The 57671-nt window shown below is 71.7% G+C and carries 50 protein-coding genes (1 of these 50 cut by a window edge); 32 read left to right on the top strand and 18 right to left on the bottom strand.

The window, feature by feature from the left end; all coding sequences use genetic code 11:
• The gene (locus ACFQZ6_RS08505; RefSeq protein WP_381606260.1) at positions 1-1101 is read left to right on the top strand and encodes a calcium:proton antiporter; all 1101 of its coding nucleotides are present in this window, start codon (positions 1-3) and stop codon (positions 1099-1101) included.
• A gap of 37 nt (positions 1102-1138) precedes the next feature.
• Here ACFQZ6_RS08505 and ACFQZ6_RS08500 read toward each other — a convergent pair whose 3' ends face one another.
• Complete coding sequence (locus ACFQZ6_RS08500) at positions 1139-2449, bottom strand: MFS transporter (RefSeq protein WP_381606258.1); 1311 nt, start codon at positions 2447-2449, stop codon at positions 1139-1141.
• A gap of 93 nt (positions 2450-2542) precedes the next feature.
• On the bottom strand, positions 2543-3589 hold the full coding sequence (locus tag ACFQZ6_RS08495; RefSeq protein WP_381606256.1) for a S66 family peptidase: 1047 nt from the start codon (positions 3587-3589) through the stop codon (positions 2543-2545).
• Between the two features lie 98 nt (positions 3590-3687).
• Here ACFQZ6_RS08495 and aroQ point away from each other — a divergent pair, with 98 nt between their 5' ends.
• A complete protein-coding gene (gene aroQ / locus ACFQZ6_RS08490; protein WP_381606254.1) occupies positions 3688-4161 on the top strand; it encodes a type II 3-dehydroquinate dehydratase in 474 nt (157 codons plus the stop codon).
• Between the two features lie 214 nt (positions 4162-4375).
• Here the strand turns inward: aroQ and ACFQZ6_RS08485 are convergent, their stop codons facing one another.
• On the bottom strand, positions 4376-5032 hold the full coding sequence (locus ACFQZ6_RS08485) for an MBL fold metallo-hydrolase (protein WP_381606252.1): 657 nt from the start codon (positions 5030-5032) through the stop codon (positions 4376-4378).
• Between the two features lie 37 nt (positions 5033-5069).
• Complete coding sequence (locus tag ACFQZ6_RS08480) at positions 5070-5756, bottom strand: maleylpyruvate isomerase family mycothiol-dependent enzyme (RefSeq protein WP_381606250.1); 687 nt, start codon at positions 5754-5756, stop codon at positions 5070-5072.
• A 224-nt stretch (positions 5757-5980) separates the two neighbouring features.
• Here ACFQZ6_RS08480 and uvrA point away from each other — a divergent pair, with 224 nt between their 5' ends.
• Complete coding sequence (uvrA, locus tag ACFQZ6_RS08475; RefSeq protein WP_381606248.1) at positions 5981-8917, top strand: excinuclease ABC subunit UvrA; 2937 nt, start codon at positions 5981-5983, stop codon at positions 8915-8917.
• A gap of 138 nt (positions 8918-9055) precedes the next feature.
• Here the strand turns inward: uvrA and ACFQZ6_RS08470 are convergent, their stop codons facing one another.
• Positions 9056-9967 (bottom strand): carbohydrate kinase family protein, encoded by a 912-nt coding sequence (locus tag ACFQZ6_RS08470; RefSeq protein ID WP_381606246.1) that lies wholly within the window; start codon positions 9965-9967, stop codon positions 9056-9058.
• Positions 9964-11118 (bottom strand): LacI family DNA-binding transcriptional regulator, encoded by a 1155-nt coding sequence (locus ACFQZ6_RS08465; protein WP_381606245.1) that lies wholly within the window; start codon positions 11116-11118, stop codon positions 9964-9966. Before ACFQZ6_RS08465 ends, ACFQZ6_RS08470 begins: the two co-directional genes overlap by 4 nt.
• Before the next feature lie 202 nt (positions 11119-11320).
• Here ACFQZ6_RS08465 and ACFQZ6_RS08460 point away from each other — a divergent pair, with 202 nt between their 5' ends.
• Positions 11321-11746: a Rieske (2Fe-2S) protein gene (locus ACFQZ6_RS08460; protein WP_381606243.1), complete on the top strand. Its 426-nt coding sequence runs from the start codon at positions 11321-11323 to the stop codon at positions 11744-11746.
• A 31-nt stretch (positions 11747-11777) separates the two neighbouring features.
• On the opposite strand, the gene ACFQZ6_RS08455 is transcribed toward ACFQZ6_RS08460, so the two are convergent.
• Positions 11778-12725 (bottom strand): hypothetical protein, encoded by a 948-nt coding sequence (locus tag ACFQZ6_RS08455; protein WP_381606241.1) that lies wholly within the window; start codon positions 12723-12725, stop codon positions 11778-11780.
• A 347-nt stretch (positions 12726-13072) separates the two neighbouring features.
• Here ACFQZ6_RS08455 and uvrC point away from each other — a divergent pair, with 347 nt between their 5' ends.
• The 11 genes from uvrC to pgi all read left to right on the top strand — a co-directional run bounded on the left by uvrC (position 13073) and on the right by pgi (position 27462).
• Positions 13073-15166 (top strand): excinuclease ABC subunit UvrC, encoded by a 2094-nt coding sequence (gene uvrC, locus ACFQZ6_RS08450; protein WP_381606239.1) that lies wholly within the window; start codon positions 13073-13075, stop codon positions 15164-15166.
• Complete coding sequence (gene rapZ, locus ACFQZ6_RS08445) at positions 15163-16206, top strand: RNase adapter RapZ (protein WP_381606237.1); 1044 nt, start codon at positions 15163-15165, stop codon at positions 16204-16206. The genes uvrC and rapZ overlap by 4 nt, the downstream gene beginning before the upstream one ends.
• Positions 16203-17321, top strand: coding sequence for a gluconeogenesis factor YvcK family protein (locus tag ACFQZ6_RS08440; RefSeq protein ID WP_381606235.1), 1119 nt, complete (start codon positions 16203-16205; stop codon positions 17319-17321). Before rapZ ends, ACFQZ6_RS08440 begins: the two co-directional genes overlap by 4 nt.
• Positions 17312-18301: a DNA-binding protein WhiA gene (whiA, locus tag ACFQZ6_RS08435; protein WP_218513052.1), complete on the top strand. Its 990-nt coding sequence runs from the start codon at positions 17312-17314 to the stop codon at positions 18299-18301. Before ACFQZ6_RS08440 ends, whiA begins: the two co-directional genes overlap by 10 nt.
• Positions 18302-18480: 179 nt before the next feature.
• Positions 18481-21435 (top strand): M14 family metallopeptidase, encoded by a 2955-nt coding sequence (locus ACFQZ6_RS08430; RefSeq protein ID WP_381606232.1) that lies wholly within the window; start codon positions 18481-18483, stop codon positions 21433-21435.
• Between the two features lie 203 nt (positions 21436-21638).
• Positions 21639-22646: a type I glyceraldehyde-3-phosphate dehydrogenase gene (gap, locus tag ACFQZ6_RS08425; RefSeq protein WP_381606230.1), complete on the top strand. Its 1008-nt coding sequence runs from the start codon at positions 21639-21641 to the stop codon at positions 22644-22646.
• Between the two features lie 134 nt (positions 22647-22780).
• A complete protein-coding gene (locus ACFQZ6_RS08420) occupies positions 22781-23992 on the top strand; it encodes a phosphoglycerate kinase (RefSeq protein WP_381606228.1) in 1212 nt (403 codons plus the stop codon).
• A gap of 6 nt (positions 23993-23998) precedes the next feature.
• On the top strand, positions 23999-24775 hold the full coding sequence (gene tpiA, locus ACFQZ6_RS08415) for a triose-phosphate isomerase (protein WP_381606226.1): 777 nt from the start codon (positions 23999-24001) through the stop codon (positions 24773-24775).
• 123 nt (positions 24776-24898) lie between these two features.
• On the top strand, positions 24899-25129 hold the full coding sequence (gene secG / locus ACFQZ6_RS08410; protein ID WP_381606224.1) for a preprotein translocase subunit SecG: 231 nt from the start codon (positions 24899-24901) through the stop codon (positions 25127-25129).
• A gap of 200 nt (positions 25130-25329) precedes the next feature.
• A complete protein-coding gene (locus ACFQZ6_RS08405) occupies positions 25330-25665 on the top strand; it encodes an RNA polymerase-binding protein RbpA (protein ID WP_078066843.1) in 336 nt (111 codons plus the stop codon).
• 141 nt (positions 25666-25806) lie between these two features.
• Entirely contained in the window at positions 25807-27462 is a 1656-nt protein-coding gene (pgi, locus tag ACFQZ6_RS08400; protein ID WP_381606221.1) for a glucose-6-phosphate isomerase, read from the top strand.
• Positions 27463-27468: 6 nt separating this feature from the next.
• Here pgi and ACFQZ6_RS08395 read toward each other — a convergent pair whose 3' ends face one another.
• From ACFQZ6_RS08395 to ACFQZ6_RS08385, 3 genes are read right to left on the bottom strand one after another with little or no spacing between them, the layout of a single operon-like run.
• Positions 27469-29751: an FtsX-like permease family protein gene (locus tag ACFQZ6_RS08395; RefSeq protein WP_381606219.1), complete on the bottom strand. Its 2283-nt coding sequence runs from the start codon at positions 29749-29751 to the stop codon at positions 27469-27471.
• Positions 29752-29756: 5 nt separating this feature from the next.
• Positions 29757-30512 carry an ABC transporter ATP-binding protein gene (locus ACFQZ6_RS08390; RefSeq protein WP_381606217.1) on the bottom strand — a complete coding sequence of 252 codons (756 nt, stop codon included), beginning with the start codon at positions 30510-30512 and terminating at the stop codon, positions 29757-29759.
• Positions 30509-31024 (bottom strand): PadR family transcriptional regulator, encoded by a 516-nt coding sequence (locus ACFQZ6_RS08385; protein WP_381606215.1) that lies wholly within the window; start codon positions 31022-31024, stop codon positions 30509-30511. Before ACFQZ6_RS08385 ends, ACFQZ6_RS08390 begins: the two co-directional genes overlap by 4 nt.
• Positions 31025-31179: 155 nt before the next feature.
• Between ACFQZ6_RS08385 and ACFQZ6_RS08380 the strand changes: the two genes are divergently transcribed.
• From ACFQZ6_RS08380 to ACFQZ6_RS08360, 5 genes are all read left to right on the top strand, one after another.
• Positions 31180-32451 (top strand): ABC transporter substrate-binding protein, encoded by a 1272-nt coding sequence (locus ACFQZ6_RS08380; protein WP_381606213.1) that lies wholly within the window; start codon positions 31180-31182, stop codon positions 32449-32451.
• A 135-nt stretch (positions 32452-32586) separates the two neighbouring features.
• A complete protein-coding gene (locus ACFQZ6_RS08375) occupies positions 32587-34197 on the top strand; it encodes a glycoside hydrolase family 13 protein (RefSeq protein ID WP_381606211.1) in 1611 nt (536 codons plus the stop codon).
• 39 nt (positions 34198-34236) lie between these two features.
• Positions 34237-35565, top strand: coding sequence for an ABC transporter substrate-binding protein (locus tag ACFQZ6_RS08370; protein WP_381606209.1), 1329 nt, complete (start codon positions 34237-34239; stop codon positions 35563-35565).
• A gap of 7 nt (positions 35566-35572) precedes the next feature.
• Positions 35573-36943: an ABC transporter permease gene (locus ACFQZ6_RS08365; RefSeq protein ID WP_381606207.1), complete on the top strand. Its 1371-nt coding sequence runs from the start codon at positions 35573-35575 to the stop codon at positions 36941-36943.
• Entirely contained in the window at positions 36940-37779 is an 840-nt protein-coding gene (locus tag ACFQZ6_RS08360) for a carbohydrate ABC transporter permease (protein WP_381606205.1), read from the top strand. Before ACFQZ6_RS08365 ends, ACFQZ6_RS08360 begins: the two co-directional genes overlap by 4 nt.
• A gap of 53 nt (positions 37780-37832) precedes the next feature.
• On the opposite strand, the gene pgl is transcribed toward ACFQZ6_RS08360, so the two are convergent.
• From pgl to tkt, 5 genes are read right to left on the bottom strand one after another with little or no spacing between them, the layout of a single operon-like run.
• On the bottom strand, positions 37833-38615 hold the full coding sequence (gene pgl, locus ACFQZ6_RS08355; RefSeq protein ID WP_381606204.1) for a 6-phosphogluconolactonase: 783 nt from the start codon (positions 38613-38615) through the stop codon (positions 37833-37835).
• Positions 38612-39673: a glucose-6-phosphate dehydrogenase assembly protein OpcA gene (opcA, locus tag ACFQZ6_RS08350; RefSeq protein ID WP_381606201.1), complete on the bottom strand. Its 1062-nt coding sequence runs from the start codon at positions 39671-39673 to the stop codon at positions 38612-38614. The genes pgl and opcA overlap by 4 nt, the downstream gene beginning before the upstream one ends.
• Positions 39670-41205 carry a glucose-6-phosphate dehydrogenase gene (gene zwf, locus ACFQZ6_RS08345; protein WP_381606199.1) on the bottom strand — a complete coding sequence of 512 codons (1536 nt, stop codon included), beginning with the start codon at positions 41203-41205 and terminating at the stop codon, positions 39670-39672. The genes opcA and zwf overlap by 4 nt, the downstream gene beginning before the upstream one ends.
• A 4-nt stretch (positions 41206-41209) precedes the next feature.
• Entirely contained in the window at positions 41210-42328 is a 1119-nt protein-coding gene (tal, locus tag ACFQZ6_RS08340) for a transaldolase (RefSeq protein ID WP_381606197.1), read from the bottom strand.
• A 34-nt stretch (positions 42329-42362) separates the two neighbouring features.
• On the bottom strand, positions 42363-44450 hold the full coding sequence (tkt, locus tag ACFQZ6_RS08335; protein WP_381606194.1) for a transketolase: 2088 nt from the start codon (positions 44448-44450) through the stop codon (positions 42363-42365).
• Positions 44451-44796: 346 nt separating this feature from the next.
• Between tkt and ACFQZ6_RS08330 the strand changes: the two genes are divergently transcribed.
• The 4 genes from ACFQZ6_RS08330 (at position 44797) to ACFQZ6_RS08315 (ending at position 48245) form a co-directional block, all read left to right on the top strand.
• Positions 44797-45750, top strand: a complete 954-nt coding sequence (locus ACFQZ6_RS08330; protein ID WP_381606192.1) for a heme o synthase — start codon at positions 44797-44799, stop codon at positions 45748-45750.
• Positions 45751-45834: 84 nt separating this feature from the next.
• On the top strand, positions 45835-46182 hold the full coding sequence (locus ACFQZ6_RS08325; protein ID WP_381606190.1) for a hypothetical protein: 348 nt from the start codon (positions 45835-45837) through the stop codon (positions 46180-46182).
• Positions 46183-46270: 88 nt separating this feature from the next.
• Complete coding sequence (locus tag ACFQZ6_RS08320) at positions 46271-47377, top strand: amidohydrolase family protein (protein ID WP_381606188.1); 1107 nt, start codon at positions 46271-46273, stop codon at positions 47375-47377.
• A gap of 118 nt (positions 47378-47495) precedes the next feature.
• Positions 47496-48245 (top strand): nucleotidyltransferase, encoded by a 750-nt coding sequence (locus ACFQZ6_RS08315; RefSeq protein ID WP_381606186.1) that lies wholly within the window; start codon positions 47496-47498, stop codon positions 48243-48245.
• Here the strand turns inward: ACFQZ6_RS08315 and ACFQZ6_RS08310 are convergent.
• The 3 genes from ACFQZ6_RS08310 to ACFQZ6_RS08300 all read right to left on the bottom strand — a co-directional run bounded on the left by ACFQZ6_RS08310 (position 48200) and on the right by ACFQZ6_RS08300 (position 50987).
• Positions 48200-49234, bottom strand: coding sequence for a COX15/CtaA family protein (locus tag ACFQZ6_RS08310; protein ID WP_381606184.1), 1035 nt, complete (start codon positions 49232-49234; stop codon positions 48200-48202). The two genes, ACFQZ6_RS08315 and ACFQZ6_RS08310, sit on opposite strands and share 46 nt — an antisense overlap.
• 47 nt (positions 49235-49281) lie before the next feature.
• The gene (locus tag ACFQZ6_RS08305) at positions 49282-49998 is read right to left on the bottom strand and encodes an ABC transporter permease (protein ID WP_381618146.1); all 717 of its coding nucleotides are present in this window, start codon (positions 49996-49998) and stop codon (positions 49282-49284) included.
• 65 nt (positions 49999-50063) lie between these two features.
• On the bottom strand, positions 50064-50987 hold the full coding sequence (locus ACFQZ6_RS08300) for an ABC transporter ATP-binding protein (RefSeq protein WP_381606182.1): 924 nt from the start codon (positions 50985-50987) through the stop codon (positions 50064-50066).
• A 256-nt stretch (positions 50988-51243) separates the two neighbouring features.
• Between ACFQZ6_RS08300 and ACFQZ6_RS08295 the strand changes: the two genes are divergently transcribed.
• The 8 genes from ACFQZ6_RS08295 to ACFQZ6_RS08260 form a co-directional block, all read left to right on the top strand.
• Positions 51244-51996, top strand: a complete 753-nt coding sequence (locus ACFQZ6_RS08295) for a helix-turn-helix transcriptional regulator (protein ID WP_381606180.1) — start codon at positions 51244-51246, stop codon at positions 51994-51996.
• A complete protein-coding gene (gene sufB / locus ACFQZ6_RS08290; protein ID WP_381606178.1) occupies positions 51993-53414 on the top strand; it encodes a Fe-S cluster assembly protein SufB in 1422 nt (473 codons plus the stop codon). Before ACFQZ6_RS08295 ends, sufB begins: the two co-directional genes overlap by 4 nt.
• A 61-nt stretch (positions 53415-53475) precedes the next feature.
• A complete protein-coding gene (sufD, locus tag ACFQZ6_RS08285; RefSeq protein WP_381606176.1) occupies positions 53476-54666 on the top strand; it encodes a Fe-S cluster assembly protein SufD in 1191 nt (396 codons plus the stop codon).
• Positions 54663-54980: a non-heme iron oxygenase ferredoxin subunit gene (locus ACFQZ6_RS08280; protein ID WP_381606175.1), complete on the top strand. Its 318-nt coding sequence runs from the start codon at positions 54663-54665 to the stop codon at positions 54978-54980. The genes sufD and ACFQZ6_RS08280 overlap by 4 nt, the downstream gene beginning before the upstream one ends.
• Positions 54981-54987: 7 nt before the next feature.
• Complete coding sequence (gene sufC / locus ACFQZ6_RS08275) at positions 54988-55752, top strand: Fe-S cluster assembly ATPase SufC (RefSeq protein ID WP_381606173.1); 765 nt, start codon at positions 54988-54990, stop codon at positions 55750-55752.
• Positions 55749-57005 carry a cysteine desulfurase gene (locus tag ACFQZ6_RS08270; RefSeq protein ID WP_381606172.1) on the top strand — a complete coding sequence of 419 codons (1257 nt, stop codon included), beginning with the start codon at positions 55749-55751 and terminating at the stop codon, positions 57003-57005. The genes sufC and ACFQZ6_RS08270 overlap by 4 nt, the downstream gene beginning before the upstream one ends.
• A gap of 17 nt (positions 57006-57022) precedes the next feature.
• Positions 57023-57490, top strand: a complete 468-nt coding sequence (gene sufU, locus ACFQZ6_RS08265; RefSeq protein ID WP_381606170.1) for a Fe-S cluster assembly sulfur transfer protein SufU — start codon at positions 57023-57025, stop codon at positions 57488-57490.
• On the top strand, positions 57487-57671 hold the 5' portion of the coding sequence (locus ACFQZ6_RS08260) for a metal-sulfur cluster assembly factor (RefSeq protein WP_381606168.1). The gene runs 148 nt beyond the window's last position; only the first 185 of its 333 coding nucleotides appear in the window; it begins with the start codon at positions 57487-57489; the stop codon falls past the right edge of the window. The genes sufU and ACFQZ6_RS08260 overlap by 4 nt, the downstream gene beginning before the upstream one ends.

Here is a 57671-nt window from a genome sequence, read left to right as displayed (position 1 = left end):
ATGATCGATCGGCTGAGGTCGCTCACGCGCCGGTGGACGTCCGCCGTACCGGTGCTGGCCGTCGTCCTGCTGGTCCTCACCTGGGGGCGTGATCTGCCGGGCGGGGTGGTGGCCGTGGCGACCGTGGTGCTCGCCGGGGCCGTCCTGGCCGCGGTGCACCACGCCGAGGTCGTCGCACACCGGGTCGGCGAGCCGTTCGGCTCGCTGGTGCTGGCCGTCGCGGTCACGGTCATCGAGGTCGCCCTGATCGTCACCCTCATGGCCGACGGCGGCGACAAGACCTCGACGCTGGCCAGGGACACGGTCTTCGCCGCGGTGATGATCACCTGCAACGGAGTCGTCGGCCTGAGCCTCCTGGTGGGCTCCCTGCGCCACGGCACGGCCGTCTTCAACGCCGAGGGCACCGGCGCCGCCCTCGCCACCGTGGCCACCCTGGCGACGCTGAGCCTGGTCCTGCCGACCTTCACCACCAGCGCGCCGGGCCCGGAGTTCTCCGGGGTGCAGCTCACCTTCGCCGCGCTCTCCTCACTGATCCTCTACGGCCTGTTCGTGGCGACCCAGACCGTACGGCACCGGGACTACTTCCTGCCGCTCACCCGGGAGGGCCAGGTGATCAGCGCCGACGACCACGCCGACGCGCCCTCCGCGCGCACCGCGCTGATCAGCCTGGGGCTGCTGGGGCTGGCGCTGGTCGGGGTGGTCGGCCTCGCCAAGGGGGTGTCGTCGACCATCGAGTCCGGGGTGGCGGCGGCCGGGCTGCACCACGCCGTCGTCGGCGTGATCATCGCGATGATGGTGCTGCTCCCGGAGACCATCGCGGCGCTGCGGTCGGCCCGCCGCGACCGGGTGCAGACCAGCCTCAACCTGGCGCTCGGTTCCGCGATGGCCAGCATCGGCCTGACCATCCCCGCGGTCGCGCTCGCCTCCATCTGGCTCGACGGCCCGCTCCTGCTCGGCCTCGGCGCGACCCACATGGTGCTGCTCGCGCTGACCGTGGTGGTGGCGTCCCTGACGGTGGTGCCGGGCCGGGCCACACCGCTCCAGGGCGGGGTCCACCTGGTGATCTTCGCGGCCTATCTGGAACTCGCGATCAACCCGTAGCCGCCGGGGCCCGCCCCGCGCGGGCGGACCGCCCCGCTCAGCCCGTCGTCGCCGTCGTGGCCCTGCCGGGCTCGGGGTCCGGCTCCGGATCGCCCGGCGTGGGCACCCGCGCCGGACGGGTGTCGGGCAGCAGCGCGAAACAGGCCAGGCTGACCAGCGCGACCCCGGTCAGATAGGCGGCCACCCCCCACGGCACCCGGCCGCCCTGGTCCGCGAGCGCCGTCGCCACGATCGGGGTGAGCGCGCCGCCGAACACCCCGCCGAGGTTGTAGCCGACCGCGGCGCCCGTGCAGCGCACCCGCGGCTGGTACAGCTCCGGCAGATACGCGGCGATCACCGCGAACATGGTGATGAAGGCGAGCATCGCGCCCAGGAAGCCGGTGAACATCAGCAGCGGCGCCCCCGTCGACAGCAGCGCCACCATCGGGAACATCCACAGGGCCGTCGCCGTGCACCCGATCAGACACAGGGGCCGCCGCCCGTAGCGGTCCCCGAGCACCGCCACCACCGGGGTGAGCGCGCCCTTCACCACCACCGCGGCCATGACGCAGGACAGCATGACGGTACGGCCCACCCCGAGCCGTTCCGTGGCGTAGGCGAGGGACCAGGTGGTCACGGCGTAGAAGACCGCGTAGCCGACCGAGAGGGCACCGGCGGTCAGCAGGACCAGCCGCCAGTGGTCGCGGACGACCTCGACGAGCGGCACGCGCGCGTGGTCGTCCAGCTCCAGGAAGCGGGGGCTCTCCGTAAGCGAGGAACGCAGCCACAGCCCGAGCACGGCCAGCACCCCCGACACCCAGAACGGCACCCGCCATCCCCACTGCGTGAACTGCGCCTCGGTCAGGGTCGCCGACAGCGCCAGCATCACCCCGTTGGCGAGCAGGAAGCCCACGGCGGGCCCGACCTGCGGAAAGCTGGACCACAGTCCGCGCCGCCCGGCGGGCGCGTGCTCCGCCGTCAGCAGCACGGCCCCGCCCCACTCACCCCCGAGCCCCAGCCCCTGCAGGAAACGCAGCACGAGCAGCAGCACCGGAGCGGCCACCCCGATGCTGCCGTACGTCGGCACACAGCCGACCGCGACCGTCGAGGCGCCGGTCAGCAGCAGTGAGATCACCAGGACCGGCCGCCGCCCGTGCCGGTCCCCGATGTGCCCGAACAGCACCGAGCCCAGGGGCCGCGCGAAGAACCCCACCCCGAACGTCCCGAAGGCCGCGAGCGTCCCCGCCAGCGGGGAGAAGGTCGGGAAGAACAGCGGTCCCAGCACCAGCGCCGCCGCGGTCCCGTAGACGAAGAAGTCGTAGAACTCGATGGCCGTTCCGGCCAGCGCGGCGGCGGCGATGCGTGGCATCCCGGGTGACCTCACGGTCTGTACATCGTGCATACCGCGTCAACTACCCAGAGTGACCAGTGGTTACGGGGGCGCGCGGTGGTGCGGCGCGTGTCAGTACGTGACGGTGATGCGCCGGGCCGGACCGTCGACGCGGACCGTGCCGCCGTAGGGGATCACGAGCTGGGGGTCGGTGTGGCCGAGGTCCACGTCGAAGACGGTCAGCAGACCGGGGGCGTACGCGTCGAGCGCGCGCTGTACGGCCGTACGCTGCGCGGCGGCGTAACGCGCGGCCTCCTCGGGGGTGTGGGGCCGGAGGAAGTCCCAGGTCTTGGGGCGGCCCATCAGCAGCGCGGAGAAGCGCTGGAGCAGGCCGCGCTCGCCCATGTTCCGCAGGGTGTGGAAGACCTCCTCACCGCTCGGCATCTCCTCCGAGGTCTCCAGGAACAGCACCTGGCCGTCGTAGTCGGACAGGTCGTGGGAGATCTCCCGGTCGGCCATCAGCAGCCAGGCGATGATCTCCAGGCAGCCGCCCCAGCTACGGCCCTCGACCACCTGGTCGGCGTTGAGCCAGGTCCAGCCGGTGCCGGGCCGGGTCTCCGGCTCCGCCTCGAAGGTGGCGGGGTCCGCCCAGTCCCGGGCGGTGTCGCGCCACCGCTCGGCGGGCCGCAGCTCATAGGCGCCGGAGGTGAACAGCGCAGCCCGCAGCGAGTCGGCGGTCTGCGGGTGCATGGCGCCGGGGCGGCCCAGCTCCGCCATCACGGACGCGCCGTGGTAGCCGACGATCCCGGCGTTGCGCAGGTACAGCAGCAGGTTGGTGTTGTCGCTCATGCCGAAGAACGGCTTCGGGTGGGCGCGCAGCACCTCCCGGTCCAGCAGCGGCAGCACGGTGATCTGGTCGGAGCCGCCGATCGAGGCGATCACCGCCTTCACCTCCGGGTCCGCGAAGGCGGCGTGGATGTCGTCGGCCCGCGCCTGGGGCGTCGCGCCCATCGTCCGCGTCGTCGGGTACTCGACCGGTTCCAGGCCGTAGTCCTCACGCAGCCGCCTGAGCCCCAGCTCGTAGGGGAGCGGGAGGACGCCGGGCAGGCCCCCGGAGGGCGAGATCACGGCTATACGGTCGCCGGGCACGGGCTTCGGGGGATAGCTGGGGGTGATCACTGGCCGAGGATACGAGGGGCGGCCGGGGCGGCGCACCGTGATAAACCGGGGCCAGCAGCGGTCCCGCGGACCGCCCCAGCCGACGGACCGGAGGAACCGTGCCCCGCACCCTCGCCAACGCCCCGATCATGATCCTCAACGGGCCCAACCTGAACCTCCTCGGTCAGCGCCAGCCCGAGATCTACGGCTCCGACACGCTCGCCGACGTCGAGGCGATGTGCGCCAAGGCCGCGGCGGCGCACGGCGGCACGGTGGACCTCCGGCAGTCCAACCACGAGGGCGAGCTGGTCGACTGGATCCACGAGGCGCGGCTGCGCCACTGCGGGATCGTCATCAACCCCGGGGCGTACTCGCACACCTCCGTCGCGATCCTGGACGCCCTCAACACCTGTGACGGGATGCCGGTGGTGGAGGTGCACATCTCCAACATCCACCAGCGGGAGTCGTTCCGGCACCACTCCTACGTGTCGCTGCGCGCGGACGGGGTGATCGCGGGGTGCGGGGTGCAGGGGTACGTGTTCGGGGTGGAGCGGGTCGCGGCGCTGGTGGGGGCGGCGAGCGCGCGGGCGTAGGGCGGCGCGGTGGATGCCGGGCCGCCGGTCGAGGGCGGGGAATCAAGGGACCGGCGGCCCGTGCCACGCGGGAGCCGTCATCCCGCGCGGGGCTGCCTCCAGTGGACCGCGTACGGGCGCGCGCCGGGAGTGCGCGGGAAGCACCGGCGCGTGCACACGTTTCACACGGGGCGCGCGTCTGTCGACCCACGCCTCCCACCGCCACCGCCGGGCGTCACCACCCGCGCGCGTGCCACTCCGGCAGGTGGGGCCGCTCGGCGCCCAGCGTGGTGTCGTTGCCGTGGCCGGGGTAGACCCAGGTCTCGTCCGGGAGCGCGTCGAAGATCTTGGTCTCCACGTCATGGATCAGACGGGCGAACGCCTGAGGATCCTTACGTGTGTTGCCCACACCTCCGGGGAAGAGGCAGTCCCCGGTGAACACATGGGGATGCCCGTGCGGGTCGTCGTAGACGAGGGCGATGGAGCCCGGCGTGTGGCCGACCAGATGGCGCGCGGTCAGCTCCACGTGGCCCACGCGGAGGGTGTCGCCGTCGTCCACGAGGACGTCCGTCGGTACGGGGATGCCCTCGGCGTCGGCGCGGCCCGCGTAGGTGCGGGCGCCGGTGGCGGCGACCACCGCGGCGAGCGCCTGCCAGTGGTCGCCGTGCTGGTGGGTGGTGACGACGGACGCGATGCCGTCGTCACCGATCATGCCCAGCAGGACGTCGGCGTCGTTCGCCGCGTCGATCAGCAACTGCTCGTCCGTGGCCCGGCAGCGCAGCAGATAGGCGTTGTTGTCCATCGGGCCGACCGCGATCTTCGTGATCATCAGGTCCCGCAGCTCGTGCACATCGGCCGGGCCGCCGACCTTCACCGCTCCGCTGTACGTCATACCGAAAGCCTATGCGCTCCGCCGGGGCCAGGAGCCCCTACAGCGGAGGCAGTACAGGGAGGGCGCCGCCCGTCGTCGCGAGGGAGGAGCCGTCGCGGCGGCCCGACAGCCAGCCCAGGAGGTCCGGGAGCGCGCCGGTGACGGTCACCTCGGGGGTCTCGGCCGTACGGCCCGTCGTCCACGCGTGCGTGCCGTCCGTCAGGCGGGTCGCGGGGACGTCGGGGTGGCCGGTGAAGCGCTCGGCGAGGAAGGCGGTCTCCCGCTCCGCGAACTCCGCCGGGACGTCCTCCAGCTCGTAGCCGATGCCGAGGTCCACGTGGTGCAGTTCCACCTCCACCCAGCGGCGGAACGGCAGCCGGGCCGCGGAGTCGGTGACGCCGTTGCGCAGCGCGACCGTGCGGGACCAGTCCGCGGGCTCGGCCGCCACCCGCTGGAAGCGGGCCCAGGTCTCGCGCACGTCGGTGAGCTGGACGTCGAGGGGGCGGGGGGCGTCCCGCGCGATGTCGGCGTCCCGGGCCTCGGCGGAGGCGTACATGGGGCGCCCCTCCAGGACGTTCACCAGGGCGTCGGCGTTGCGGGCGAGGTGGGCGAGGACGTGGCCCCTGGTCCAGCCGGGCAGGCGTGACGGTTGCGTCACAGCGGTGTCGTCCAGCTTGGCGGCTGCGCTGAGCAGCCGTTCGGTCGCGTCATGTACAGATGCCAGGTCACGAGCGTGATCAATCATGGTGCTGACACTAGCCCCGCCACACCTTCGGGTGAAGGTGGTGGACTCCGGCCGTAAATCGAATGCACGTGCTATAAGGTCGTGCGTGGCGTCGGGCATGGTGGAAGGCCGGGGATTGTTGTGCAACCCGGGGAATCCGACCGGCGTTGTCAGTGGCTCCCCCTAGTCTGAGGAAGACGGGGGCCCCGCCCCTGTCACTTCTCTCAAGAAAGGTGCGGACCGGCGTGGCCGACCGTCTCATCGTCCGTGGCGCGCGCGAGCACAATCTCAAGAACGTCTCGCTCGACCTGCCTCGCGACTCGCTCATCGTCTTCACGGGCCTGTCCGGGTCGGGCAAGTCCTCCCTGGCCTTCGACACGATCTTCGCCGAGGGCCAGCGGCGCTACGTGGAGTCGCTCTCCTCGTACGCCCGCCAGTTCCTCGGCCAGATGGACAAGCCGGACGTCGACTTCATCGAGGGCCTGTCCCCGGCGGTCTCCATCGACCAGAAGTCGACCTCGCGCAACCCGCGCTCGACGGTCGGCACCATCACCGAGGTCTACGACTACCTGCGGCTGCTCTTCGCCCGCATCGGCAAGCCGCACTGCCCGGAGTGCGGCCGTCCGATCTCCCGCCAGTCGCCGCAGGCCATCGTCGACAAGGTCCTGGAGCTGCCCGAGGGCAGCCGCTTCCAGGTGCTGTCGCCGCTGGTCCGCGAGCGCAAGGGCGAGTTCGTCGACCTCTTCGCCGACCTCCAGACCAAGGGCTACTCCCGCGCGCGCGTGGACGGCGAGACGGTCCAGCTCTCCGACCCGCCCACGCTGAAGAAGCAGGAGAAGCACACCATCGAGGTGGTCGTCGACCGCCTCACGGTGAAGGACTCCGCCAAGCGCCGCCTCACCGACTCCGTGGAGACCGCCCTCGGCCTCTCCGGCGGCATGGTCGTGCTCGACTTCGTCGACCTCCCCGAGGACGATCCCGAGCGTGAGCGCATGTACTCGGAGCACCTGTACTGCGCCTACGACGACCTGTCCTTCGAGGAGCTGGAGCCGCGCTCCTTCTCCTTCAACTCGCCCTTCGGCGCCTGCCCCGAGTGCACCGGCATCGGCACCCGCATGGAGGTCGACCCCGAGCTGATCGTTCCGGACCCGGACAAGTCCCTCGACGAGGGCGCCATCCACCCCTGGTCCCACGGGCACACCAAGGACTACTTCGGACGGCTGATCGGCGCCCTCGCGGACGCCCTCGGCTTCCGCACGGACATCCCGTTCGCCGGGCTGCCGCAGCGCGCCAAGAAGGCCCTGCTGCACGGCCACAAGACCCAGATCGAGGTCCGCTACCGCAACCGGTACGGCAGGGAGCGCGTCTACACCACGCCCTTCGAGGGCGCCGTCCCGTTCGTGAAGCGGCGGCACAGCGAGGCCGAGTCCGACGCCAGCCGGGAGCGCTTCGAGGGCTATATGCGCGAGGTGCCCTGCCCCACCTGTGAGGGCACCCGGCTGAAGCCGATCGTCCTCGCGGTCACGGTCATGGGGAAGTCGATCGCGGAGGTCTCCGCGATGTCCATCAGCGACTGCGCCGACTTCCTGGGCGAGCTGAAGCTCACCGCCCGGGACAAGAAGATCGCCGAGCGGGTGCTGAAGGAGGTCAACGAACGGCTGCGGTTCCTCGTCGACGTCGGCCTGGACTACCTCTCGCTGAACCGCGCGGCGGGCACCCTCTCCGGCGGTGAGGCCCAGCGCATCCGGCTCGCCACCCAGATCGGCTCCGGCCTCGTCGGCGTCCTGTACGTCCTCGACGAGCCGTCCATCGGGCTGCACCAGCGTGACAACCACCGGCTGATCGAGACCCTCGTCCGGCTGCGCGACATGGGCAACACGCTCATCGTCGTCGAGCACGACGAGGACACCATCAAGGTCGCGGACTGGATCGTCGACATCGGCCCCGGCGCGGGCGAGCACGGCGGCAAGGTCGTGCACAGCGGCTCCCTGAAGGAGCTGCTCGCCAACACCGAGTCGCAGACCGGTCAGTACCTGTCCGGCAGGAAGTCCATCCCGCTGCCGGACGTCCGCCGCCCGCAGGACCCGTCCCGGCACCTCACCGTGCACGGCGCCCGCGAGAACAACCTGCGGGACATCGACGTGTCCTTCCCGCTGGGCGTGTTCACCGCGGTCACCGGAGTCTCCGGATCCGGCAAGTCCACGCTGGTCAACGACATCCTCTACACGCACCTCGCCCGCGAGCTGAACGGCGCCCGCAACGTGCCGGGGCGGCACACGCGCGTGGAGGGCGACGACCAGGTCGACAAGGTGGTGCACGTCGACCAGTCGCCCATCGGCCGCACCCCGCGCTCCAACCCGGCGACGTACACCGGCGTCTTCGACCACATCCGCAAGCTGTTCGCCGAGACCACCGAGGCCAAGGTCCGCGGCTACATGCCCGGCCGGTTCTCGTTCAACGTCAAGGGCGGTCGCTGCGAGAACTGCGCGGGCGACGGCACGATCAAGATCGAGATGAACTTCCTCCCGGACGTCTACGTCCCGTGCGAGGTCTGCCACGGCGCCCGGTACAACCGGGAGACCCTGGAGGTCCACTACAAGGGCAAGTCCATCGCCGAGGTCCTGAACATGCCGATCGAGGAGGCGACGGAGTTCTTCGAGGCGGTCCCCGCGATCGCCCGCCACCTCAACACCCTCAAGGACGTCGGCCTCGGCTACGTCCGGCTCGGGCAGGCCGCGACCACCCTCTCCGGTGGTGAGGCGCAGCGCGTCAAGCTCGCCAGCGAACTGCAGAAGCGCTCCACCGGCCGCACGGTCTACGTCCTGGACGAGCCGACCACCGGTCTGCACTTCGAGGACATCAGCAAGCTGCTGAAGGTCCTCTCCGGGCTGGTCGACAAGGGCAACACGGTCATCGTCATCGAGCACAACCTCGACGTGATCAAGACGGCCGACTGGGTCATCGACATGGGCCCGGAGGGCGGCGCGGGCGGCGGCATGGTCGTCGCCGAGGGCACACCGGAGCAGGTCGCCGGGGTCCCGGCGAGCCACACCGGCAAGTTCCTGCGCGAGATCCTCGGCGACCGCATCAGCGACGCCGAGCCCGTGAAGGCACCCCGCCGCACGGCGGCGAAGAAGGCCGCGCCCGCCAAGAAGACGGCGGCACGCGCCCGCAAGTCCTGACCCCGGACGCGACGACCCGGCCGACCCGGCACAGCGGCGACGAGCGGCGCCCCGTGGGAACCCCCGTGGGGCGCCGTCGGCGTACCACCGCCGCCCACCACCTACACGCGCCGCCCACCACCTACACGCCGCCCCTTCCTACACGCCGCCCACCTCGGCGGCGTACGGCGGTTCCGCGCCCGCGCGGGAGCAGGTGACCGCCGCCGCGCGGGCCGCGAAGCCCAGCAGGCGGGTCCAGTGGCCGGGGGAGAGGTCGGCCAGCGCCTCAGGCGACAGGGCGTCCCAGGTGGCCAGGCCGTGCAGCAGGGCGGCGTTCACGGTGTCGCCCGCGCCGATGGTGTCCACGACCGCGACCTTCTCGCCCGGCACGGAGTGCTCACCGCCGTCCCGGGTGAAGGCGGTGAGCCCGTCGCCGCCCCGCGTGACCACGACGGCCGAGGGACCGGCGGCGAGCCACTCGCGCGGGGTGCCGCCGAGCCAGCGGGCGTCCTCCTCGGAGAGCTTCAGCAGCGATACCGACGGCAGCCAGTTCCTGAAGCGGGCCCGGTAGGCGTCCGCGTCCGGGATCAGACCGGGCCGGATGTTGGGGTCCAGGGCGGTGAAGACGCCCCGCGCGGACGCGGCGCGCATCAGCTCCTCGTAGGCGCTCGCGCCCGGTTCCAGGACGAGCGAGCAGGTGCCGAAGGACACCGCGCGGGTGCCCTCGGGCAGCCGGTCGGGGGCCGCGAAGAGGCGGTCGGCGGTGCCGTCGACGTAGAAGGAGTAGGCGGCCGAGCCGTCGCCGTCCAGGGTCGCGACGGCCAGGGTGGTGGGCTCCGGGCCGCGCTGTACGGCCGACACGTCGACGCCCGCCGTGCGCAGCCCGTCGAGCAGGGCCTCACCGAACGCGTCGCGCGAGGTGCGGGAGCAGAAGGCGGTGGGGGAGCCGAGCCTGCCCAGCGCGACGGCGGTGTTGTACGGGCCACCGCCGAGCGCCGGTCGCAGGCTCGCCAGGGCGCCCGTGCCCTGCGGTACCAGGTCGATCAGGGCCTCACCGGCGACGACGATCATGAGGCGGTTCCTTTCCGGAGCTGCGGAGGAGAGGGCTGCGAGGGAGCGGGCTGCGAGGGAGGGGGCTGCGAGGGATCGGGCTGCGAGGGAGGGGGCTGTGGGGGAGCGGGCTGCGAGGAAGAGGGCTGCGCGCCGTCGCCGGGGCAGCCGCAGGAGGTGCGGTGGACGAAGGCGCAGGGCAGCCGGACCGTCCGGGTGGGCCGGTCCGGCGTGGCGAGGCGGTCCAGGAGGAGCCGTACCGCCTCGGCGCCGAGCGCCCTGCTGGGCTGGGCGACGGCGGTCAGCCGGGGTGTGAAGAGGTCCGCCCAGGCGAAGTCGTCGAAGCAGCACAGGGCGATGTCGCCGGGCACGGACAGGCCGCGGTCGCGCAGGGCGCGCAGCGCGCCGATGGTCATCGCGTTGTTGGCGGTGACGAGGGCGGTGGGCGGGTCGGCGAGGGCCAACAGGGCCGCGGTGGCCCGCTCGGCGCCCGCCGCCTCGGAGTCCCCGTGCGCCACCAGCCGCTCGTCGTGCGGGAGCCCGGCGGCGGCGAGGCCGCTCCGGTAGCCGGAGATCCGTTCACCGGTGGTGCTGAGGCCGGGCAGCCCGGCCACCAGGGCGATACGGCGGTGACCGAGCCCGGCGAGATGGGTGACGAGACCGGCCGTCGGTGCGGCGTTCTCGGCGCAGACCTGGTCGTAGCGGGGCGCGCGGTCGGCGCTGGCGTCCACCAGCCGGTCCAGGAAGACGGCCGGAACGTCGTGGCGGCCGAGGTAGGCGAGGAGGTCGCTGGGGTCGGCGGAGGGCGCGACGATCATGCCGTCCACGCGCCGCTCGTGCAGCAGCTGGACGGCCTTGCGCTCGTGCCGGGGGTCGTCGTGCGGATCGGCGATGAGCAGGCCGTAGCCGCGTTCCAGGGCGCTGGCCTCGACGCCCTGGAGGATCTCCGTGAAGTAGGGGTTGCTGATGGCCGACACCGCGAGGCCGATGGAGCGGGTGCGGGAGGTCACCAGGGAGCGGGCGAGGGTGTTCGGGGTGTAGCCCAGCTCGTCGATGGCGTCCAGGACGGCCTGGCGGGTGTGCGGGAGCACCGGACGGGTCCCGTTGAGCACGTGCGAGACCGTCGCCACGGAGACCCCGGCGCTCCGGGCGACGTCGGCCATGGTCGCCAACGCGGGCCCCCTTCCTCAGCCGCCGGACGCACCAGGCAGCCGTCGTACGCGTCTGGGCGGGACCGTATCCCAAACGCACCCGCACGTAAACGCTTACGTAAGCGTTTACGTCAGCCGGGAAACCTCAGGCGCCGCCCCGCCCACCCCCCGCCCGAGCCGCCCGGCTATCGTCGCCTCGCACCCACCTGAACAGGAGCACCCCATGTCCGCCCGCCCCACCCCCAGCCGTCGTACCGTCCTGCGAGGGGCGGCGCTCACGCCCGTGGCGGGGCTGGGGGCCGCCGCGTGCTCACCTGGGTCGGACCGGGCCAAGCGGGCGCTGCCGACCGCGCCGGTCGAGCTGGGCGCGGAGGCGGAGGTCGCCGAGGGGGGCGCCAAGCTGTACGCCGAGCACAACGTGGTCGTGGGCCGGAGCGAGGACGGCGCGCTCAAGGCGTACAGCACGATCTGCACGCACCAGCAGTGCGCCGCCAACAAGCTGGAGGGGACGCGGCTGATCTGCCCCTGTCACGGCAGCGAGTTCGACGTGCTGACCGGCGAGGCGGTGGTGCCCCCGGCCACCCGGCCGCTCCAGGAACTCCCGGTCAGGGCCGAGGGCGGCAAGATCGTCGCGGGGCCGGTCGCCTGAGCGGACCGGCGGGTCGGCGCCACCCCCGCGGTCACTCCCAGTCCCAGCCGATGCCGATGATCCCCGACCGCACCCGGGGCTCGACCAGGTGCACCGAGTGGTGCCTGCCGCTCAGGGTCAGCTCCCGGCGGCCACTGCGCGGCGCGGCGGCGGAGTGCTGCGTGAACCGGTGGCAGCGCACCGGCAGGGCGTTCTCGTCGAACCGCACCTGGAGCGCGTACTGCCCGCCCGCCGGGCCGAAGCCGCGGACGTACTCGCGCGAGACACCGGCCGTGCCGTCCTCGACGCCGTAGCGGAAGAGGAAGGTCTCCCCGGCCCGCAGCCGGATGTCGAAGAGCAGCTCGGCGACGAGCACCCCGGTCTCGTCGTCCCGGCGCACCCGCCCCGTACGGCAGTTGTCCAGGGCGCGCACCGTCATGTGCTCCGGCGCGCAGCCGGGGTCGCCGTGGTGGACGGCCACGAAGCGGTCGACGCCGTCGCGGTGGGCGCGCACGATGTGGTGCGCCTCGCGGCCCAGCAGTTCGCGGCGGGCGCCGATGCGCACCCGCTCGTGGTGCCCGAGCATGTGCAGCCCGGCGTCGGGCGGGCAGTCGAGGTCGGCCAGCAGCTCCGCGAGGACGCCGGAGGCGGCGACGAGGGAGCGGTAGGTGCGGGCGGCCGGTTGCCGTCCGGCGGGGCGCTCGTCGCCGTCGGCGAGCAGCCGGATCAGCGACTCGTCCGGCAACTGGAGGATCTCCTCCAGCGCGCGCACGGCCCGCAGGGACTCGGGGCGCTGCGGGCGGCGGGCGCCCTGCTGCCAGTAACTCAGGCTGGTGACACCGACCTTGACTCCGTGGCGTGAGAGATGGTGCTGCACGCGTTGGAGGGGCAGTCCGCGGGCGGCTATCGCGGCGCGCAGGGCGACGTGGAACGGGCCGCCGCGCAGGGCCGTGTCCAGTTCCGCGGTGGCGAGGTCCGCGGTCTCCGTGGCGTGCGGCATGGCAGGGGCCTTTCTCTGCTGGTTCACAACGGCTGGTCAGACCGTTCACGCGGGTGCCGGGACCACGCTTCGGCGGCGGTCCGCCGCACGCGCGCGGTCCGCGCGCATGGCAGGGCGCGCGCGTCCGCAGCCGTACGACGTCGCTCCGGTCCCGAGTTCCTCCGCATTGAAGCGTGTTGACCAAGTGCGGACAACACCTGATGCCCAACAGCGCCGTACTCCTGGCCGAGACCCGGCGAACGCGTCCGTCTTCCCCCGGCACCGCGCTTACCGTCGGTAACAGCGGTATGGCGGGGGTTATCCACAGGCAGACCGGACTGTCACCCCTCGCCAGTAGGGTGTGAGACATGGCCGACCCCTCCAGCTACCGCCCCCGGCCGGGACAGATCCCGGACTCCCCCGGGGTGTACAAGTTCCGCGACGAGCACCGCCGGGTGATCTACGTCGGAAAGGCGAAGAGCCTGCGCCAGCGCCTGGCGAACTACTTCCAGGACCTGGCTGGCCTCCACCCGCGCACCCGCTCCATGGTCACCACGGCCGCCTCCGTGGAGTGGACGGTGGTGTCCACGGAGGTCGAGGCGCTCCAGCTGGAGTACTCCTGGATCAAGGAGTTCGACCCCCGGTTCAACGTCAAGTACCGCGACGACAAGAGCTACCCGTACCTCGCGGTGACGATGAACGAGGAGTTCCCGCGCGTGCAGGTGATGCGCGGCCACAAGAAGAAGGGCGTGCGCTACTTCGGGCCGTACGCGCACGCGTGGGCGATCCGCGACACCGTCGACCTGCTGCTGCGCGTCTTCCCGGTACGCACCTGCTCGACCGGCGTCTTCAAGAACGCCGCGCGCACCGGCCGCCCCTGCCTCCTCGGCTACATCGGCAAGTGCTCCGCGCCCTGCGTCGGCCGGATCTCCGCCGAGGACCACCAGGACCTGGCCGAGGAGTTCTGCGACTTCATGGCGGGCCGCACCGGCACCTATCTGCGCCGCCTGGAGAAGCAGATGACCGAGGCGGCGGAGGAGATGGAGTACGAGCGCGCGGCCCGGCTCCGCGACGACATAGGCGCCCTGAAGAAGGCCATGGAGAAGAACGCGGTCGTGCTCGCCGACGCGACCGACGCCGACCTGATCGCCGTCGCCGAGGACGAGCTGGAGGCCGCCGTCCAGATCTTCCACGTCCGCGGCGGACGCGTGCGCGGCCAGCGCGGCTGGGTCACCGACAAGGTCGAGGAGATCACCACCGGCGCCCTCGTCGAACACGCCCTCCAGCAGCTCTACGGCGAGGAGACCGGCGACGCCGTCCCCCGCGAGGTGCTCGTTCCGGCGCTGCCCGACCCGGTGGAGCCGGTCCAGCAGTGGCTCACCGACCGCCGCGGGTCGAACGTCTCCCTGCGCATCCCGCAGCGCGGCGACAAGAAGGCGCTGATGGAGACCGTGCAGCGCAACGCCCAGCAGGCGCTCGCCCTGCACAAGACCAAGCGCGCCTCGGATCTCACGACCCGCTCACGCGCGCTGGAGGAGATCGCCGAGGCGCTCGACCTGGACAGCGCGCCGCTGCGGATCGAGTGCTACGACATCTCGCACCTCCAGGGCGACGACGTGGTGGCGTCCATGGTCGTCTTCGAGGACGGGCTCCAGCGCAAGGGTGAGTACCGGCGCTTCCAGATCAAGGGCTTCGCCGGGCAGGACGACGTGCGGTCCATGCACGAGGTGATCACCCGCCGCTTCCGGCGCTACCTCGCGGAGAAGGAGCGCACGGGGGAGTGGGCCGACGGCGACCCCGGCCTCGCGGACGCCAGCGGCGAGGTCCCGGCCGTCCCCGCCCTCACCGAGGACGACGGCCGACCGAAGCGGTTCGCCTACCCGCCGCAGCTCGTCGTCGTCGACGGCGGCAAACCGCAGGTCGCCGCCGCCAGACGGGCGCTGGACGAACTGGGCATCGACGACATCGCCGTCTGCGGTCTCGCCAAGCGGCTGGAGGAGGTCTGGCTGCCCGACGAGGAGGACCCGGTGGTCCTGCCGCGCAGCAGCGAGGGCCTCTACCTGCTGCAACGCGTCCGTGACGAGGCGCACCGGTTCGCCATCAGCTACCAGCGCACCAAGCGGGCCAAGCGCTTCCGCTCCAGCCCGCTGGATGACGTGGCGGGGCTCGGTGAGACACGCAAACAGGCGTTGATCAAGCACTTCGGTTCGGTGAAGAGGCTGCGATCCGCGACAATTGACCAGATCTGTGAGGTTCCGGGTATCGGTCGTAAGACGGCCGAGACGATCGCCGTGGCCCTCGCCCAGTCGGCCCCGGCGGCACCGGCCGTGAACACGGCCACGGGAGAGATCATGGAAGACGACGAGGACAGGGACGACGGGGCGCCCGAGACGACGGCGGGAGCCCCGGGGGACCCCGTGACCGCGGGGTCCCCGGACGAGCGACGGGGGCAGGAGACATGACCGAGCACGAGTCCGAACAGACGACAGAACGCCCGACGGAACAGACGACGGAACAGACGACAGAACCCGCCACCGAACAGACCCCAGTCCAAGCGACACCGCAGGGCACGGACCAGCAGGCACCGCAGGGCACGGAGCAGACGGCCCCCGCCACCGCCGCCGCTGGCCTGCCCGACGCCGCCATCCCCGAGCTGGTGATCATCTCCGGGATGTCCGGCGCGGGCCGGTCCACCGCCGCGAAGTGCCTGGAGGACCTCGGCTGGTTCGTGGTCGACAACCTCCCGCCCGCCCTGATCCCCACCATGGTGGAGCTGGGCGCCCGCTCCCAGGGCAACGTGGCGCGCATCGCGGTCGTCGTCGACGTACGGGGCCGCCGCTTCTTCGACAACCTCCGGCAGTCCCTCGCCGACCTGGAGGCGAAGAACGTCACCCGGCGCATCGTCTTCCTGGAGTCCTCCGACGACGCCCTGGTGCGCCGCTTCGAGTCGGTGCGCCGCCCGCACCCCCTCCAGGGCGACGGCCGCATCGTCGACGGGATCGCCGCCGAGCGCGAACTGCTGCGCGAGCTGCGCGGCGACGCCGACCTGGTGATCGACACCTCCAGCCTCAACGTGCACGAGCTGCGCGCCAAGATGGACGCCCAGTTCGCGGGCGAGGAGGAGCCCGAGCTGCGGGCCACGGTGATGTCGTTCGGGTACAAGTACGGCCTGCCCGTCGACGCCGACCTCGTCGTCGACTGCCGCTTCCTGCCCAACCCGCACTGGGTGCCGGAGCTGCGCCCGTTCACCGGCCTCAACGAGGAGGTCTCGGGCTACGTCTTCAACCAGCCCGGCGCCAAGGAGTTCCTCGACCGCTACGCCGAGCTGCTCCAGCTCATCGCCACCGGCTACCGCCGCGAGGGCAAGCGCTACGTGACCATCGCGGTCGGCTGCACCGGCGGCAAGCACCGCTCGGTCGCCATGTCGGAGAAGCTCGCCGCGCGCCTGGGAGCCGAGGGCGTGGAGACGGTGGTCGTGCACCGGGACATGGGACGCGAATGACCGGACGTACGTTGCGGCTGAGCAGGCTGCGCCGGGCCACCCCCGAGGGACGCGGCGGCAGGCCGTCGGCCGAGGGGCGGGGGGCCAAGCCCGCCGAAGGCCGCGGGGCCAAGCCCGCCGAGGGGCGCGGTGGCCGACCGCGCCGCCGGGGTGCCCAGCCCAAGGTCGTCGCCCTCGGCGGCGGCATGGGCCTGTCCGCCTCGCTCGCCGCGCTGCGCCGGATCACCGGCGACCTCACCGCCGTCGTCACCGTAGCGGACGACGGCGGCTCCAGCGGGCGGCTCCGCGACGAGCTGGGCGTGCTGCCGCCCGGCGACCTGCGCAAGGCGCTGGCCGCGCTCTGCGGCGACGACGACTGGGGCCAGACCTGGGCCCGGGTCATCCAGCACCGCTTCCAGTCGCACGGCGAGATGCACGGCCACGCCGTCGGCAACCTGCTGATCGTCGCCCTGTGGGAGCAGCTCGGCGACCACGTGCAGGCGCTCGACCTGGTCGGCAAGCTGCTCGGCGCGCACGGGCGGGTGCTGCCCATGTCGGCGGTGCCGCTGGAGCTCCAGGCGCTGGTGAAGGGCCACGACCCGGCGCGCCCGGACGACACCGACACGGTCCGCGGCCAGGCGACCGTCGCCCTGACCACCGGCGAGGTGCAGTCGGTGCACCTGGTGCCGCACGACCCGCCCGCCGTCCCCGAGGCCGTGGCGGCGGTCCTGGACGCGGACTGGGTGGTCCTCGGCCCCGGTTCCTGGTTCTCCTCGGTGATCCCGCACCTGCTCGTGCCCGAACTGGTGGACGCCCTCATGGAGACCAAGGCCCGCCGGGTACTCTCGCTGAACCTCGCCCCGCAGCCCGGAGAAACCGAGGGCTTCTCCCCGCAGCGTCATTTGGAGGTTTTGGGACGACACGCCCCTAAACTCGCCCTGGACGTGGTGCTGGCCGACGAGGCCACCGTGCCCGACCGCGATTCGCTGACGGACGCCGCCAAGCGTTTCGGGGCCGCGGTCGAGCTGGCTCCGGTGGCCCGGACGGACGGAACTCCGCGGCACGACCCGGAGCTGCTGGCCGCCGCGTACGACCGTATTTTTCGGATGCATGGAAGGATCGGCCCATGGCGATGACGGCAGCGGTGAAGGATGAGATCTCCCGGCTCCCCGTCACCCGGACCTGCTGTCGGAAGGCGGAGGTCTCCGCCATCCTGCGGTTCGCGGGCGGCCTCCATCTGGTGAGCGGGCGCATCGTGATCGAGGCGGAGCTGGACACCGCGATGGCGGCCCGCCGCCTCAAGCGGGACATCCTGGAGATCTTCGGCCACAGCTCCGAGCTGATCGTGATGGCGCCCGGCGGACTGCGCCGCGGCTCCCGCTACGTCGTCCGGGTGGTCGCGGGCGGTGACCAGCTCGCCCGGCAGACCGGTCTGGTCGACGGGCGGGGCCGTCCGATCCGCGGGCTGCCCCCGCAGGTCGTCTCCGGCGCCACCTGCGACGCCGAGGCCGCCTGGCGCGGCGCGTTCCTGGCGCACGGCTCGCTCACCGAGCCCGGCCGGTCCTCCTCCCTTGAGGTGACCTGCCCCGGTCCGGAGGCCGCGCTCGCCCTGGTCGGCGCGGCCCGCAGACTCTCCATCGCCGCGAAGGCGCGCGAGGTGCGCGGCGTGGACCGCGTGGTCGTCCGTGACGGCGACGCGATCGGCGCGCTGCTCACCCGGCTCGGCGCCCATGAGTCGGTGCTGGCGTGGGAGGAGCGCCGGATGCGCCGCGAGGTGCGCGCCACCGCCAACCGGCTGGCCAACTTCGACGACGCCAACCTGCGCCGCTCCGCCCGCGCGGCGGTGGCCGCCGGTGCCCGGGTGGCCCGCGCCCTGGAGATCCTCGGTGACGACGTCCCCGAGCACCTCGCCGCCGCCGGGCGACTGCGCATGGAGCACAAGCAGGCGTCCCTTGAGGAGCTGGGCGCCCTCGCCGACCCGCCGCTGACCAAGGACGCCGTCGCGGGCCGCATCCGCCGCCTGCTGGCCATGGCCGACAAGCGCGCCGCCGACCTGGGCATCCCGGGCACGGAGGCCAACCTCACCGAGGAACTGGCCGACAACCTCGCGGGCTGACCCCCGGTCAGTACCCTGAACCCGCCGGTGCCGTCCCCCACTTGAGTGATCGGCACCGGCGCTGGCGGACTAGAAGAAACACGCTCGTGAACCCCTCGTCGCACCCTTGACTCGATCAAGAAGTGACATGAGCCTGGCATCCACATTCGCCAGGTGGCGAATCACAGCTAGGGGGGTTCATGAGACACAGAGCGAGATCGATCCTCGCTGTCGGCGCGCTCCTGTTCACCGGAGCGGGCATCGCACCCGTCGCCCAGGCACTGCCCGGGGCCCCGGCCACCGGGGACGCCGACGAGGTCAAGGTCTTCCGGGCCGAGGTCACCAAGAAGCAGGTACCCCTGCTGCTGGCGGCCGGTCAGGACGGCCACGAACTCAGCGAACAGGTACCCGCGAAGGGCACCGCCACCGTCGAGGTCTACCTCACCGACCAGCAGGCCAAGAAGCTGGAGGACAAGGGCGTCGACCTCACCGAGCACACCCTCTCCACCCGCGCCGAACAGCGCGTGGAGGCCGCCGCCGAGGGCGTGTTCCGCCCCTACAGCGGCGCTGGCGGGCTGAAGGAGGAGATCCTCGCCACCGCGCAGGCGAACCCGTCGCTGACCAAGGTGGTCTCGATCGGGAAGACGGTGGGCGGCCAGGACATCCTCGCGCTCAAGCTCACCAAGAACGCCAAGAAGACCAGGGACGGCGCCAAGCCGTCGGTGCTGTACGTGTCCAACCAGCACGCGCGTGAGTGGATCACCCCGGAGATGACCCGGCGGCTGCTCCACCACTACCTGGACACGTACAAGACCGACCGGCGCGTCAAGAAGATCGTCGACACCACCGAGCTGTGGTTCGTGCTCTCCGCCAACCCCGACGGCTACGACTACACCTTCGCCGACGAGGACAACCGCCTCTGGCGCAAGAACCTGCGCGACATCAACGGCGACGGCGCCATCAGCACCGGCGACGGCGTCGACCTCAACCGCAACTTCGCCTACAAGTGGGGCTACGACGACGAGGGTTCCTCCCCCAACCCCACCAGCCAGACCTACCGCGGCCCCGGCCCGGGCTCCGAGCCCGAGACCAAGGCGCTGGACGCCTTCGAGCGCCGTATCGGCTTCGAGTACGGCATCAACTACCACTCCGCCGCCGAACTCCTGCTCTACGGCGTCGGCTGGCAGGTCGCCACGCCGACCCCCGACGACGTGCTCTACAAGGCGCTGGCCGGAACCCCCGGGAACTCCGCGGTCCCCGGCTACCTCCCGCAGCTCTCCTCGGAGCTGTACACCACCAACGGCGAGGCGGACGGCCACGCGGCCAACCTCAACGGCATGGCGATGTTCACCCCCGAGATGTCGACCTGCCAGACGGCCTCGGACCTGTACCCCGACGACGCCTGGAACGCGGCCGACTGCCAGTCGGTGTTCAACTTCCCCGACGACGAGAAGCTGATCCAGGAGGAGTTCGAGAAGAACATCCCCTTCGCGCTCGCCGTCGCCGAGACCGCCGCGACCCCCGACCAGCCGAAGTCCCCGGTCGGCATCGACGCCCCCGACTTCACGCTGGCGCCGTTCACCACCTCGTACTCCCGCGGCGCGGACCAGGAGGTCTCCGTCGTGGTGCGCAAGTCGGTGCGGGACAAGGCGATGAGGTACCGCGTCAACGGCGGCCGTACGCACACCGTGGCGCTGCGGCCCTGGCAGGGCGGTGAGACCTTCGGCGGCGCGGACAACCTCCACTTCGACGAGTACCGGGCCACGGTCCGCGACGGCGGTCAGGGCGACAAGGTCGAGGTCTGGTTCACCGGCGAGACCCGCACGGGCAAGGCCACCGCCAGCGGGCACTTCACCTACACCGTCGCCGAGCGGCCCCGCGCCGACGTCCTCGTCGTCGCCGAGGAGGGCGCGACCGCGACCCAGACGCAGACCTACGTCGACGCGCTGAAGGCCAACGGGCACCGGGCCGCCGTCTGGGACGTCGCCACCCAGGGCGCCCCCGACGCGCTCGGCGTCCTCGCCCACTTCGACGCCGTCGTCCACTACACCGGCGCGGCCGTCCCCGGCATCGCCACCCAGCTCGAACTGCGCGCCTACCTCAACGAGGGCGGCAAGCTGGTCGAGGCGGGCGAGCGCGCCGGTGGCAGCGTCAACCTCGGCGACGGCACCCCGTCCAACGACTTCAGCCAGTACTACCTGGGCGCCTACACCCGCACGACGCTGCCGTCCGTGACCTCCTTCGAGGGCGCCGGGGCACTCGCGGGGGCGGCCGGGCCGCTCGGCGCCGCGCCGGGCAACCCGCTGGACACGGCGGGCTCGTTCAGCGTCACCTCCGACACCCTGCCGGTGTCGACGTACCCGCAGTTCGCCAGCGCGGGCGCGGGCGGCTACCCGGGCACCGTCAACCCGTACGGGCCGTACGAGGGCGACCGCATGGCCGCCGTACGCCACTCCGACTACGCCTGGAACCGGCTCACCCGCACCGTCGACCTGACCTCGGTCAGCGCCGCGGACGCCCCGGCGCTGAGCACCCGGATGTTCTGGGACACCGAGGAGGGCTACGACCACGTCCTGATCGAGGCCCGTACCGCCGGGGGCGACGACTGGACCACGCTCCCCGAGGCCGGGGGCGCGACCAGCACCACCGTGCCCGAGGAGTGCGAGGCCGGGTACTTCATCCAGGCGCACCCCGCGCTCACCCGGTACCTGACGCTGGGTGACGGCGGCTGCACGGCCACCGGCACGTCCGGTTCCTTCAACAGCCTCACCGGTTCCTCGGCGGGCTGGCAGGCGCTCTCCTTCGACCTGTCCGCGTACGCGGGCAAGACGGTGGAGCTGTCCATCAGCTACGTCACCGACCCGGGCTCCGGCGGCCGGGGCATCCTCGTCGACAACACCGCCGTCGTCGTCGGCGGCGCGTCGACCGGCACCGAGGGCTTCGAGACGTCCTTCGGACCCTGGACCGTCGCCGGGCCGCCCGCGGGCAGCCCCGCGGTGGTCCGGGACTGGGAGCGCACCGGCGCACTGTTCCAGACGTTCGGCGCCGTCGCGACGGACGACACCGTGCTGCTGGGCTTCGGCCTGGAGCACCTGACCGCGCCCGCGGACCGCGCGGCGCTGCTCGGCAAGGCGCTGGCGGCCCTCGGCGCCTGACCTCGACCGGCGTGACCCGGGCGACCCGGGTTACCCGGTGGGCGGTCCGTGCCCCTACTGGCGGGTACGGGCCGCCCTGTCGTGTACGGGCCCTTCGATGTCACCGAGAAGGCCGCGGGGAGGTAGGGTCGTAGGCGGTCGGGGACATCCCATACAGCTCGCCGACGACAACGGAGTCGGCGTACCAACGAGGAGATCGGTTCGTGACGATCCGCGTAGGCATCAACGGCTTTGGCCGCATCGGTCGCAGCTACTTCCGCGCGCTGCTGGAGCAGGGTGCGGACATCGAGATCGTGGCTGTCAACGACCTGGGTGACACGGCGACCACCGCGCACCTGCTCAAGTACGACACCATCATGGGCCGCCTCAAGGAGGAGGTCTCCCACACCGCCGACACGATCACCGTCGGTGGCAAGACCATCAAGGTGCTCTCCGAGCGCAACCCGGCCGACATCCCGTGGGGTGAGCTGGGCGTCGACATCGTCATCGAGTCGACGGGCATCTTCACCAAGAAGGCGGACGCCGAGAAGCACATCGCCGGTGGCGCCAAGAAGGTCCTCATCTCCGCCCCGGCGAAGGACGAGGACATCACCGTGGTCATGGGTGTCAACCACGAGCAGTACGACCCGGCGAACCACCACGTCATCTCCAACGCCTCCTGCACCACCAACTGCGTGGCGCCGATGGCGAAGGTCCTGGACGAGAACTTCGGCATCGTCAAGGGCCTGATGACGACGGTGCACGCGTACACCAACGACCAGCGCATCCTGGACTTCCCGCACAAGGACCTGCGCCGCGCGCGGGCCGCCGCGGAGAACATCATCCCCACCACCACCGGTGCCGCCAAGGCCACCGCCCTGGTGCTCCCGCAGCTCAAGGGCAAGCTGGACGGCATGGCCATGCGCGTCCCGGTCCCCACCGGCTCGGTCACCGACCTGGTCCTGGAGCTGTCCCGCGAGGTCACCAAGGAAGAGGTCAACGCCGCCTTCCAGAAGGCCGCCGAGGGTGAGCTGAAGGGCATCCTGGAGTACACCGAGGACCCGATCGTCTCCTCCGACATCGTCAACGCCCCGGCGTCCTGCACCTTCGACTCCTCCCTGACGATGGTCCAGGACGGCAAGAACGTGAAGGTCATCGGCTGGTACGACAACGAGTGGGGCTACTCCAACCGCCTCGTCGACCTGACGGTCTTCGTCGGCAACCAGCTCTGATCCCCAGAGCGGGGACCCCGATGTGAGAGCAGGGCTCGGGCAGTGCGTGACCGTACTGCCCGAGCCCTGCCGCACGTCCGCCCCCACCAGCCCCCTCCGATCACCAGCCCTGCTCAGGAGTCCAGGAGTTCCCCATGAAGACGATCGACGCTCTCCTCGCCGAAGGCGTCGCGGGCAAGCGGGTCTTCGTCCGCGCCGACCTGAACGTGCCGCTGGACGGCACCACGATCACCGATGACGGCCGCATCCGTGCCGTGCTGCCCACCGTGAAGGCGCTGGCCGACGCGGGCGCCCGGGTCGTCGTCGCCTCCCACCTGGGCCGCCCCAAGGGCGCCCCGGACCCGGCCTACTCGCTCGCCCCCGCCGCCTCCCGGCTCGGTGAACTCCTCGGCACCGCCGTGGCGTTCGCCACCGACACCGTCGGGGAGTCCGCCACCAGCACCGTCGCGGGCCTCGGCGACGGCGACGTCGCGGTCATCGAGAACCTGCGCTTCAACGCCGGTGAGACCGCCAAGGACCCCGCCGAGCGCGGCGCCTTCGCGGACCAGCTCGCCGCCCTCGCGGACGCCTACGTCGGCGACGGCTTCGGCGCCGTGCACCGCGCGCACGCCTCCACCGTGGACCTCCCGGCCCGGCTGCCGCACTACGCCGGGTACCTCATCGCCACCGAGGTCGGCGTCCTGAAGCGGCTCACCGAGGACGTCAAGCGGCCCTACGTCGTCGCCCTCGGCGGCGCCAAGGTCTCCGACAAGCTCGCCGTCATCGACCAGCTCCTCGGCAAGGCCGACCGCCTCCTCATCGGCGGCGGCATGGCGTACACCTTCCTCAAGGCCAAGGGGTACGAGATCGGCACCTCCCTCCTCCAGGAGGACCAGGTGCCCGTCGTCGCCGAGTACCTGCGGCGCGCCGAGGAGAGCTGCGTCGAGCTGGTGCTGCCGGTGGACGTGCTGGTCGCGGACGGGTTCCCGGACCTGAAGACCAAGGCGCCCGCCCACCCCACCGCCGTCGCCGCGGACGCCATCCCGGCCGACCAGCAGGGCCTGGACATCGGCCCCGAGTCCCGCAAGCTGTACGCCTCGAAGCTCGCCGACGCCGCCACCGTCTTCTGGAACGGTCCCATGGGCGTCTTCGAGCACCCCGACTACGCCGAGGGCACCAAGGCGGTCGCCCAGGCCCTCATCGACTCCCCGGGCTTCACCGTGGTCGGCGGCGGCGACTCCGCCGCGGCCGTGCGCATCCTGGGCTTCGACGAGCAGGCATTCGGCCACATCTCGACCGGTGGCGGCGCCTCCCTCGAATACCTTGAGGGCAAGACGCTCCCCGGCCTCGCCGCACTGGAGGACTGACCAAGCATGAGCACGCGCACGCCGCTGATGGCGGGCAACTGGAAGATGAACCTCAACCACCTGGAGGCCATCGCCCACGTCCAGAAGCTCGCCTTCGCCCTGGCCGACAAGGACTACGAGGCCGTCGAGGTCGCCGTCCTGCCGCCCTTCACCGACCTGCGCTCCGTGCAGACCCTGGTCGACGGCGACAAGCTGAAGATCAAGTACGGTGCCCAGGACATCTCGGCCCAGGACTCCGGCGCCTACACCGGTGAGATCTCCGGACCGATGCTGGCCAAGCTGAAGTGCACCTACGTGGCCATCGGCCACTCGGAGCGCCGCCAGTACCACGCCGAGACGGACGAGATCGTCAACGCCAAGGTCAAGGCCGCCTTCAAGCACGGGCTGACCCCGATCATGTGCGTCGGGGAGGAGCTGGAGGTGCGCGAGGCGGGCAACGCCGTCCCGCACACCCTGGCCCAGGTCGAGGGCGGTCTGAAGGACGTCCCGGCCGAGCAGGCCGAGACCATCGTGATCGCCTACGAGCCCGTGTGGGCCATCGGCACCGGCAAGGTCTGCGGTGCGGAGGACGCGCAGGAGGTCTGCGCCGCGGTCCGCGGCAAGGTCGCGGAGCTGTACTCCCAGGAGCTGGCCGACAGGGTCCGCATCCAGTACGGCGGCTCCGTGAAGTCGGGGAACGTCGCGGAGATCATGGCGCAGGCCGACATCGACGGCGCCCTGGTCGGCGGGGCGTCGCTGGACGCGGACGAGTTCGTCAAGATCGTCCGCTTCCGCGACCAGTGAGCGCGCACCCGCGACCAGTGAGTATGCGGTAGCGGGGATCCGTCGTACCCTTGCGGGGGCGTGGCCCGACGGCCACGCCCCTGTCGTCCATCCGAATCCGAGGAAGTTGGTCCAGCCGTGGTTATGGGGTTCTCGATCGCCCTGATCGTCTTCAGCCTGCTGATGATGCTGCTGGTGCTGATGCACAAGGGCAAGGGCGGCGGCCTCTCCGACATGTTCGGTGGCGGTATGCAGTCGTCCGTCGGCGGCTCCTCGGTCGCCGAGCGCAACCTCGACCGCATCACCGTGGTCGTCGGTCTCCTCTGGTTCGCCTGCATCGTGGTGCTGGGCCTGCTGATGAAGATCAACAACTGACCGACGCACACATTCCACACGTAATGCCCCATGTTCGGTACGTGCTCCTGAGCGCGGCCTATCATGGGGCTTGCGTCTAGGTGTGGGGCCTTGTAACTCCAATCACTGGACGCGCGTTGGGCCTTACGTAGACTGAGGCGCTCGCAGCGAAGCGAAACGCCGACTCGCTTCGCGGCACCATCACGCAGGGAGTTACGACCGTGGCAAGTGGCAACGCGATCCGTGGAAGCCGGGTCGGGGCGGGGCCGATGGGCGAGGCCGAGCGCGGCGAGTCCGCGCCGCGTCTGCGCGTCTCCTTCTGGTGCTCCAACGGGCACGAAACCCAGCCGAGCTTCGCCAGCGACGCACAGGTCCCCGACACCTGGGACTGTCCGCGCTGCGGGTTCCCCGCCGGACAGGACCGGGACAACCCCCCGGACCCGCCGCGCACCGAGCCCTACAAGACCCACCTGGCGTACGTCCGCGAACGCCGCAGCGACGCGGACGGCGAGGCGATCCTCGCCGAGGCGCTCGCCAAACTGCGCGGAGAGATCTAGGACTTCACACCGGCCGGGCACAGGAGTGCCCGGCTGTGGCTGCCTTGGCGCGACGTGCCGCCGTGCGCTCCATTAGGTTGGGGCGGTAGCGGGGCAAGCAACGCAGTTGTGCGCAGGCAGGAAAGAAGGCTGAAGTCCCAGATGAACGCAGACGGCCGTACCCGGCTCAACCAGACGCCAGAGTGGACCGCTCTGGCCAGGCACCGCGACGAACTCGGCGAGGTGCGGTTGCGCGAGCTGTTCGCCGCCGATCCCGGGCGCGGCAGCGGGTACACGCTCCAGGTCGGTGACCTGTACGTCGACTACTCCAAGCACCTCGTCACCGACGAGACCCTGCGGCTGCTGCGCGAACTGGCCGCCGCCACCGACGTGTTCGGGCTGCGGGACGCCATGTTCCGCGGCGAGAAGATCAACACCACCGAGGACCGCGCCGTCCTGCACACCGCGCTGCGCGCCCCCCGGGACGCGGTGATCGAGGTCGACGGCGAGAACGTCGTTTCCAAGGTGCACGCCGTCCTCGACAAGATGGCCGACTTCGCCGAGCGGGTCCGCTCCGGCGCGTGGACCGGGCACACCGGCCAGCGCATCCGCAACGTCGTCAACATCGGCATCGGCGGCTCCGACCTCGGCCCCGCGATGGCGTACGAGGTGCTGCGCGCCTTCACCGACCGCGCGTTGACGGTACGTTTCGTCTCCAACGTGGACGGCGCCGACCTGCACGAGGCGGTCCGCGACCTGGACCCGGCGGAGACGCTGTTCGTCATCGCCTCCAAGACCTTCACCACCATCGAGACGGTCACCAACGCCACCTCGGCCCGCAGTTGGCTGCTCAGCGGCCTCGGGGGTGACGAGAAGGCGGTCGCGAAGCACTTCGTCGCCCTGTCGACGAACGCCGAGAAGGTCGCGGACTTCGGCATCGACACGGCCAACATGTTCGAGTTCTGGGACTGGGTAGGCGGTCGCTACTCCTACGACTCCGCCATCGGGCTCGCGCTGATGATCGCCATCGGCCCGGACGCGTTCCGGGAGATGCTCGACGGGTTCCACCTCGTCGACGAGCACTTCCGCACGGCCCCCGCCGAGGAGAACGTGCCCCTGCTGCTCGGCCTGCTGGGCGTCTGGTACGGCAACTTCCTGGGCGCCCAGTCGCACGCCGTGCTGCCGTACAGCCACTACCTCTCCAAGTTCACCGCCTACCTCCAGCAGCTCGACATGGAGTCCAACGGCAAGTACGTCGGCCGGGACGGCACCGAGGTCGACTGGCAGACGGGCCCGGTGGTGTGGGGCACGCCCGGCACCAACGGGCAGCACGCCTACTACCAGCTCATCCACCAGGGCACCAAGCTGATCCCGGCGGACTTCATCGGCTTCGCCGAGCCCGTCGCCGAGCTGAGCGAGGAGCTGAAGGCGCAGCACGACCTGCTGATGGCCAACTTCTTCGCCCAGACCCAGGCGCTCGCCTTCGGCAAGACCCCCGACGAGGTGCGCGCCGAGGGCGTACCGGAGGAGCTGGTCGCGCACAAGACGTTCAAGGGCGACCACCCGACGACCACGATCCTGGCCCGGGAGCTGACGCCGTCGGTCCTCGGCCAGCTCGTCGCGCTGTACGAGCACAAGGTGTTCGTGCAGGGCGCGGTGTGGAACATCGACTCCTTCGACCAGTGGGGCGTGGAACTGGGCAAGGTCCTCGCCAAGCGCGTCGAGCCCGCGCTCACCGAGGGCGCCGACGTGCCGGGCCTGGACCCCTCCACGCGGGCCCTGGTCGCCAGGTACCGGGAGCTGCGCGCCCGCCGGTAGCCCGGGTCAGGCCACCGAGTTCAGGGTGTCGGCCAGCCTGCGGCGCGCGGCGCGTGCCGCGGGCAGGGCCGCCAGCGCCGCCGCGCCCAGCACGGCGGCCGTCCCGAACAGCAGCAGGAACGCGGGGGAGGGGAGCTGCGCGATCCCCGCGCCGATGCCGCTGGAGCGACCCTGCGCGTCGATCAGCCAGCGCGCCAGCGGCACCCCGAGCGCCGTGCCGAGCAGCGCCGCCGCCAGCGCCGTACAGGCCGTCGCGGTGACCGTGACGGCGGTGATCTGCCGTGGGGACAGGCCGATGGCCTTCAGGGCGAGCAGGTCGCGCTCGCCCTCGCGGACGGTGCCGCCGATCGCGGTGAGCAGCTCGATCAGCCCGATGAGGGCGAGTACGACGATCAGGCCGACGACGACGCCCCGCAGCGGCGACAGCCCGTCCGCGGGGTTCGCCACGGCGTGCACGTCGAGGTGGCCGCGCCCGGCCGCCGCCAGCCGGTCCGCGACCGTGTGCCGGTCGGCGCCGGGGGCGAGGCGGACCTGGTAGAGCGTGGGCTCCAGGTCCGGGTCGTTGGCGCGCAGGGTGTCCAGGGAGGTCGAGATGACCCTGCCCGCGTTCTCCGGTTCGATGCTGCGGCCCACGATGTGCAGGATCTGCGGCTGGTCCCCGACGGTCATCCGCACCCAGTCCCCGACCCGTACGTCGAGCAGGTCGAGCAGCCCCTGTCCGGCCACCGCCTCGTCGGGGCCGTGCGCGGGGCGGCCCTCGGTGACGGTGTACGGGTAGGGGTCCTCGCGGGTGCCGAGGCCGCGCAGGGCGATGGTGCCGGTCTGCCCGGGGACCAGCGCGGCGACCTCGACGCCCGGGTGGGCGGCGGTGACGTCGGGGTCGCGCTGGAGCAGGGCGCGGGTCTCGGCGTCGGTGAGGGCGCCGTCCGGGCGGACGGTGAGCGCGGCGGGCAGGCCGATCCGCTCGGGCCTGCTGTGGAAGCGGTCGAGGGTGGTCCAGGCGCTCATCGCGACCACGATCAGCAGCAGCGGCAGCGCGAGCCGCCCCACGGCGGCCAGGGAACGGGCGCGGCGGGTGAACGCCTTGTGCCAGCCGAGGACCAGCGCGGGCGGCACCCGCACCCCGAGGGCCCGCCGGGCCAGCGCCGACATGCCCCCGCCCGGCGGCGCGGCGGGCCGGGGCACCGGCACCGGCGGCACCCGCCCCGCCCGCCAGGCGGCGAGGCCGGTCGTGGCGCCGATGAACAGCACGGCGGCCACCGGCACCGCCGCCAGGGTCACGGTGTGGCCAGGCAGCCCCTGCCAGACGGCCACCGCGTCCCCGAGCCGTCCCGGCATCCGGCCGCCGAGGGCCTGGGTGAGGGCGGCGGCGGCCACCGCGCCGAGGAGCGCGTAGGCGAGGTGCTGGAGCAGGAAGACCCGCACGACCTGGCCGGGCGTGAAGCCGATCGCCTTCAGTACGGAGATGTCCCGCAGGTGGCCGCGGATGCGGGTGCCGATCGCGCCGTGCACGGCGAGGCCCGCGGCGACCAGCGCGCCGAGCCCGAACAGCCCGAGGACCTGGCCGAGGAGCCGGTTGCCGCCCTGCGCCTCGGCGCGGGCCTGCCGCCAGGTGGAGACCTCGCCGATGGCCCCGGCACCGAGGGCGGTGACGGCCCGCTGGACGGCGTAGTCGGTGTCGTCCGGGTCGGTCAGGCGCAGCCCGGTCACCTGGCCGTCGGGGGCGCGGACGGCGGACGGCGGCGCCCAGACCAGGCCCGGGTGCTCGCCTGGCCGGTAGCGCGGCTCGGCGCTGTCCGCGACGCCGACGACGGTGAGGGTGCGGCCGGTGCCGGAGACGGTCAGCTCGTCGCCGGGTTCGGCGAGCAGGGTCCGGGCGAGGCCGGTCTCCAGCACCACCCCGTCGGGCACGGCCGGGTCAAGCCAGCGGCCGGAGGCCAGCACGGGGCGGCCGACGTCGGGTTCGCCGGGGGTGCCGCGCAGCTCCACGTAGGCGCGGGTGCCGCGGGCGGTGACGGTCGCGGACCGCACCGGGTACGGGCCCGCCACGGCCTCGGTGCCCTCCAGCTCGGCCAGCCTGCCCGCGTCGGCGGCGACACCGGTGTGAATCCACACGTGCGCGCCGTTGGCCTGCGCGAACACCCGCTGCCAGGGGTTGGTGGCGTAGCCGAAGAGCGCGGACGCCAGCAGCAGCGACACGACGATGCCCGCGGTCGCCAGCACCAGGAACAGCGCCTCTCCCCGGTGCGTCCGCAGATCGGAGTGGGCCCAGCGCAGGGTGGCTCGCACGCGGGTCAGTCCTTCAGTTCCAGGACGCCCGAGATGCCCGGTCGGCGGGGCGGCGGGTCGTCGGTCAGCTCCGCGTCGTCGGCTATCCGGCCGTCGTAGAAGCTGATCACGCGGTCGGCGGCGCTGGCGAGCCGGGCGTCATGGGTGACCAGCAGGATCGTCTGGCCGCGCTGGTGGAAGCGGGACAGCAGCCGCATCACCTCGCGGGTGCCCTTGCTGTCGAGGCTGCCCGCGGGCTCGTCGGCGAGCAGCAGCGGCGGGTGGTTGACGAGGGCGCGGGCGAGGGCGACGCGCTGCTGCTCGCCGCCGGACAGCTCGCCGGGCATCGCGCGCTCCTTGCCCGCGAGCCCCAGCTCGGCCAGCAGCCGCTCACGCTCGGCACGGGCCCGCTTCGGCGGCAGACCGGCGAGCAGCGCGGGCAGCTCGACGTTGTCCGCGACGGACAGGTTGGACACCAGGTTGAAGAACTGGAAGACGATGCCGATCCGTTTCCTGCGCTCCACCGCCCAGCGGGCCTCGCGCCAGCCGTCGGTGCGCTCGTCGTCCAGCCAGATGCTGCCGCTGTCGGGCCGCTGGAGCCCGCCGAGCAGGTGCAGCAGCGTCGACTTGCCCGCCCCGGACGGGCCGGTCACGGCGACGAACTCGCCGCGCCGCACGCACAGGTCGACACCGCGCACCGCGTGCGCGGGGGCGCCCTCGCCATGGTACGTGCGCACCAGGCCCTCGGCGCGCAGCAGTACGGGAGCGGGACCGTCGCTCATTCCAGCTCCTCCAGCTCTTCCTGGCACCGCTCCAGCCAGTCCAGGTCGGCCTGGAGGTGCAGCATGGCGCCCTCGATCAGCAGGTGGGCGACGCGGTTGTCCCGGTCCTCGGCGGCGGCCAGCCGCGACAGGTCCCGCATGGTGTTGAGGTACTGGCGCCGCTGCTTGTTGATCAGCGCGATCCGGTCGGCGAGACCGGTCTGCGGAGCGAGGGCCAGCTTCATGAAGAACTCGTCCCGTACCCGAGGTTCGTCCGCCGTCTCCTCGTACCAGCCGCGCAGCGCCTCGCGCCCGGCGTCGGTGAGGTGGTAGACCTTCTTGTTGGGTCGGCCGGACTGCTCGACGTCCTCGCCCTCGATCAGTCCGGACTTCTCCAGGCGGCCGAGGGTGACGTAGATCTGGCCGACGTTCGGCTGAGGGTACGCGGAGCCGAGGAGTTGCTCAAGGTCCTGCTTCAGCTCGTAGCCGTGGGCCGGTCCGCGCGCGAGGAGTGCCAGGAGGGGCAGGCGCACTCGTGCGGTCCTCCTGTCCTCGTGAAGTGGTCCAGCGGGGCTCGTAAGGGTCGTCTGATGTGGCCCAGGCCCTAGTATCGCCCATACCTAACCGCTATACATGCCCCAGATCCCGGGCGACGGCGCCCGGTGGTGGTGGGTACAGGGAGGAACCTATGCGGTGGATCCGTGCCGCGGGTAGGGGCCTCCTCGTCCTCGTCGTGATCCTGACCGGTTACGCCGCCTCCGGCGCGCGGGCCGACGAGGGCGGCGGGGGCGGGCGGGGGCCGCTGACACTGGCCACCGCCGGTGACCTCACCGGCTACCTCGGCCCGCTGCTCCAGGGCTGGAACCGCACCCACCCAGGCGAGCGCGTCACCCTCGTCGAGCTGCCGGACTCCGCCGACGAGACCCGCGCCCAGATGGCCACCGACCTGCGCGGCGACGAACGCGGCCGGTTCGACGTGCTCAACATCGACGTCAACTGGACCTCGGAGTTCGCCGCCGCCGGCTGGATCCGCCCGCTGCCGCGCGACCGCTTCCCGCTGGACACCTTCCTGCCCCGCGTCGTCGACACCGCGACCTACGACCAACGCCTGTACGCCGTCCCGTACGTCACCAACGCCGGGCTGCTGCTCTACCGCAAGGACGTCCTGGACCGCGAGGGCCTCGCGCCGCCGCGCACCTGGGCCGAGCTGGAGCGGATGGCGGAGACGGTCGCCCCGAAGCACGGACTCGACGGCTACGCGGGCCAGTTCCTGCCCTACGAGGGCCTCACCGTCAACGCGGCCGAGGCGGTCTACTCGGCGGGCGGCACCATCCTCGGCGGCGAGGGCGAGCGCGTCACCGTGGACTCCGCGGCGGCCCGCGAGGGCATCGGGTTCCTGGCGCGCGGGGTGCGCGAGGGCTGGATACCGCGCGAGGCGCTCACGTACAAGGAGGAGGAGTCCAAGCTGGCCTTCCAGAACGGCCGCCTGCTCTTCCTGCGCAACTGGCCCTACGCGTACGCCGTCGCCGCCGCCGAGGGCTCACCCGTCGCCGGGAAGATCGGCGCCGTACCGCTGCCCGGACCGGACGGTCCCGGCACCAGCGTGCTCGGCGGGTCCAACCTGGCCGTCAGCAGCCACGCCCGGCACCCGGACTCGGCGGCCCGGCTGATCGCGTACCTCACCAGCGAGCGCGTGCAGCGCCAGGTGCTCACCCGGGGCGCGCTGCCGCCGGTCCGCGCCGACCTGTACGAGGACCCGGAGCTGGTGCGGCGGTTCCCGTACCTGCCGACGCTGCGGGAGAGCGTGCGGACCGCCGCGCCGCGCCCCAAGAGCCCGCGCTACGACCAGGTCAGCCTGGTGGTGCAGGCGGTCGTGCACGACGCGCTGGCCGGGCGGGACACGCCCGAGGCGGCGGTGCGGCGGCTGGCGCGGGAACTCGACGCGCTCACCCGTTCCTAGTTACTTGTTAGGTAACGCCAACGTCTCATCTCGGCTCGTTGCATACGGATAAATCCGGATATGCGCGGTCAACTGCCCAGTAGCTTCCGTGCTGTTCATTGACACCTCCGCGACATGGCTACTTAACATGCATACATGTCAAGTAAGTGTCCCTGGTGGCGCGACGCGGTGATCTACCAGGTGTACGTCCGCAGCTTCCTGGACAGCACCGGCGACGGCATCGGCGATCTCGCCGGGGTCCGGGCCGGACTGCCGTACCTCAGGAAGCTCGGCGTGGACGGGATATGGCTGAGCCCCTTCTACCCCTCACCGCAGGCCGACCACGGCTACGACGTGGCCGACTACCGCGACGTCGACCCGGTCTTCGGTGACCTCACCGAGTTCGACCTGCTGATGACCGCCGCCCGGCGGCTCGGCGTCCGGGTGCTGCTCGACATCGTCCCCAACCACTGCTCCAGCGCCCACCCGGACTTCCAGCGCGCGCTCGCCGCCGCCCCCGGCAGCCCGGCCCGCGCCCGCTTCCACTTCGCCGACGGCCGGGGCCCGGACGGCGCCGAGCCGCCCAACAACTGGCACGCCATGTTCGGCGGCCCGGCCTGGACCCGCGTCGACGACGGCCAGTGGTACCTGCACATGTTCACGCCCGAGCAGCCCGACTGGAACTGGCGCAACCCCGAGGTCGCCGCCGACTTCGACGCCACCCTGCGCTTCTGGCTCGACCGCGGCGTCGACGGCTTCCGCATCGACGTCGCCGCCGGGCTCTTCAAGCACCCCGACCTCCCCGACTCACCCGACCCCGAGGCCGACGCCCGCACCCGCGACTCGGTCAACCCGCTCGCCTGGAACCAGCCCGAGGTGCACGACGTGTGGCGGCACTGGCGCGCGGTCTGCGAGGAGTACACCGCCCGCGACGGCCGCGAACGCCTCCTCGTCGGCGAGGTGTCGGTGCCCACCGCCCGCGAACACGCGCGCTACGTCCGCCCCGACGAACTCCACCAGGCGTTCTTCTTCGACCTGCTCAGCGCGCCCTGGGACGCCGACGCCTTCCGCAAGGTGATCTCCGAGGCCATGCAGGACATCGCCGGGACCGGCTCCACGGTCACCTGGGTCCTCAACAACCACGACCAGGTCCGCACCGTCACCCGCTACGGCGAACCCACCCCGCAGGGCAGCGGCCTCGGCGCCGCCCGCGCCCGCGCCGCCGCGCTGCTGATGCTGGCGCTGCCCGGCGCCGCGTACATCTACCAGGGCGAGGAACTGGGCCTGCCCGAGGTCGTCGACCTGCCCGACGACGTGCTCACCGACCCGATCTTCCGCCGCACCGGCAGCCGCGCCCGCATCCGCGACGGCTGCCGGGTGCCGCTGCCCTGGTCCGGACAGGCGTCGCCGTTCGGGTTCACCTCCGGTGCGGAGGGCGCCAAGCCGTGGCTGCCGCAGCCGTCGTACTTCGCCGAGTACGCCACCGACCGCGCCCTCGCCGACACCCGCTCCTTCTGGCACCTCTACCGCGACGGCCTCCACCTGCGCGCCACGCTGCCCCAGTTGGGGGAGGGCTCGCTGACCTGGCTGGACACCCCTCCCGGCGTCCTCGCCTTCACCCGCGGCGACGGCCTCGTCTGCGCCGTCAACTTCACCACCGCGCCCGCCCCCGCGCCGCTCCCCGGCACCCCGCTGCTCGCCAGCGGCCCCTGCCCGGCCGGGGAACTGCCCGGCTCCACCGCCGCCTGGTGGATCGGCGGCCTCTGAACCTCCCCTCACCCATCCGTTCTCGAAGGGACATCAACGATGATGCGACGACGTACCACCCTGCTCACCGGCTGCACCGCCCTCGTCCTGGCGCTCACCGCCACCGCCTGCGGCGACGACGACCCGGTCACCGCGGGCGGCGGCGACCAGTCGCTCAGCGGCCAGACCGTCACCGTCGCCGGTGTCTGGTCCGGCACCGAGCAGAAGAACTTCCAGAAGGTCCTGGACGCGTTCAGCGAGCAGACCGGCGCGAAGACCCAGTTCGTCTCCACCGGCGACAACGTCTCCACCGTCGTCGGCAGCAAGATAGAGGGCGGCAACGCGCCCGACGTCGTGATGGTCCCGCAGGTCGGCGTGTTGCAGCAGTTCGCCAAGGAGGGCTGGCTCACCCCGCTCTCCCAGAAGACCGAGCAGGCCGCCGACACCAACTTCGCGCCGGTCTGGAAGGACTACGGCAGCGTCGACGGCACCTTCTACGGCCTCTACTTCAAGGCCGCCCACAAGTCGACGGTCTGGTACAGCCCCGACGCCCTCACCCAGGCCGGGGTCGAGACGCCGAAGACGTACGACGAGATGCTGGAGGCCGGGCACACCGTCTCCGACTCCGGGCTCGCCGCGTTCTCCGTCGCCGGTCAGGACGGCTGGACCCTCACCGACTGGTTCGAGAACATCTACCTCTCGCAGGCGGGCCCCGAGAAGTACGACGCCCTCGCCGCGCACGAGCTGAAGTGGACCGACGCGTCGGTGGTGAAGGCCCTCGGCACCCTCGGCGAGCTCTTCAAGGACGAGCAGCTCATCGCGGGCGGCCAGAAGCAGGCCCTGAACACCGACTTCCCCGGCTCCGTCGAGAAGGTCTTCGGCCCCGAGCCCGAGGCCGGGATGGTCTACGAGGGCGACTTCGTCGCGGGCGTCGCCAAGGACCAGTTCGGCAAGGAGATCGGCAAGGACGCCAACTTCTTCCCGTTCCCGCCCGTCGACGGCGGCACCGCGCCGGTCGTCAGCGGCGGTGACGCCGCCGTCGTCCTGAAGGACGGCAAGAACGCCAAGGCCGGGATGGCGCTCCTGGAGTACCTCGCCACCCCGGAGGCCGCCGCCGTGTGGGCCGAGGCGGGCGGCTTCCTCTCCCCGAACAAGGCGCTCGACCTCGCCTCCTACGGCGACGACGTCACCCGCGCCACCGCCAAGTCCCTCGTCGACGCCGGGGACTCGGTCCGCTTCGACATGTCCGACCAGGCGCCCGCGGCGTTCGGCGGCACCAAGGGCGTCGGCGAGTGGAAGATCCTCCAGGACTTCCTGCGCGACCCCTCGAACCCCGAGGCGACCGCGGCCGAGCTGGAGAAGGCCGCGGCCAAGGCGTACAAGGGCTGATACGGCCATGACCGCCACCCTCACCAAGGAGACGAGCCCGGCGAGCCCCCCGCCGTCGCTCCCCCCGCCGCCGGGCGCCCGGCGCGCCCGGCGGCGGGGCCGGGTCATCGCCCTGCTGTTCGTCTTCCCCGCCCTGCTGCTGCTCGGCGCCCTGGTGCTCTACCCGGCGCTGTTCTCCGTCGGACGCAGCTTCTTCGACGCCTCCGGTGACCGCTTCGTCGGCGGCGACAACTACACCGAGATGTTCCGCGACCCGGCCACCCTCAAGGCCGTCCGCAACACCGCGATCTGGGTCGTCGTCGCCCCCACCCTGCTCACCGGCCTCGGCCTGGTCCTGGCCGTGCTGGTGGAGAAGATCCGCTGGGCGACCGCGTTCAAGCTGCTGCTGTTCATGCCCATGGCGGTCTCCTTCCTCGCCGCGGGCATCATCTTCCGCCTCGCCTACGACGAGGACCCCGACAAGGGCGTCCTCAACGCCGCCGTCGTCACGGTGCACGACGCCTTCCAGGGCACCTCGTCCTACCCGGCCGCCCGGCCCCGCCCCGACCAGGGCCTGACCGAGGACCGCGACGGCTCCTACCGGACCGACGCCACCGCCTCCCCGGGCGACGCGGTCACCCTCGGCCTGGTCGGGGTGGCGCCGGACGACCTGCCCGGCGGCGCGCGGCCCGCGCGGGGCGCCGACGGCCTCAAGGCCGTCCCCGGTGAGCTGAGCGGCGTCGTGTACCTGGACTTCACGCCCGGAGGCGGCGGGGAACAGGGCAAGGTCGACGCCAAGGAGAGCGGGCTGCCCGAGCTGACCGTCGAGGCGGTGCGCGACGGCCGTACGGTCGCCAGCACCACCACCGACGGCGACGGCACCTTCCGCTTCACCGGCCTCGACCAGGGCGGCTACCAACTGCGGCTGCCCGCGGCCAACTTCGCCCCGCCCTACGACGGCGTCTCCTGGCTCGGCCCGGCGCTGGTCACCCCGGCGATCATCGGGGCGTACCTGTGGATCTGGACCGGCTTCGCGATGGTGCTGATCGGCGCGGGCCTGTCGGCGCTGCCCCGGGACGCCCTGGAGGCGGCGCGGATCGACGGCGCCAACGAGTGGCAGATCTTCCGGAAGATCACCGTGCCGCTGCTCGCGCCCGTCCTCACGGTCGTCTTCGTCACCCTGGTGATCAACGTGATGAAGGTCTTCGACCTCGTCTACATCATCGCCCCCGGACCCGTGCAGGAGGACGCGACCGTGCTCGCCACGCAGATGTGGCTGGTGTCCTTCGGCGGTGGCAACGACCAGGGCCTCGGCAGCGCGCTCGGCGTGCTCCTGCTGCTGCTTGTGGTCCCGGCGATGGTGTTCAACGTCCGGCGGTTCCGAAGGAGTCAGCGATGAACGCGGTCCGGCGCTACCTGGGCAGCTCCCTGGTCCAGGCGTTCCTGGTCGTCATCGGCCTGGTCTGGATGACCCCGCTCGCCGGGCTGCTGCTGTCCTCCCTGCGCTCCTCCGAGGACACCGCCAAGGGCGGCTGGTGGACGGTGTTCACCAGCCCCGGGCAGCTTTCCTTCGACAACTACTCGGCCCTGCTGGACAACTCCGGCATGGTCCAGGCGTTCTGGAACACCGTCCTGATCTCGGTGCCGACGACCGTGCTCGTCGTCGGGCTCGCGGCGCTCGCCGGGTACGCGTTCGCCTGGCTGGACTTCCCCGGCCGCGAGCCGGTGTTCCTCGTCGTGGTGGCGCTGCTGGTGGTGCCCGTGCAGATCGGCCTGCTGCCGGTGGCCAAGCTCTTCGGCCAGCTCGGCCTGTTCGGCACGATCCCCGGCGTGGTGCTCTTCCACGTCGCCTACGGGCTGCCGTTCGGGGTGTTCCTGCTGCGGAACTACTTCGCCGAGATGCCCAAGGAGATGCTGGAGGCCGCCCGCATGGACGGCGGCGGCGAGTGGCGGATCTTCACCCGGCTGGTGCTGCCGGTGGGCCTCCCGGCCATCGCCAGCCTCGCCATCTTCCAGTTCCTGTGGGTGTGGAACGACATGCTGGTGGCGCTGCTCTTCGCGGACAGCTCCTCGCAGCCGCTGACCGTGGAACTCCAGTCGCAGATCCGCCAGTTCGGCAGCAACATCGACGTGCTGGCGCCCGGCGCATTCCTGTCGCTGATCGTGCCGGTGGCGGTGTTCTTCGCCTTCCAGCGGCACTTCGTCCAGGGGGTGATGGCGGGCTCGGTCAAGTAGGGCCCATGAACTCCGGGGCCCCGCTCGCGGCGGCGAGCGGGGCCCCGGTCGCGTCACGGTGACGCCGGTGGGTACAGCGACCGCGGCAACTGCGAGGCCGCCGCGTCGTCCAGCAGCCACAGGGTGCGCGCCCGGCCCCGGGCGCCCGCCGCGGGGGCCTGGACCTCCCCGGCGCCGGACAGCGCGATCGCCGCGGCCCGCGCCTTGTCCTCACCCGCGGCCAGCAGCCACACCTCACGGGCGGCGCGGATCGCGGGCAGGGTCAGCGTCACCCGGGTCGGCGGCGGCTTGGGCGCGCCGTGCACCCCGACGACGGTGCGCTCGGTCTCCCGTACGGCGGGCAGCTCCGGGAAGAGCGAGGCGACGTGGGTGTCCGGGCCGACGCCCAGCATCAGCACGTCGAAGGACGGCACCGGGGCGTGCGCCTCCGGTCCGGCCGCCGCCGCCAGCTCCTCCGCGTAGGCCGCCGCCGCCGCGTCCACGTCACCGCCGCACGGGCCGTCCGACGCGGGCATGGCGTGCACGCGCTTCGGGTCCAGCGGCACCGCGTCCAGCAGCGCCTCGCGGGCCTGGGTGACATTGCGGTCCGGGTCGCCCTCGGGCAGGAACCGCTCGTCGCCCCACCACAGGTCGAGGCGGCCCCAGTCGATGGCGTCCCGGGCGGGCGCCGCCGCCAGCGCGGCCAGCAGGCCGTTGCCGTTGCGGCCCCCGGTCAGCACGACGGACGCCGACCCGCGCGAGGTCTGCGCGTCCACCACCTTGGTGATCAGCCGGGCCGCGGCGGCCTGCGCCATCAGCTCCTTGTCGTGGTGCACGACGAGCTGCGGGGTGTTCACTTCGCCGCCGCCTTCCTCACCGGGGCCTTCTTGGCGGCCTTCTTCGCGGGCGCCTTCGCCGCCGACGCCTCGGGCGCCGGAACAGCGACCGGCTCCTGCGCGTCCGGCTCCCGCGCGACCGCCTCGTCCGCGGCCGGGTTCAGCCGCCGCACCCCGTACCGCAGGGCGGAGGCGTAGGTGTCGTCCGGGTCCAGCCTGCGCAGCTCCTCCGCGATCAGCTCCGCGGTGTCGCGGCGCTTGAGCGCCACGGCCCGCTGCGGCTGGCCCTGGATGGAGAGCGTGGCGAGGGTCCCGTCGGCCCGGTCCAGGACGATCGGACCGCAGTCGGTCGCCATCCGCACCGCCGTCAGACCCGGGCCGCCGGACACCGACCGCTTGACGGGCACGTCCAGCCGCTCCGCGAGCCACATCGCCAGCAGCTCACAGCTCGGGTTGAACTCCTCGCCCTCCACCTCGACGCCCTGCACCTCGCAGGTGACCTGGTCCAGGGCCGCGGCCAGCATCGACCGCCAGGGCGTGATGCGGGTCCACGACAGGTCCGTGTCGCCGGGGGTGTAGGTGTCGGCGCGGGCGGCGAGGTCCCTGACCGGCCGCTCGGCGGCGTAGGTGTCGGTGACCCGGCGCTGGGCCAGCGCGCCGAGGGGGTCCTTCGCCGGGTCGAGCGGCGCGTTCACCGGCCACCAGACGACCACGGGGGCGTCCGGCAGCAGCAGCGGCAGCACCACCGACTGGGCGTGGTCGGCCACCTCGCCGTACAGCCGCAGCACCACCGTCTCCCCGGTGCCCGCCTCGGCACCGAGGCGCACCTCGGCGTCCAGGCGGGACTGGGTGCGGTCCCGGGGCGAGCGGGAGACCCGCTTGATGACGACCAGGGTGCGCGAGGGGTGCTCGTGCGAGGCGTCGCCCGCGGCCTTCAGGGCGTCGTAGGCGTTCTCCTCGTCGGTGACGATGACGAGGGTGAGGACCATGCCCACGGCCGGGGTGCCGATCGCGCGGCGGCCCTGCACCAGCGCCTTGTTTATCTTGCTGGAGGTGGTGTCGGTCAGGTCGATCTTCATGGCCGCCGCCAGCTCCGTCCGTCTCGCCGCAGCATCTCGTCCGCCTCGACCGGCCCCCAGGTCCCCGCCGGGTACTGGGCGGGCCTGCCGTTGGTGTCCCAGTACTCCTCGATCGGGTCGAGGATCTTCCAGGACAGCTCGACCTCCTCGGTGCGTGGGAACAGGTTGGCGTCGCCCAGCAGCACGTCGAGGATGAGCCGCTCGTACGCCTCCGGGCTGGACTCCGTGAACGACTCGCCGTACGCGAAGTCCATGGACACGTCCCGGATCTCCATCGAGGTGCCCGGCACCTTGGAGCCGAAGCGGACCGTCACGCCCTCGTCCGGCTGGACGCGGATGACGATCGCGTTGGAGCCCAGCTCCTCCGTCGCCGTGGTGTCGAAGGGGGAGTGCGGGGCGCGCTGGAAGACCACCGCGATCTCGGTGACCCGGCGGCCAAGGCGCTTGCCGGTGCGCAGGTAGAAGGGGACGCCCGCCCAGCGGCGGTTGTCGATGCCCAGCTTGATCGCCGCGAAGGTGTCGGTCTTCGACTTGGCGTCGATGCCCTCCTCGTCGAGGTAGCCGATCACCTTCGCGCCGCCCTGCCAGCCCGCCGCGTACTGCCCGCGCACGGTGTCCCGGCCCAGGTCCCGCGGCAGCCGGACCGCGCCGAGCACCTTCGTCTTCTCCGCCGCCAGCGCGTCGGCGTCGAAGGAGGCGGGCTCCTCCATCGCGGTCAGCGCCATCAACTGGAGCAGGTGGTTCTGGATGACGTCACGGGCGGCGCCGATGCCGTCGTAGTACCCCGCCCGGCCGCCGATGCCGATGTCCTCCGCCATGGTGATCTGCACGTGGTCCACGAAGGACCGGTTCCAGATCGGCTCGAACATGGTGTTGGCGAACCGCAGCGCCAGGATGTTCTGGACGGTCTCCTTGCCCAGGTAGTGGTCGATGCGGAAGACCTGGTCCGGGGCGAAGACCTCGTGGACGACCTTGTTCAGCTCCTCGGCCGACTTCAGGTCGTGCCCGAACGGCTTCTCGATGACCGCGCGCCGCCACGAGCCGTTCTGCTGGTCGGCCAGCCCGTGCTTCTTGAGCTGCTGGATGACCACCGGGAAGGAACTCGGCGGCACGGAGAGGTAGAACGCGAAGTTGCCGCCCGTGCCCTGCGCCTTGTCCAGGTCCTCGATGGTGCCGCGCAGCCGCTCGAACGCGTCGTCGTCGTCGAAGGTGCCCTGCACGAACCGCATCCCCTGGAGGAGCTGCTGCCAGACCTCCTCGCGGAACGGGGTGCGGGCGTGCTCCTTGACGGCGTCGTGCACGACCTGGGCGAAGTCCTCGTTCTCCCAGTCGCGGCGGGCGAAGCCGACCAGTGAGAAGCCCGGCGGCAGCAGACCCCGGTTCGCGAGGTCGTACACCGCGGGCATCAGCTTCTTCCGCGACAGATCGCCCGTGACGCCGAAGATCACCAGGCCCGACGGCCCCGCGATGCGCGGGAGCCGTCGGTCCGCCGGGTCACGAAGCGGGTTCGCTCCGGTGACTGAGGGAGACAAGGTGTCAGCCCTCCGCGGGGGCGAGGCGCTTCAGCTCGGCCTCGGTGGACGCCAGCAGGTCGTTCCAGGACGCCTCGAACTTCTCGACGCCCTCGTCCTCCAGGAGCTGCACCACGTCGTCGTACTTGATGCCGAGCGCCTCGACCGCGTCCAGGTCGGCACGCGCCTGCTCGTACGTGCCGGTGACGGCGTCCCCGGTGATCTGCCCGTGGTCCTCGGTGGCCAGCAGAGTGGCCTCCGGCATGGTGTTCACGGTGTTCGGCGCGACCAGGTCGGTGACGTACATCGTGTCCTGGTACGCCGGGTCCTTCACGCCCGTCGACGCCCACAGCGGACGCTGCTTGTTGGCGCCCGCGTTCTCCAGCGCCGACCAGCGGTCGGACGAGAACACCTCCTCGTACGCCTGGTAGGCGAGGCGGGCGTTGGCGATGGCGGCCTTGCCGCGCAGCGCCTTGGCCTCGTCGGTGCCGAGCGCGTCGATCCGCTTGTCGATCTCGGTGTCCACGCGGGACACGAAGAAGGAGGCGACCGAGTGGATCTTGGAGAGGTCCAGGCCCTTCGCCTTGGCCTGCTCCAGACCGCTGAGGTAGGCGTCCATCACCTCGCGGTAGCGCTCCAGGGAGAAGATCAGCGTGACGTTGACGCTGATCCCGTTGCCGATCACCTCGGTGATCGCCGGGAGGCCCGCCTTGGTCGCCGGGATCTTGATCAGCGTGTTCGGGCGGTCCACCAGCCACGCGAGCTGCTTGGCCTCCGCGACGGTCGCGCGGGTGTGGTGGGCGAGCCGCGGGTCGACCTCGATGGAGACCCGGCCGTCCTGGCCGCCGGTCGCCTCGAACACCGGGTGCAGGATGTCGGCGGCGTCCCGGACGTCCGCCGTGGTGATCATGCGGACGGCCTCCTCGACGGTGACCTTGCGGGCGGCGAGGTCCGCGAGCTGCTGCTCGTAGCCGTCGCCGCTGCTGATCGCCTTCTGGAAGATCGTCGGGTTGGTGGTGACGCCCACGACGTGCTGCTCGTCGAGCAGCTCGGCGAGGTTGCCGGACGTGATCCGCTTCCGCGACAGGTCGTCCAGCCAGATCGCGACGCCTTCCTCGGAGAGGCGCTTCAGTGCGTCTGTCATGGAAATTGCATCTCCTACGTGTCGTATGTGAGCGTCAGCGCTGAGCGGCGGCCAGCGATTCCCGCGCCGCCGCGGCCACGTTCTCGGCGGTGAAGCCGAACTCGCGGAAGAGGACCTTGCCGTCGGCGGACGCGCCGAAGTGCTCCAGGGAGACGATGCGACCGGCGTCCCCGACGTACCGGTGCCAGGTGAGCCCGATGCCCGCCTCGACGGCGACCCGTGCCTTCACACTCGGCGGCAGGACGCTGTCCCGGTACCCCTGGTCCTGCTCCTCGAACCACTCCACGGACGGCATCGACACCACCCGGGTCGGCACGCCCGCCGCCTGGAGCTGCTCGCGCGCCGCGACCGCGACCTGCACCTCGGAACCGGTGCCGATCAGGATCACCTGGGCGTCGCCGCCCTCGGCCTCGAACAGCACGTACCCGCCCTTGGCGGCGTCCTCGTTCGGCTCGTACGTCGGCACGCCCTGGCGGGTCAGCGCCAGACCGTGCGGGGCGCCCTTGCCGAACTCCTTCGTCCAGCGGCGCAGGATCTCGCGCCAGGCGATCGCGGTCTCGTTGGCGTCGGCCGGGCGCACCACGTTCAGCCCCGGGATCGCGCGCAGCGACGCCAGGTGCTCCACGGGCTGGTGCGTCGGACCGTCCTCACCGAGGCCGATGGAGTCGTGCGTCCACACGTACGTCACCGGCAGGTGCATCAGCGCCGACAGCCGCACGGCGTTGCGCATGTAGTCGGAGAACACCAGGAAGGTGCCGCCGTAGATCCGGGTGTTGCCGTGCAGGGCGATGCCGTTCATCTCCGCGGCCATGGCGTGCTCGCGGATGCCGAAGTGGACCGTGCGCCCGTACGGGTCGGCCTCCGGGAGCGGGTTGCCCGCGGGGAGGAAGGAGCTGGTCTTGTCGATGGTGGTGTTGTTGGAGCCCGCGAGGTCGGCCGAGCCGCCCCACAGCTCCGGCACCACCGCGCCGAGCGCCTGGAGCACCTTGCCGGAGGCGGCGCGGGTGGCGACGCCCTTGCCCGGCTCGAAGACGGGGATGTGCGACTCCCAGCCCTCGGGCAGCTCGCCCTTGCTGATCCGGTCGAACTCGGCGGCCCGCTCGGGGTTGGCGTTGCGCCACTCCTGGAGCTGCTTCTCCCACTCCGCCTTGGCCTGGCGGCCCCGCTCGACGGCCTGCCGGGTGTGCCCGATGACCTCGTCGGAGACCTCGAAGGACCGCTCCGGGTCGAAGCCGAGGACGCGCTTGGTGGCCGCGACCTCCTCGTCGCCGAGCGCCGAGCCGTGCGCGGCCTCGGTGTTCTGCGCGTTCGGGGCGGGCCAGGCGATGATCGAGCGCATCGCGATGAACGACGGCCGGTCGGTGACCTGCTTGGCCGCCTCGATCGCGTCGTACAGGGCGTGCGGGTCGAGGTCGCCGTCCGGCTTCGGGGCGACCCGCTGGACGTGCCAGCCGTACGCCTCGTACCGCTTGACGGTGTCCTCGGAGACCGCGGTCTCGGTGTCGCCCTCGATCGAGATGTGGTTGTCGTCCCACAGCAGGATCAGGTTGCCCAGCTTCTGGTGCCCGGCCAGCGAGGACGCCTCGGCGGAGATGCCCTCCTGGAGGCAGCCGTCACCGGCGACGCAGTAGACGTAGTGGTCGAAGGGCGAGGTGCCCTCGGCCGCCTCCGGGTCGAACAGGCCGCGCTCGTAGCGGGCGGCCATCGCCATGCCCACGGCGTTGGCGACACCCTGCCCGAGCGGGCCGGTCGTGGTCTCCACGCCCTTGGTGTGGCCGTACTCGGGGTGCCCCGGGGTCTTGGAGCCCCAGGTGCGGAAGGCCTTCAGATCGTCCAGCTCCAGGCCGAAACCGGCCAGGTAGAGCTGGGTGTAGAGGGTCAGGGACGAATGGCCCGCGGACAGCACGAAGCGGTCCCGTCCGGTCCAGTCCGGGTCAGCCGGGTCGTGCCGCATCACCTTCTGGAAGAGGGTGTAGGCGGCGGGCGCGAGGCTCATCGCCGTACCCGGATGGCCGTTGCCGACCTTCTGTACGGCGTCGGCGGCGAGGACGCGTGCGGTGTCGACGGCCCGCTGGTCCAGCTCGGTCCACTCGAGGTCTGTGGTGGTCGGCTTGGTGCTCACCCTGGGTCAGGGCTCCTCTCCACATGTCGGATGCCGGTGTGTTCTGGCCCACCGGCCGCAGTCGAGCCTACCCCCGGAGGGACGTGCGTCTTTTCGAGAGATTCCAGACTGCCGGGACTCTTTCAAATCCGCCTCCCGACCAGCTCCGACCACGTTCGACACATGAATACGGACCCCCTCATCCGAGTGCTCAATCGAGCCCTCGGAACGGTCCCGTGAGCGGCTCCGCCAACACGAACCCACCCCCGCGAAGGCCGGGGTATGGGCAACGTCTACAGTGGCGTGGTACGCGCGAGCCTTTACCCGGAGTTCACACGGGGCGGCTCGCTGGGAGTCTCTGTCAGGGGTGTGCGTGACGGCCGTTGAATCCCGTCCTGCGGGGGTTGTCGGGACGAGCCAGAGCCCGAGTCACCGGCCGTTCGGGGCCCGTGTCAAGGCGTTCGTGGCGCTGACCAAGCCGCGGATCATCGAGCTGCTGCTGATCACCACCGTTCCGGTGATGTTCCTCGCCGAGCAGGGCGTGCCCGACCTCGGCCTGGTGCTGATCACCTGCTTCGCGGGCTACCTCTCCGCGGGCGGCGCCAACGCGCTCAACATGTACATCGACCGGGACATCGACGCGCTGATGGACCGCACCTCGCAGCGCCCCCTGGTCACCGGGATGGTCAGCCCGCGCGAGTGCCTCGCCTTCGGCATCACCCTCGGCGTCGTCTCCACCCTGCTGTTCGGCCTCGCCGTCAACTGGCTCTCCGCCTGGCTCTCCCTCGGCGCGCTCCTCTTCTACGTCGTCGTCTACACGATGATCCTCAAGCGCCGCACCTCGCAGAACATCGTCTGGGGCGGCATCGCGGGCTGTATGCCGGTGCTGATCGGCTGGTCGGCGGTGACCAACTCGGTGTCGTACGCGCCGCTGATCCTGTTCCTCGTCATCTTCTTCTGGACGCCGCCGCACTACTGGCCGCTGTCGATGAAGGTGAAGGACGACTACGCACGCGTGGGCGTGCCGATGCTGCCGGTGATCGCCTCCAACAAGGTCGTAGCCCGGCAGATCGTCCTCTACTCCTGGGTGATGGTCGGCGCGTCGCTGCTGCTCACCCCGCTGGGCTACACCGGCTGGTTCTACACGCTGGTCGCGCTGGCCGCGGGCGGCTGGTGGCTGTGGGAGGCGCACGCCCTGCAGAACCGGGCCAAGGCCGAGGTGACGGGCGCGAAGCTGAAGGAGATGCGGCTGTTCCACTGGTCCATCACCTATGTGTCGCTGCTCTTCGTCGCGGTGGCGGTGGACCCCTTCCTGCGCTGACACGGCTTCCCGGGCGGGGTGCGTGGCCAAGGCCACGCACCCCGCCCGTCGCCGTTTGATCTACCCGTCGGTAGCATCCTGGCCATGGCAGACACGCAAGCGGTTGACGCGAAGGTCGAGGACAAGAGGGCGGCACGCAGGGCGGCCCGCCTCGCCCGGCAGATCGGCGCCTTCAGCAAGGCGCACGGCGGTGCCGAGGGCCAGGTGGCCTACCTCGGGCAGCGCGGCGCCCGGATCGTCCTCGTCGGCGCGGACGGCGGCTGGGGCGACCTGGTCGCGCCCACCCACGCCATCGCCGAGCAGGCGGTGCGCGCGTCCGGGATCACCGTCCACGAGACGTTCGACGGTGAGTTCGCGGCCAAGGTGAAGACCGGACCGTACGAATGGAACCGGATGGCGGGCATCCAGTTGGGCGGCCCCGCCAACGACTGAGGCCGGTCCCAACACCTGACGCCCGGTCCACCCGTTAGGACAGCAAAGAGCGGTGGCGCTCGCACGCGGTCCGACACGGGGAGCCCGGATGATCGACACGCCGTCCCTCGTGGACCAGTACTGCCACGGCGTACTCCGTACCGAGCTGGGCCTCGGCACCTTCGAGGCCCAGCTCGCGCGCACCGAGGGACCGCCCGCGCCGGGCACCACCCTGTTCGACACCCAGACCGGCTTCGCGGTACGCCGCTGGTGCCCCCCGCTGCTCGGCCTGGAGCCGCACTGCGCGCCCGCCCGCTACCTCGCCCGGCGCCGGGAACTCGGCGCCCTGGAGGCGGGCCGCCGGTTGCTGCGCGGCAGCGGCATCACCACCTACCTGGTCGACACCGGCCTCCCCGGCGACCTCACCCCGCCCCCCGAGCTGGCCTCGGCGTCCGCCGCCGACGCCCATGAGATCGTCCGCCTCGAACTCCTCGCCGAGCAGGTCGCCGACACCTCCGGCACCGTCGAGGCGCTGCTCGCCAACCTCGCCGAGTCCGTGCACGGTGCCGCCGCGCACGCCGTCGCCTTCACCTCCGTCGCGGGCGCCCGGCACGGACTCGCCCTCGCGCCCGAGCCGCCCGGCCCCGGCGAGGTGCGCGGCGCGGCGGCCCGCTGGCTCGCCGGGCGCCGGGTCGGGGGTGCGCTGACCGACCCGGTGCTGCTGCGGCACCTGCTGTGGATCGCCGTCGCCACCGGCAGGCCGCTCCAGCTCCACGCCGGGCTCGGGGAGCCGGGGCTGCGCATCGACCGCACCGACCCGGTGCTGCTGACCGACTTCGTACGGGCCACCGCCGGGCTCGGCACCGACCTGGTCCTGCTGCACGGCTACCCGTACCACCGGCACGCCGCCCACCTCGCCGGGGTCTTCCCGCACGTGTACGCCGACTCCGGCGCCGCCCTGGTGCGCACCGGCGCCCGCGCCGCCACCGTCCTCGCCGAGATCCTGGAGCTGGCCCCCTTCGGCAAGATCCTCTTCTCCAGCGGCGCGCAGGGCCTGCCGGAGCTGCACGTGGTCGGCGCCCGCCTCTTCCGCGAGGCCCTCGCGAGGGTGCTCGGCACCTGGGTCGCGGAGGGGGCGTGGTCGCTTACGGACGCGCAGCGGGTCGCCGGTCTGATCGCGTCCGGGAACGCACGGCGGGTGTACGGGCTGGAGTGACGGGTGCGCGGGTCCACGGTGCTGGGGTGAGCGTGGGGACGCCGGGCGGGGTGAGCCGGGACGGAGGGTTGAGGGCGCGCGCGTGTACAGGCGGGTCGGGGGTGGACAGACTGCCCCCATGCCGACCGACGCACTGCTCGACCGCTTCCTCACCGGCCTCACCGGCCTCACCGGCCTCGCCGATCCCGTCGCCCTCTGGGCGCACGGCTCGCTGGCCGGGGGCGACTACCAGGAGGGACGCAGTGACCTGGACCTGGTCGCCGTGCTGCCCGGCCCGCTCACGCCGGGCACCGTCTGGCGGCTGGCCCTGCTGCACGCCCGGCTGCGCGCCGAGCCGCTCGCGGCCGGGCTGCACTGCACCTATCTGACGCCGGGCTCGGCGGCGGGAGCGGACCGGCGGCACCTGACCTGGGCGCACGAGCGGCTCTTCATGCGGCCGGTGAGCCCCGTCGCCCGGCGCGAGCTGCACACCTTCGGGCGCGTCCTGTACGGCGCGGGCCCCGCCGAACTGCTGCCGCCGGTGCCGGACGCCGAACTGCGCGCCTTCGTCCTGCGCGACCAGCGGGACTTCTGGCGGCCCGCGGTCGAGCACGCCCCGCGCTGGCGCCGGGACGACTGGGTCGACGTGGGCCTGACGACGTACGCCCGCGCCGCCGTCACCCTGCGCGAGGGACGGCTGATCACCAAGCGCGACTCCCTGGTGGAACTCCTCGCCCTGGGCGCCCCCGCCGAGGTCGTCGAGGACATCCGGCTACGGCGCTACGACGACCCCGCGCCGCCCACCGAGGAGTGGACGGCGCGGCGCGGCGAGCTGACCCGGGCCTACCTGGGGCCCGCGATCGACGCGCTGGTGGCCTCGTACGCCTGAGCGGCGGGCGCCGCCGGGACGACGGTCACCTGGGCCTCGGGGCGCTCACGCAGGGACAGCAGCACCCGCAGCACCGCGATCCACACCAGGCAGGAGCCCAGCATGTGCACGCCGACCAGGATCTCGGGGAGGTTGGTGAAGTACTGGGTGTAGCCGACGACCCCCTGGGCGAGCAGCACCAGGAACAGGTCACGCGTCCGGTCCAGCGGGCCGCGCGGCGCGTCCACCGCCTTCAGCACGAACCACAGCGCGAAGGCGAGGGTCACCACCACCCACGCCATCAGCGAGTGCAGCCGGGTGACCGCCTCCCACGGCACGTCCATGCGCGGGACCTCGCGGGAGTCGCCCGCGTGCGGGCCCGCGCCGGTCACCACCGTGCCGACGGCGACCAGCAGCCCCGCCACCGCGACCAGCACCCACACGAGCTGCCGCACCGGCTCGCCGACCAGCGGCCGGGGCGCGGCGTCGCCCTCGCGGGTGCGCTGCCACATCACCGCGGCGACGGTGATCAGCGCGGTGGAGAGCAGGAAGTGCGCCGCGACGGTGTACGGGTTGAGGCCGACCAGCACGACGATGCCGCCGAGGACGGCGTTGCCCATGACCACCCAGAACTGCGCCCAGCCGAGCCGGGTCAGGCCGCGCCGGTACGGCTTCCGCGAGCGGGCGGCGATGATCGCCCAGCCGACGGCCGCGCACAGCACGTAGGTCAGCAGCCGGTTGCCGAACTCGATGACGCCGTGCACGCCCATCGCGCTGGTGTTGGTCAGCGAGTCCTCGGTGCACTTGGGCCAGGTCGGGCAGCCCAGACCGGAGCCGGTGAGCCGGACGGCGCCGCCGGTGACGACGATCACGACCGCCATGACGAGCGCGGCGAGCGCCGCCCGCCGTACCGTCCGGGGGTCCGGGGTCCAGCGTGCGGCGATGAAGGCGAGCGGGTTGCGCAGCGCGGCCTGGGCGTCCGCGCGGGTCAGGTTTGGCACGCTCACCATCGTAGGACGGGGTTTGTGCACGCTTTCACGAGGGTCCGTGGAGGCCGTCACTCCCAGCGGAAGAAGCGCCCCGCCGCGGCCAGCCCGGCCACCGCCCCGACGGCGAGGACGCCCAGGTCACCCCACGGCGTCCCGGCGCCGTGCTGGAGGACGTCCCGCAGGCCGTCGGAGAGCGCCGTGATCGGCAGCAGCCCGAGGACGTCCTGCGCGGCGTCCGGGAACTTGTCCAGCGGGACGATGACGCCGCCGCCGACGAGCAGCAGCAGGAAGACCAGGTTCGCCGCGGCGAGCGTCGCCTCCGCCCGCAGCGTGCCCGCCATCAGCAGCCCGAGCCCGGAGAACGCGGCCGTGCCGAGCACGAGCAGCACCACCACCGCGAGCGGGTTGCCCTGCGGCGACCAGCCGAGGGCGAGCGCGATGCCCGTCACCAGGAGCACCTGGAGCACCTCGGTGACCAGCACGGACACCGTCTTGGCGGCCATCAGGCCCCAGCGCGGCAACGGGGAGGCGGCGAGCCGCTTCAGCACGCCGTAGCGGCGCTCGAAGCCGGTGGCGATGGCCTGCCCGGTGAACGCCGTGGACATCACGGAGAGCGCGAGGATGCCGGGGGCGAGGAAGTCGACGGCCTCGTCCGCGCCGGTGTCGACGACGTCGACGGTGGAGAACAGCACCAGCAGCAGCGTCGGGATGATCACCGTCAGCAGCAGTTGCTCGCCGTTGCGCAGCAGCATCCGCGTCTCCAGCGCGGCCTGCGCGGCGATCATGCGGGGCAGCGGGGCGGCGCCGGGCCGGGGGGCGTAGGTCCCGGCGGGGTTCCCGAGGGGGGAGGTCACGAGCGCAGCTCCTTGCCGGTCAGCTCCAAGAACACGTCTTCGAGGGTGTGCCGCTCCACCGAGATCCGCTCCGGCATCACCCCGTGCTGGGCGCACCAGGAGGTGACCGTCGCCAGCAGTTGCGGGTCGACCTTGCCGGTGACCCGGTAGGAGCCCGGGGTCAGCTCGGCGGCGGCGCTGTCGGCGGGGAGCGCCTTGAGCAGGGAGCCGACGTCGAGGCCGGGGCGGCCGGAGAACCGCAGGGTGTTCTCGGCGCCACCGCGGCACAGCCGCTCGGGGGAGCCCTGGGCGATGACGCGGCCCGCGTCGATGATGGCGACGTCGTCGGCGAGCTGCTCGGCCTCGTCCATGTGGTGGGTGGTGAGGATCACGGAGACGCCGTCGGCGCGCAGGTCGCGCACCAGGTCCCAGGTGGCGCGGCGGGCCTGTGGGTCGAGTCCGGCGGTCGGCTCGTCGAGGAAGACCAGCTCGGGGCGGCCGACCACGGCCATCGCCAGCGCGAGGCGCTGCTGCTGCCCGCCGGACAGGCGACGGTACGGCGTCCGGCCGCAGGAGCCGAGGCCGAGCCGTTCGATGAGCGCGGGCACGTCCAGGGGGTGGGCGTGCAGCTTGGCGACGTGCCGGAGCATCTCCTCGGCGCGGGCGCCGGAGTACACGCCGCCGGACTGGAGCATCACCCCGACGCGGGGCCGCAGCTCCCGGGACTGCCGTACCGGGTCGAGGCCGAGGACGCGCACCGTGCCGGAGTCCGGTCGCCGGTAGCCCTCGCAGGTCTCGACGGTCGTCGTCTTGCCCGCGCCGTTGGGTCCGAGGACGGCGGTGATGCCCGCCTGGGCCACCAGGTCGAGGCCGTCCACCGCGGTCTTGTCGCCGTACCGCTGCACCAGGGCCTGGACCTGGACCACGGGCTCGTATCGCATGACCCCTGAGTCTAGGTAGCCCGCACGGCCGTCCGGCGGGCGGGTGCGGGAACTCCCGGCACGGACGGGAGGCTCCGGCGCGCGGGGCGCTCAGGAGGACGAGTGCCCGTACTCCTCTCCGCACTCACGCGGCCGGTGCGGCGGCTCAGTGATCGTTTTCGCAGGTCAGATTAGGTATGCCTAAGTGACGCAGCGCACCGGTGGATGATCCAGACGCGGCTTGCCGGAGTTCGAGGAATTACGCAACAATGGCGTTGTGAAAAACGTCGGCGAGGCTCGGGAGACCCCCCAGGGGGCCCCGCAGGAGGAGTTCGCGACCGGTGAGCGCTCCACGCGCAACCGCGTCGCGCGGTCCATCCTGGACCACGGGCCCTCGACCGTCGCCGAACTCGCCGGACGGCTGGGTCTCACCCAGGCGGCGGTGCGCAGGCACCTGGACGCGCTCGGCGCCGACGGCGTCGTGGAGGCCCGGGAGCGGCGGGTGTACGGCGCCCGCGGCCGGGGCCGCCCCGCCAAGGTCTTCGCGCTGACGGACTGCGGCCGGGACGCCTTCGACCAGTCCTACGACAAGCTCGCCGCGGACGCCCTCGGCTGGATCGCGGAGCGCGAGGGCGGCAGCGAGGCGGTCGCCGCGTTCGCCCGCGCCCGGATCGCCGCCCAGGCGGGCGCCTACCGCCGGGCGATCGACTCCGCGGCCCCCGACAAACGCGCCGAGGCGCTGGCCAAGGCCCTGAGCGCGGACGGGTACGCTGCTACGGCGCGCAGCGCACCGGTCGGCGAACAGTTGTGCCAGCACCACTGCCCGGTCGCCCATGTCGCCGAGAAGTTCCCGCAACTGTGCGAGGCGGAGACCGAGATCTTCGCCGAACTCCTCGGAACGCACGTCCAGCGGCTGGCGACCATCGCGCACGGCGACGGCGTCTGCACGACGTTCATCCCCAAGATTTCTTCAACTGATCCTGCTGATACTGACGCATCCGCTAGCACGGCCGGGAGGAACCCCGCATGACGCTCCCCACGGAGACTGCCCACCCCGAACTCGAGGGCCTGGGCAAGTACGAATACGGCTGGGCCGACTCCGACGAGGCCGGTGCGTCCGCCAAGCGCGGCCTGAACGAGGACGTCGTCCGCGACATCTCGGACAAGAAGTCCGAGCCGGAGTGGATGACCAAGCTCCGCCTGAAGGGCCTGAGGCTCTTCGAGAAGAAGCCCATGCCGAACTGGGGCTCCGACCTCTCCGGCATCGACTTCGACAACATCAAGTACTTCGTGCGCTCCACGGAGAAGCAGGCGGAGTCCTGGGAGGACCTCCCCGAGGACATCAAGAACACCTACGACAAGCTCGGCATCCCGGAGGCGGAGAAGCAGCGCCTCGTCGCCGGTGTCGCCGCGCAGTACGAGTCGGAGGTCGTCTACCACCAGATCCGCGAGGACCTGGAGGAGCAGGGCGTCATCTTCCTCGACACCGACACCGCGCTGAAGGAGCACCCGGAGCTGTTCAAGGAGTACTTCGGGACGGTCATCCCCGCCGGTGACAACAAGTTCGCGGCGCTGAACACCGCCGTGTGGTCGGGCGGCTCGTTCATCTACGTCCCGCCGGGCGTCCACGTGGAGATCCCGCTCCAGGCGTACTTCCGGATCAACACCGAGAACATGGGCCAGTTCGAGCGGACCCTGATCATCGTCGACGAGGGCGCCTACGTGCACTACGTCGAGGGCTGCACCGCGCCGATCTACAAGTCGGACTCGCTGCACTCCGCGGTCGTCGAGATCATCGTCAAGAAGAACGCCCGCTGCCGCTACACGACCATCCAGAACTGGTCGAACAACGTCTACAACCTGGTCACCAAGCGCGCCGTGGCGTACGAGGGCGCGACCATGGAGTGGATCGACGGCAACATCGGCTCCAAGGTCACGATGAAGTACCCGGCCGTCTACCTGATGGGCGAGCACGCCAAGGGCGAGACCCTGTCCATCGCCTTCGCGGGCGAGGGCCAGCACCAGGACGCGGGCGCCAAGATGGTCCACATGGCCCCCAACACCTCGTCGAACATCGTCTCCAAGTCGGTGGCGCGCGGTGGCGGCCGTACCTCCTACCGCGGTCTGATCGAGATCGGTGAGGGCGCCCCCGGCTCCAAGTCGAACGTGCTCTGCGACGCGCTGCTCGTCGACACCATCTCCCGCTCCGACACCTACCCCTACGTCGACGTCCGCGAGGACGACGTGTCCATGGGCCACGAGGCGACCGTCTCCAAGGTCTCCGAGGACCAGCTCTTCTACCTGATGAGCCGCGGCCTCAGCGAGGACGAGGCGATGGCGATGATCGTGCGCGGCTTCGTCGAGCCGATCGCCAAGGAACTGCCCATGGAGTACGCGCTCGAACTCAACCGGCTGATCGAGCTGCAGATGGAAGGCGCGGTCGGCTAACCGCCCGCCCGGCCCTCCCATCACGCCCCTTACGTAACGGAAAGCGAGCACTACGACAGCCATGGCTGAGGCTCAGAACATCCCGGTCGGTTCGACGACCGCCGGTGCCATCGCGGTCGCCGCCGAGGCGGACTCGACCGTCGCCACCCGCATGAGCGCGCCCCCGTCCTTCGACGTCGCGGACTTCCCCGTCCCGCACGGCCGGGAGGAGGAGTGGCGGTTCACCCCGCTGGAGCGGCTGCGCGGCCTGCACGACGGCACCGCCGTCGCCACCGGCGAGGGCGTCAAGGTCGCCGTGGAGGCGCCCGAGGGCGTCACCGTCGAGACGGTCGGCCGCGACGACGCCCGCCTCGGCCGGGCGGGCACCCCGGTGGACCGCGTCGCCGCGCAGGCGTACAGCGCCTTCGAGCGGGCCTCGGTCGTGACCGTGCCCAAGGAGACCGTCCTCACCGAGCCGATCCGCATCGCGGTGCACGGCGAGGGCGGCACCGCCTACGGCCACCAGGTCATCGAGCTGGGCGCGTTCGCCGAGGCCGTCGTCGTCATCGACCACACCGGTGACGCCGTGCTCGCCGCAGGCGTCGACTACGTCCTCGGGGACGGCGCCAAGCTGACCGTCGTCTCCGTGCAGGACTGGGACGACAAGGCCGTCCACGTCGCCCAGCACAACGCCCTCGTCGGCCGCGACGCCTCCTTCAAGTCGGTCGTCGTCACCTTCGGCGGCGATGTCGTACGGCTGCACCCGCGCGTCACCTACGCCGGTCCCGGCGGCGAGGCCGAGCTGTTCGGCCTGTACTTCACCGACCAGGGCCAGCACCAGGAGCACCGCCTCCTGGTCGACCACAACGTCCCGCACTGCAAGTCCAACGTCGTCTACAAGGGCGCCCTCCAGGGCGAGCAGGCGCACGCGGTGTGGATCGGTGACGTGCTGATCGAGGCCAAGGCCGAGGGCACCGACACCTACGAGATGAACCGCAACCTCGTCCTCACCGACGGCGCCCGCGTCGACTCCGTCCCCAACCTGGAGATCGAGACCGGCGAGATCGTCGGCGCCGGGCACGCCAGCGCCACCGGCCGCTTCGACGACGAGCAGCTCTTCTACCTGATGGCCCGCGGCATCCCGGAGTTCGAGGCCCGCCGCCTGGTGGTCCGCGGCTTCTTCGCCGAGCTGGTCCAGCAGATCGGCCTGGAGGACATCGAGGAGCGCCTCCTCGCCAAGATCGAAGAGGAGCTGGAGGCGTCCGTCGCATGACGTTCGTACGCGCCTGTGGGCTGGACGAGCTGGAGGAGGACACCCCGAAGCGGGTGGAACTCGACGGCACGCCGGTCTCGGTCGTCCGTACCGAGGGGGAGGTGTTCGCGATCCACGACATCTGCTCCCACGCGAACGTCTCGCTCTCCGAGGGCGAGGTGGAGGACTGCCAGATCGAGTGCTGGCTGCACGGCTCCAGCTTCGACCTCCGCACCGGCAAGCCGTCCGGCCTTCCCGCGACGCGCCCCGTCCCCGTATACCCCGTAAAGATCGAAGGGGACGATGTGCTCGTCTCCGTCACCCAGGAGTCCTGAGGCACCCATGGCAACGCTTGAAATCCGAGACCTGCACGTCACCGTCGAGGCCGACAACGCCACGAAGGAGATCCTCAAGGGCGTCGACCTCACCGTGAAGCAGGGCGAGACGCACGCCATCATGGGCCCCAACGGCTCCGGCAAGTCGACCCTCGCCTACTCCCTCGCGGGTCACCCGAAGTACACGATCACCAGCGGCACCGTCACCCTCGACGGCGAGGACGTCATCGAGATGTCCGTCGACGAGCGCGCCCGCGCGGGCCTGTTCCTGGCGATGCAGTACCCCGTCGAGGTCCCCGGCGTCTCGGTCTCCAACTTCCTGCGCACCTCCGCCACCGCCATCCGCGGCGAGGCCCCCAAGCTGCGCACCTGGGTGAAGGAGGTCAAGGAGGCCATGGAGCGCCTCAACATGGACCCCGCCTTCGCCGAGCGCAACGTCAACGAGGGCTTCTCCGGCGGTGAGAAGAAGCGCCACGAGATCCTCCAGCTCGAACTGCTCAAGCCGAAGGTCGCGATCCTCGACGAGACCGACTCCGGCCTGGACGTCGACGCCCTGCGCGTCGTCTCCGAGGGCGTCAACCGGGTCCGTGAGTCCGGCGAGGTCGGCACCCTGCTGATCACCCACTACACGCGCATCCTGCGCTACATCAAGCCCGACCACGTGCACGTCTTCGCGGGCGGCCGGATCGTGGAGTCGGGCGGCCCCGAACTGGCCGACAAGCTGGAGGCCGAGGGCTACGAGGCGTACACGAAGGGCGGCGTATCAGCGTGACACAGTTGCCGGGCCTCCTCGACACCGAGGCGATCCGCAAGGACTTCCCCATCCTGGACCGCCAGGTCCACGACGGCCGGAAGCTCGTGTACCTGGACAACGCGGCGACCTCGCAGAAGCCGCGCCAGGTGCTGGACGCCCTCAGCGAGTACTACGAGCGCTACAACGCCAACGTCCACCGCGGTGTGCATGTGCTCGCCGAGGAGGCCACGGCGCTGTACGAGGGCGCGCGCGACAAGGTCGCCGCGTTCATCAACGCGCCCAGCCGCGACGAGGTGATCTTCACCAAGAACGCCTCGGAGTCGCTGAACCTCGTGGCCAACATGCTCGGCTGGGCCGACGAGCCCTACCGGGTGGACCACGAGACCGAGATCGTCATCACGGAGATGGAGCACCACTCCAACATCGTGCCGTGGCAGTTGCTCGCGCAGCGCACGGGCGCGAAGCTGAAGTGGTTCGGGCTGACCGACGACGGCCGCCTCGACCTCTCCACCATCGACGAGGTCATCACCGAGAAGACGAAGATCGTCTCCTTCGTCCTCGTCTCCAACATCCTCGGCACCCACAACCCCGTCGAGGCCATCGTCCGCCGGGCGCAGGAGGTCGGCGCGCTGGTCTGCGTCGACGCCTCGCAGGCGGCGCCGCACATGCCGCTGGACGTGCAGAGCCTCCAGGCCGACTTCGTGGCCTTCACCGGCCACAAGATGTGCGGCCCGACCGGCATCGGCGTGCTCTGGGGCCGCCAGGAACTCCTGGAGGACCTGCCCCCGTTCCTGGGCGGCGGCGAGATGATCGAGACGGTGTCGATGCACTCCTCGACCTACGCCCCGGCGCCCCACAAGTTCGAGGCGGGCACCCCGCCGATCGCGCAGGCGGTCGGTCTGGGCGCGGCGATCGACTACCTCGAATCGCTCGGCATGGACAAGATCCTCGCCCATGAGCACGCCCTCACCGAGTACGCGGTGAAGCGCCTCCTGGAGGTCCCCGACCTGCGCATCATCGGCCCCACCACGGCCGAGGAGCGCGGCGCCGCGATCTCCTTCACGCTCGGTGACATCCACCCGCACGACGTGGGCCAGGTCCTCGACGAGCAGGGCATCGCGGTCCGGGTCGGCCACCACTGCGCCCGCCCCGTCTGCCTGCGCTACGGAATTCCTGCGACCACGCGAGCGTCGTTCTATCTGTACTCCACCCCGGCCGAGATCGACGCTCTGGTCGAGGGACTGGAGCACGTACGGAACTTCTTCGGCTGAAGGGCGTGCTGGGAACCGTGAAGCTGGATTCGATGTACCAGGAAGTCATCCTGGACCACTACAAGAACCCGCACGGGCGGGGCTTGCGGGATGGCGACGCCGAGGTGCACCACGTCAACCCGACCTGCGGTGACGAGATCACCCTCCGCGTGAAGTACGACGGCACGACCATCGAGGACGTCTCGTACGAGGGCCAGGGCTGCTCCATCAGCCAGGCCAGCGCGTCCGTGCTGAACGACCTGCTCGTCGGCAAGGACGTCGCCGACGCGCGGAAGATCCAGGAGACCTTCCTGGAGCTGATGCAGTCCAAGGGCAAGATCGAGCCCGACGACGCCATGGAGGACGTACTGGAGGACGCCGTCGCGTTCGCCGGTGTCTCCAAGTACCCCGCCCGGGTGAAGTGCGCCCTCCTGAGCTGGATGGCGTGGAAGGACGCGACGGCCCAGGCGCTGGGCGGCGCCGACGCCGAAAGGAAGACGGCATGACCGAGACCGTGGAGACCAAGCCCGCCTCCGAGGAGGAGCTGCGGGAGGCCCTGATGGACGTCGTCGACCCCGAGCTGGGCATCGACGTCGTCAACCTCGGCCTCATCTACGGCATCCACGTCGACGACGCGAACATCGCCACCGTCGACATGACGCTGACGTCGGCGGCGTGTCCGCTCAC

Origin of the sequence: Streptomyces flavalbus, assembly GCF_042674625.1 — a bacterium.
GTDB classification, from domain to species: Bacteria; Actinomycetota; Actinomycetes; order Streptomycetales; family Streptomycetaceae; genus Streptomyces; species Streptomyces flavalbus.
The sequence above is the reverse complement of the archived record's forward strand: the minus strand, read 5'-3'. Positions and strand labels throughout refer to the sequence as shown.

Coding starts and splice junctions, on each gene's coding strand:
- opcA (WP_381606201.1), bottom strand. CDS start 39,673: ATGAAGATCGACCTGACCGACACCACCTCCAGCAAGATAAACAAGGCG.
- secG (WP_381606224.1), top strand. CDS start 24,899: ATGGGGTTCTCGATCGCCCTGATCGTCTTCAGCCTGCTGATGATGCTG.
- rapZ (WP_381606237.1), top strand. CDS start 15,163: ATGACCGAGCACGAGTCCGAACAGACGACAGAACGCCCGACGGAACAG.
- ACFQZ6_RS08325 (WP_381606190.1), top strand. CDS start 45,835: ATGGCAGACACGCAAGCGGTTGACGCGAAGGTCGAGGACAAGAGGGCG.
- ACFQZ6_RS08390 (WP_381606217.1), bottom strand. CDS start 30,512: ATGAGCGACGGTCCCGCTCCCGTACTGCTGCGCGCCGAGGGCCTGGTG.
- ACFQZ6_RS08430 (WP_381606232.1), top strand. CDS start 18,481: ATGAGACACAGAGCGAGATCGATCCTCGCTGTCGGCGCGCTCCTGTTC.
- ACFQZ6_RS08380 (WP_381606213.1), top strand. CDS start 31,180: ATGCGGTGGATCCGTGCCGCGGGTAGGGGCCTCCTCGTCCTCGTCGTG.
- pgi (WP_381606221.1), top strand. CDS start 25,807: ATGAACGCAGACGGCCGTACCCGGCTCAACCAGACGCCAGAGTGGACC.
- ACFQZ6_RS08460 (WP_381606243.1), top strand. CDS start 11,321: ATGTCCGCCCGCCCCACCCCCAGCCGTCGTACCGTCCTGCGAGGGGCG.
- ACFQZ6_RS08440 (WP_381606235.1), top strand. CDS start 16,203: ATGACCGGACGTACGTTGCGGCTGAGCAGGCTGCGCCGGGCCACCCCC.
- ACFQZ6_RS08320 (WP_381606188.1), top strand. CDS start 46,271: ATGATCGACACGCCGTCCCTCGTGGACCAGTACTGCCACGGCGTACTC.
- ACFQZ6_RS08470 (WP_381606246.1), bottom strand. CDS start 9,967: ATGATCGTCGTCGCCGGTGAGGCCCTGATCGACCTGGTACCGCAGGGC.
- whiA (WP_218513052.1), top strand. CDS start 17,312: ATGGCGATGACGGCAGCGGTGAAGGATGAGATCTCCCGGCTCCCCGTC.
- ACFQZ6_RS08455 (WP_381606241.1), bottom strand. CDS start 12,725: ATGCCGCACGCCACGGAGACCGCGGACCTCGCCACCGCGGAACTGGAC.
- ACFQZ6_RS08300 (WP_381606182.1), bottom strand. CDS start 50,987: ATGCGATACGAGCCCGTGGTCCAGGTCCAGGCCCTGGTGCAGCGGTAC.
- ACFQZ6_RS08280 (WP_381606175.1), top strand. CDS start 54,663: ATGACGTTCGTACGCGCCTGTGGGCTGGACGAGCTGGAGGAGGACACC.
- ACFQZ6_RS08305 (WP_381618146.1), bottom strand. CDS start 49,998: ATGATCGCCGCGCAGGCCGCGCTGGAGACGCGGATGCTGCTGCGCAAC.
- tal (WP_381606197.1), bottom strand. CDS start 42,328: ATGACAGACGCACTGAAGCGCCTCTCCGAGGAAGGCGTCGCGATCTGG.
- ACFQZ6_RS08420 (WP_381606228.1), top strand. CDS start 22,781: ATGAAGACGATCGACGCTCTCCTCGCCGAAGGCGTCGCGGGCAAGCGG.
- ACFQZ6_RS08315 (WP_381606186.1), top strand. CDS start 47,496: ATGCCGACCGACGCACTGCTCGACCGCTTCCTCACCGGCCTCACCGGC.
- ACFQZ6_RS08485 (WP_381606252.1), bottom strand. CDS start 5,032: ATGACGTACAGCGGAGCGGTGAAGGTCGGCGGCCCGGCCGATGTGCAC.
- uvrC (WP_381606239.1), top strand. CDS start 13,073: ATGGCCGACCCCTCCAGCTACCGCCCCCGGCCGGGACAGATCCCGGAC.
- ACFQZ6_RS08365 (WP_381606207.1), top strand. CDS start 35,573: ATGACCGCCACCCTCACCAAGGAGACGAGCCCGGCGAGCCCCCCGCCG.
- ACFQZ6_RS08370 (WP_381606209.1), top strand. CDS start 34,237: ATGATGCGACGACGTACCACCCTGCTCACCGGCTGCACCGCCCTCGTC.
- ACFQZ6_RS08360 (WP_381606205.1), top strand. CDS start 36,940: ATGAACGCGGTCCGGCGCTACCTGGGCAGCTCCCTGGTCCAGGCGTTC.
- tpiA (WP_381606226.1), top strand. CDS start 23,999: ATGAGCACGCGCACGCCGCTGATGGCGGGCAACTGGAAGATGAACCTC.
- ACFQZ6_RS08375 (WP_381606211.1), top strand. CDS start 32,587: ATGTCAAGTAAGTGTCCCTGGTGGCGCGACGCGGTGATCTACCAGGTG.
- ACFQZ6_RS08505 (WP_381606260.1), top strand. CDS start 1: ATGATCGATCGGCTGAGGTCGCTCACGCGCCGGTGGACGTCCGCCGTA.
- sufC (WP_381606173.1), top strand. CDS start 54,988: ATGGCAACGCTTGAAATCCGAGACCTGCACGTCACCGTCGAGGCCGAC.
- ACFQZ6_RS08310 (WP_381606184.1), bottom strand. CDS start 49,234: ATGGTGAGCGTGCCAAACCTGACCCGCGCGGACGCCCAGGCCGCGCTG.
- ACFQZ6_RS08480 (WP_381606250.1), bottom strand. CDS start 5,756: ATGATTGATCACGCTCGTGACCTGGCATCTGTACATGACGCGACCGAA.
- ACFQZ6_RS08500 (WP_381606258.1), bottom strand. CDS start 2,449: ATGCCACGCATCGCCGCCGCCGCGCTGGCCGGAACGGCCATCGAGTTC.
- sufD (WP_381606176.1), top strand. CDS start 53,476: ATGGCTGAGGCTCAGAACATCCCGGTCGGTTCGACGACCGCCGGTGCC.
- sufB (WP_381606178.1), top strand. CDS start 51,993: ATGACGCTCCCCACGGAGACTGCCCACCCCGAACTCGAGGGCCTGGGC.